This is a genomic window from Nocardia sp. XZ_19_369, assembly GCF_015355715.1.
GTDB lineage: Bacteria > Actinomycetota > Actinomycetes > Mycobacteriales > Mycobacteriaceae > Nocardia.
The window spans coordinates 286148-343818 of the sequence record NZ_JACVED010000010.1; the positions used below are offsets into that span (position 1 = coordinate 286148).

The following is a 57671-nucleotide window of genomic DNA, read 5'->3' on the forward strand; positions in this document are numbered from 1 at the left end:
TTGGATAGAGCAAGGGCCTTCTAATCCCTAGGTCGCAGGTTCGATTCCTGCCGGGGGCGCCACACCCCCTGTGGTCTGCACAAACAGTGCGCCACAGGGGGATTACCCACCTAGTGCAGTGGTCAAACAGGTGGGATGTTTGCGAGCAGTCCCTACGCCTCGCCTAACTGCCGACGCAACTCGGAGCCCGCGCCAACGGTGCGAGCTGAGCTAACCGCAGGCCACCGCCGGCACCAATCAAGGGTGCGCCACTCACTGCGACCCGGCGAGCTCTCACCGCACCACCCATGCGGCGTTCCACCTGCGTAACCAGCCCCCACCGTCACACCGGGCCCAGTTGGCGCAGCCAGCACCCGCACGGGTATCGACTCCGCCTTCCGGCCGCCGGAATCCGGCGGTCCGTCCAGGGCGAAGTGAGCGATTACTCGAGCGCCGCAAGCCTGATCCGCCACAGCCCTGGCCGACGTCATCGCCGGGTTCACGCCCCATGATGCCACCAGACGCGACTCAAACGTCTTGCCGGGCAGGTGGTTCCACAAGGTTGTGGACAGACGTCGTCCGATCCGAGTCGGCACGGCGTCGATCTCGGACCGAGCTCGGCCCAGCGAAACCGCCGTGGCGCGGTGAAGTAATCATCTCCAGTGGTGGATGAAAATCTGCACTGGCGGAGGTAGACATTTGCCAACAGTCGATATACAGTCGCTGTCGTTCGCATGAAGAAGTCCAGCGGCCGGGCAGGTGAACTGCCCGGAACAGCAAGTTCGACCGTCCCCCTCCGGCGGAGAAGAGAATCCGGTGCACTCGGCCGGACCGCCGGAGGGGACGAAGAAGTCAGTGAAGTACTAGCAAGACACGAACAACCCTGAAGTAAGACCGGCGATCTGGGAGGTGGTCACTGAGTAGTCACTTATCGGTTCCGCGTCCCGGGCAGTGTCGGGAGCGGTGCAGGACATCGGCCAACACGGCCGATGAAAGGAATTGAAGTCAATCAAACCCCCTCTTCTGTAAATCCCAGGCCCCGGCGCACCCGCGCCGGGGCCTGCCGACGTTGACTCCCGAGAGGTGCTGTGCAGCAACCGAACAACCATCCCGCCGACGGTCCCAGCGCCTCGGACAAACTCGACGACGAGGACTACCCGGCCTACAGCATGGGACGTGCCGCGGAAATCCTCGGCGTCACCCAATCGTTTCTGCGCGGCCTCGACGCCGCGCAACTGTTGACCCCGCAACGCTCGACCGGCGGGCACCGCCGCTACTCGCGCTACCAACTACGTATCGCCGGGCGCGTGCGTGAACTCGTCGACGCGGGCAACCCGCTCGAGGCCGCCTGCCGCATCGTCATCCTCGAAGACCAACTCGCCGAAGCTCAACGGCTCAACTCCAACCTGCAACACAGCCTCGACCAGCGCACCGACCGAGACTGAGTGCTCAGGTGACCGATGCGGGTCGGTTCGTGCAGTTGGTCATCGTCGGACAGCAGGTAGCGGAGGTAGTTGCAGGGTTAACGGCGACGATTCGGCTGGGTTCGCCGAACGAGTTCGAGCTGCAGATCGAGGGGGACTTGGCCTTTGGGACGCATGCCGGCAACTGGCTACAGGCTACGGCCGGTGAGTACGCCGACATCGGTTCCGAACTGGAATCCCTCGTTGGATCTACCGTGACGAGAGCCGATGCCAGTGAAGTCGAGGGATTGAGTCTCGAGTTCGATTCCGGCGCTACGATTCATGTTCCTGTCCACAACAAGTATGAATCCTGGGGAGTTGTGGGGCTGGATGGCTCCCGGGTTATTTCTTTGCCGGGTGGAGAGTTCGCCATTTGGTCTGCCCGCAACAGCAGGTGACGCAAACCGGATGGGCGGACCGCACCACGTATGCCGCTCCGCTCACCGTGGGCGGGAGCCGAAGGGCGCTTCCCGAAGCGCGACGGCGAGTGCATCGGTGCAGTTGGCCGGGCCACCCCATTCACTCAACCCGCAGCGTAGAAGCTCACGCTCCTCCTCCGATAGGTCTATAGCCACCAAGAAGTCAGACTCCACGAACACATGATCACCTACGACACGCCCGGTCAGATAGACGTCGTATCTACTTGCCAGACTTGGGCGTATGCGAGAGGTTCATCGGGATGTGGTCGCGGTCGAGGGTGTGAAGACGCTGGTCTGGACTGACGAAGGGCTGTACGACGTCGCTGCGGGTTGGCGGTCGATTCCGTTGGACGGATCCTCAGGTTCATCGAGGACCAGCGGTTACGGTGCCGAGTTCGATGCCGCGACGGTGTCACCATGCGGCGATGTTGTCGCACTGGTGGCGAGCACCGGCACCACCGGGCTGCTGCTGAGGCCCGATGGTGAGCTCATCCGCGAAATCAACCGCAGCGACTACTGCGCCGATGCGTATCGATACCCGTTGGCGCTGTACACACTTCCGGACGGCCGTACCGGGCTGGTGCATTGTCCTGAGGACTACAACCGCTTGGACATTGAGGTCGCGGTGAGCGGCGAGCGCATCACCGTCGACACGGATCGTGAGCCTGAGGATGTCTTCCATTCCCGTTTGGCGGTCTCGCCCAACGGGCGGTATCTGCTCAGCGCCGGATGGGTATGGCACCCTGTGGATTGGCTGGCTGTCTACGAGCTGTCTCGGGCATCGACCGAACCGGCCGTACTCGATTCTCTGCGCGGATTCGCGCCGACAAGCGCTGATGTCGCCGGCGCGTGCTTCCTCGACAACGACGACGTCGTCATCAGCACCTGCCCGGGTGCGGCTGTTCCTGAAGGTCCCGAATCGCTAGGGCCCGATATGTTGGCGCGCTGGTCGCCCGCCACCAAGACTTTCGCGTGGCGCAAACAGCTTGATTCGACTGCAGGCGACGTCGTTGCGATGGCGGGGCACATCCTGGCGCTCCACGAGTACCCCCGCCTATATGACGCCACGAGTGGCGCACTGATGGCCGAATGGCCCGACCTCTCGACTGGCCCGTCGACCAGCTCCATCGTGTGGGACGAATCCTTTTCCGGGACAGCGCGAGTGGCGATCGACCCCGCCGGTCAGCGGTTTGCAGTGACCGATGGCGAGCGGATCACGATCGTCCGGCTCGAATAGACCACCCATCGACATGATCGCCTTCGACCGCATCCACGACGACGCTCGGCAACCACGTGCTCTCAATATTGCTGCACATAAGTGGTATCGACTCCCAGCGCACCGACTACTGTCCCGCCGCCGGGATGCCCGAGCGGAGTTGTCCGTCCGGGCAGCGGCTCAGCGAAGAAGCGGGCGTTCTCGGTAATGAATTGCTCTTGCCCGGCGGGAATGTCGTCTTCGAAGTAGATCGCCTCGACCGGGCAGACCGGTTCACACGCGGCGCAGTCGATGCATTCGTCGGGCTGAATGTAGGCCATCCGATTACCGATGAAGATGCAGTCGATCGGGCATTCCTCGATGCAGGCCTTATCCAGTACGTCTACGCAGGCGGCGCCGATCACGAACGTCACGATGTTCCCCTCCACTGTCCTATGCCCGCGACTCGGGACAGCTACGAGCTTGGTGCCCTTTCCCACCGCCGGGTAGCGGTCAATACCCACCTCTTCATAAGGTGACCTTATGACCCTGCCGCCGGGTACACCCGACCTAGAGGTACTCGATCTGCTTGTCTCGGTGGCAGAGCTGGGCAGCCTCGGCGCGGCAGCACGACGGCACGGCATCAGCCAGCCCGCCGCCGGCATGCGCATCAGCACGCTGGAACGTCGCCTGCGTCTGCGGCTGCTCGATCGCGGGCACACCGGTTCGGCACTCACCGATGCCGGCCACACCCTCATCGAACTCAGCCGGCCCGTACTAGCGGCCGCAGCGACGCTGGCCGACGGTATCGCGGCCCTGCACCACACCGCGCGCCCGAGCCTGCACATCGCGGCGTCGAAAACCATTGCCGACCATCGCATTCCACATTGGCTATCAGCACTACGCAAAATCCGACCGGAACTGGCCGTGGCATTGGAGGTGGCGAACTCCCAGCAGGTGACCGCGACCGTACGCGACCGCGACACCGAGCTCGGCTTCGTCGAAGGACCCCATCCACCGCCCGGATTGGGCAGCCGCGTACTCGTCACCGATGACCTGGTGGTCGTCGTCGCACCGACCCACCCGTGGGCCAGCCGTCGCCGTGCGGTGACATTGCGCGAACTCGCCGACACCCCGTTGCTGTGGCGAGAGAAGGGCTCGGGCACCCGCGATACGGTGTGGCAAGCCCTCGAGATGCATGGCACACCGGCGCCACCGGCAGCCGAACTCGGCTCGGCCGCAGCGATTCTCGCAACGGCCCGCAGCGCCGCCGCACCCGCGGTGGTCAGCCGACTCATTGTCGCCCACGAACTACGCGCCCGCACGCTCCACGAAGTCTCCCTGGACGACTCGATCGTCCTGACCCGAAAGTTCCGCGCCATCTGGCACCGCCGCACACCGCCCAATGGCCCCGCCCAAGACCTCGTCGAGCTCGCCATCCGCATAGAGGCAACACGCAGACGGCGCTCGCCGCAGTAGGCACCATGCGTACAGCCCTAATGCGAAACGATCAGGGCACAAACGGAGTTCGCACTCGACCAGATCGCCAATCCGCAGGTGCTCCTCTGGCGACCGACGACTCACGGCGTCGACGGATCGTTGCACCGCGTGCCGATTTCGGCGCCGCAGAACGGCAGCACCAAGCGAACCTTCTACGCGCCGATCGGCGCATCATCGCCGTCATTGCCAATTCTTGCGATAGGCCAACCTGGCCGAGCAACCGCGGCCGAGCGGTCGTTGTCATCGCGGGCGCGGGCGCCTCGAAGCAGCTGTGCGTCGCCCGCACAGACAAGTGAGCAGGTTCTGGTCTGGCAAGTGAGCTGCATACGGGCCGAATGTGGATATCGGCCGGACGAGTGCTGCGCCGGGAGTCCGAAACAACTTTCAAGGATCCATCATGCGAACAAGGAATTCAGATCAGGCGAGGACGGTTGTGGTGCTCGGTGGCGGGCCGACCGGGTTGACGGCGGCGATGCTGTTGGCGGCGGAGGGGGTGCGGGTTACGGTGCTCGATCGGGACGTGGCGGAACCGGGGGGTGGGGCGGAAGGGGTTTGGGATCGGTGGCGGCGGCCGGGGGTTAATCAGTTTCGGCATCCGCACATCATGTTGCCGGGTGCTTATCGGCTGCTTGTGGGTGAGTTGCCGCGGGCGGTGGTGGAGTTGAAGGCGCTGGGTGCTGTTTCGCACAATATGCTCGGTGGGGCTTTCGATCTGCCGGCGATCGGGGGGCGTCGGGCCGGTGATGAGCGGTTCGAGACGCTGTCGGCTCGGCGGCCGGTTATCGAGGCCGGGCTGGGTATAGCTGCGGCGGAGACCGACGGGATCACCGTTCGCCGTGGCACTTCCGTGGTGGGTTTGCTGACCGAGGCAGGACAGGGGACGCGCGTTATCGGCGTGCGCACGGGTGACGGTGCGGTGATCGACGCCGACCTGGTCGTCGACGCGCTCGGCCGCAACTCGCCGGTCGCCGCGATGCTCACCGATCTCGGGTTGCCCGCTCCGGTTCAGCAGAGGGACGAGGTCGGGTTCCTGGCTTACAGCAGGTACTTCCGCTCCCCCGATGGGTCCATGCCTGCGCAGGCGCCGTGGCCGCTCGAGCATCACAACAGTCTCGGGATCACCTCCGTACCGGGTGATGCCGGAACGTGGTCGCTGGCGTTGTTCGTTTCCGGTCGCGACCGTGCGATGCGGGGGCTCAGTGATCCGGCGGCCTGGCAACGGGCGGCGGCGCTGTACCCGGATATGGCGCACTGGGCCACCTTTGGCGAACCGATTACCGGGGTGCTGGCCATGGCGGGCATGGAATCACGGTATCGCCGGTTCGTGGTCGACGGACGTCCGGTGGCGACCGGGCTGTTGAGTATCGGAGATGCTTGGGCGACAACCAATCCGACGTTCGGCATGGGTATCACGATGGGGATGACGCATGCGGCGTTGCTGCGTGATGTGGTGCGGGAGGTCGGGTTCGAGGATCTGGAGAAGCTGGCATTGCGGTTCGACGAGGTCACCGAGGCCACCCTCGCGCCGGTGCAGCAGGCTTCGGCCGCTTGGGATCGGCACCGGATCGCCCAGATCGACGGGGAAATCAACGGCGTGCCTTACGAAACCGACGACCAGGACTGGAACTTTCGGCAGGCGATCGAGGTGGCCAAACTGCTCGACCCGGGGGTATTGCGGGCGTTCGGTGAGGTCGGCTCGATGTTGAGCTCGCCGGAACAGGCCTTGGCCACACCGGGTCTCGTTGATCGGATCGTCGAACTGGGTGCGGGCGCAGCGCCTTATCCGTCGACCGGCCCGTCCCGCACGGCGCTGCTGGCCGCGATCGGAGCCGAGTAATGCGGATCGAAACCAATGGCATCGAACTCCAGGTGCAGGTGAGTGGCTCCGGACCGGATGTCCTTCTGGTGCACGGTTTTCCGGACACGCACGCCAGCTGGCGTTATCAGGTTCCCGCACTGAACGCCGCCGGGTACCGCACCATCGTGCCCGATCTACGCGGCTTCGGCGCTTCGGACAAGCCGGTGGAGCTGGGGCAGTACGAGCTCGCGGAGTACCTCGCCGATCTCGTCGGAGTGCTCGATGAGCTCGGCGTCGAACGGGCGCATGTGGTCGGCCACGATTGGGGTGCCTCGCTTGCTTACCTGCTGGCCGCGAGCTACCCGGACCGGGTGGCCAGCCTCACCTGTTTGTCGGTCGGCAGCCCGGCAGCCGTCGTGGACGCGGGGTTGGCCCAGCGCGAGAAGTCTTGGTACTTCCTGCTGTTCCAGTTCTCCGGGATCGCCGAAAGGTGGTTGGCGCAGGACGATTTCGCCAATGCCCGGCAGTGGCTGGCCAGCCATCCCGATCTCTACGAGGTGATCGAGCGGCTGCGTGATCCGCGCGCACTCAGCACCAGCCTCGGGCTGTACCGCACCGGCGCCGGGCCACAGTTGCTGGTGGAGCCGCCCGCGCTGCCGCCGGTGCTCGCGCCGATGCTCGGGGTGTGGAGCAGTGAAGATCGGTACCTGACCGAGCAGGCGATGACCGGAACCGAGAAATATGCCGGCGGGTCGTGGCGCTACGAACGCCTCGACGGCATCGGTCACTGGATGCAACTCGAGGCGCCGGAGCGGGTCAACGAGCTGCTGCTGGACTTCCTTTCCGGGCAATGAGCCCGGCCGGTCCCACCCTCGGGTGGGACCAATCAGGTCCCGGAGGTGTCCCAATTACATCGTCCACGATGCATATCCGGGACACTGTCGATAGCGTTGTCAACCACGACGGCCGCCGCGCCGGAAGGAGAGTTATGAGTGCGACCGAGGGCCGAGCACTACTGGCCCAGAGCTTGGCCGCGGGCCGCGATCGGGCCTTCGTCGGGCGCGATCCCGAACTCGAGCTGTTCAGGGCGGCGCTGGCCGGAACCGCGACCGCCCGACCGGTCCACTACCTGCACGGGCCCGGCGGCATCGGAAAGTCGGCCCTGCTCAGAAGATTCGCGGGTGAAGCGCGCCGGGCCGGCCGCTCGGTCGTCGAAGTAGACGGTCGCACCGTCACACGCACACCGGAAGGCTTCACGGCGGCCGCAGGGATCGCGGTCCAGCAGGCAGGCACGGTGCTGCTCGTCGATACCTTCGAAATGTGCCAGGGCCTCGAAGGCTGGCTGTGGGAACGGTTCCTCCCGCAGTTGCCGGTCGGTGCGATCGTGGTGATCGCCGGACGGGCCGCTCCGGACCCGCTGTGGGCCGCCGATCCGGGGTGGGCCGATCTGCTTCAGGTCACCGCCTTGCGAAACCTCACACCCAACGAAGCCGCCGAGTTCCTGCACGTGCGCCAGGTGCCCGCGAGTGCGCAACAAGCCCTGCTCGGATTCACCGGCGGCAATCCGCTCGCGCTCGCGCTGGCCGCGGCGGTGGCCGTGAAAGACCGTGCGGTGGCGGCGGATTGGAAACCGAGCCAGGACACCATCGCCACGCTGCTGTACCAACTGGTCGGCGACACACCCAGCACCGAGCACCGCAAGGCACTGGAAATATGCGCGCACGCCTATGTCACCTCGGAATCATTGCTGCGGGCGGTATTCGGCGACGCGGCTGCCGAGCTGTTCGCATGGTTGCGGGTGCAGCCGTTCATCGAGTCGACGGCCACGGGGCTGTTCCCGCACGACGTGGTGCGGGAGGCACTCGAGGCGGACCTCAAATGGCGCGACCCCGAGGGTTTCGCCGAGATGCATCACCGGATGCGGGAACTGCATCTGGCACAGCTGCGTTCGGCGTCGCACGCCCAGTTGGTCCAGTCCACCGGCGCGCTCATCTTCATCTACCGCACCGATCGGCAGATGTCGGAGTTCAATATCTGGCGCGAGACCGGACTCGTGCAAGACCATCCTTATCCGCCGAGCGAGCGGGAACGGGTGCTGGCCCTGGTCGAGCAGCACGAAGGGCCGGAGTCCGTAGCGATAGCGGCCTTCTGGCTCGACCACCAACCCCAGGCGTTCCGCGTCTACTACTCCACGCACACCGGGGAACTCGCCGGCTTCTCGGCCTGGCTGGAACTCGCCGAACCCGAAGGGCTGGAGATAGATCCGGTCGTTGCCGAGGCGTGGAACCACGCACGGGCGAACGGACCGCTCCGGCCGGGTGAATATATGGCCTTGGCCCGCTTCACCATCGACGATGTGGCGTATCAACAACCCGCCGCATCAACGACTTTCGCGCAGTGGCGCGCGACCGGAGAAATGATCCGCGGCGAACGGCTCGCCTGGTCGTTCGTCGTGATGCGCGACGACGGGTACTGGAACGACCACCTCGGCGACATCAACATGCTGCCCACCGCCGCACCGCCCACCGTCGGCGACCACCGGTACGCCCTGTTCGCCCACGATTGGCGCGCCCAGCCCCCGGGCCCGTGGCTACAGCAGAAGTCCGAGTCCATGCTGTCGGGGGCCGCGATGGCGGGGGCCGCGCCCACCCGCGGCGAACTGGTCGTGCTGTCCCGTCCGGAGTTCGACGCGGCGATCCGCGAGGCCCTGCGCACGCTGCGGCAACCGGCGGCGCTCGCCGACAATCCGCTCAACCGCAGCCGGCTCGTCGTCGAGAGCGGCAAGACATTGAGCGAGATCCTGGCCGACGCGGCGCAGGGACTGCTCGGGCAGCGCGGCGGCGAGAAGCTGCACCGCGCGGTGACGATCGCGCACTTCCGCGGGGCACCCACTCAAGAGGTGGCGGCCGAGTTGCTCGGGCTGCCCTTCAGCACCTACCGCCGCCACCTCACCACCGCGGTGGAGCGGATGAGCGAGCTGCTCTGGCGACACGAATTGAACGGTGACCTTGTCTGACGTCGGCCTGCCGAGACCGCTCGTCTTCTTCCGCGTCGGCATCGTCGTCCCCGATCTCGATGCCGCCATCGCGCGTTTCGCCGACGGACTCGGCATCGGATTCACCGACCCTGTCACCCAACGCATTCCACTGATGGAAGTCGGCGACCGTGCGACGCGGTCGTTCGAATTGACCACCGCCATGTCGCGCACCGAACCGCCTTACTACGAGCTGATCCAGGCCACCGGCGACAGCATCTTCGCCGGCCCCGCCACCAAGCGGATTCTGTATTACGGCTGCTGGGAACAGCATACGGAGCGCCGCCTCACCCGATTGGCGAGCCGGGGCGCGCCGCCCGAGGTGATCTGGCGGCCCGCGCCCGAGGCTGCCCCGACCGCCATCTTCACCCGACCCGACCACAAAGGCGGCCGGATCGGCTATCTGTCCACGCAGACCAAGCCCGCCCTCGAGGAATGGGTACGGACGGGCAAGTCCCCCTAGGGATTCCCGGGAAACAACGACTCCCAGAAGTCGTGCAACGCCGTCGTTGCCGCTGCGGGCTGCTCCAGCATCCACCAGTGTCCGGCGTCCGGCATGATGTAGAACGTCGCATCGAGCTGGCGAGCGACTTCGGCGGCGAGTAGGTAGTCGTCGAACCGGTCGTCCACCGGATTGATGACGAGTCCCGGTGCGCACGTTCGCTTCAGCTGGTGCCCCCAATCGCGGTACGGGTTGACCGCAGAACGGTAGAAGTCCAGAACCGCGCCACCCATGCGCGCGTCGAACTGTTGATGCATCCGCCGCGCCTGCGCATCTGGTGCCCCGAGCGAACGAAGCGCCGTAGCAACACTTTCCGGAGCATCGAGGTCGGCGACGACGGCCTGCCGGACGAATTCCTCACCGGCACCGACCGTCTGCCACGTCTTGGCGAGCTCGTGCCACCCGTAGTCCGGATGCAGGGCACTCGCCCCGTCGGCCACCCAACTACGCAGCACTACATCGGAATTGGTGACGATCCGATAGACGAGCAGAGCGCCGACGTCGTGACCGACCAGATCGATCGGGCCGGGAATGCGCCGCAACTCGGCTTCCAGCCACGCCGCGTATCCATCCTTGGTGGCAATGAACGAATCCGGCCTGCCCCGCTCGAATCCCGGCAGCGCCAAAGCCACACTGTCGATGCCGAGGTGCGCCCGCACGCCATCCCAGACGTCGGCAGTCTCCGGCACACCATGAACGAACACGACAGTCATCAGCGATCCTCTCTGGTCAACAACGCCCGCCCCGGTGGACGGGCCGCTGCTACCTTCGGCGCCGAGCCAGCTCAGGTGCCAGACCAGAACCTGCTCAATTTCCGAGGTGGCAGATATTGAGCACCGGATGACCTGTCGGCTGAGTATCGGTCGGCCGCACGGTTTTCGAATGGGACACAGTGAGCACGTAGACATCACCGCGCAACTCAGCGCCGGCCGGGATCCGCGAACCGCGGCGGCGGTGTCCGGGCGCGTCCGTGTCGCTGTGCACGCCACGGATCCGATCACCCGCATGGGCGTGCTGGCGTCGCTGCGGGGACGGGCGGAGGTTCAGGTCGTTTCAGGTGACGAGACGGCACGAGCGGCGGTACGGGTGGTCGCCGCAGACCGAGTCACCGCGGAAACGCTTGCGTTGCTGCGTGATTCGGCGGAACAGGCGGACTGCCCGGTAGTCCTGGTGGTCGCCGACGTCGACCCGGCCTACCTGCTGATGGTCGCCGAGTGCCGCGTCGTCGCGATACTCCCCCGCGCGGCCGCCACCCCCGACCGAGTGATCGCAGCCGTCGCGGCCGCGGCGGCCGGTGCCGGGCTCATCGCACCGGATCTACTCGGCGAACTGCTGCGCCAACTGGAACGACTACATCGGGAGGTGCTCACCCCCAACGCGCTGACCGCCGCGAGCCTGACCGCGCGCGAAATCGAGGTGATCCGACTGCTCGCCGACGGTTTCACCGCCGCCGAGATCGCCAGGCGGATCAATTACTCGGAACGCACCGTGAAAACGGTCATCTATGGCGTGACCAGGCGGATGAACCTGCGCAGCCGGGCCCAGCTGGTCGCCCACGCGGTACGCCACGGTGTGATTTGAGCCGCCTGCGCGCCGTCATGTTTAGAACTGAAGTGACGGGGATTACCTGTATCGAAGCGTGACGACCGTAGGCTCGGGCGGGTCCACAGGGTGGTCGACAGATGTCGCGATGGTAGTAGCCGGCTGGAAGGGCTGTGAGCAATGCTGCGGAAGTTCCTTGATCAGGGTGTCGTCTCGTTGATCGACAAGTCGGCGCGGGCGCAGGCACCGCTGGTGCGCAAGTACACCGGCTTCGTCCGAGGCAGGCATCCGAGCGAATCCCCCGATCAGATCGTCGACCGACTCGGGCGGCACTACTTGATCGCGGTGACCGCCAGCGGCGTGGTCGTCGGCCTCAGCGCGGCGGTGCCGGGCATCGGCACCCTGGTGGGGTTGGCCGCGGCCGGTGCGGACACCGTGTTCTTCCTGGAAGCCTCGACGGTGTATGCCGTTGGCGCGACCGAAGTTTCGGGCAGCAAGGCCGCAGCCCCGCGTCCGCCGCTCGTCTCGGCGGTCGTGCTCGGCCAAGCGGGGACCGAGGGCCTCGGCGCGGCGGGCCGCTCGGCCAAACAGTGGGATACCAAGCTGGCCAACAAGCTTCCGATCATCCGGCGCATGGACGACTCGCCGATCAAGCGGTTCCTCGTCCAATTCATCGTCAAGCGCGGCGCGCTCGCGTTCGGCAAGGTGATCCCCGCGGGCATCGGCGCCGTGGTCGGCGGTGTCGGCAACAACGCGCTGGCCCGCGGCGTCATCAAGAACCTGCACGAAGCTCTCGACGAGCCCCGAACGGCTCAGCCGGTTATCGCCGAGAACGCCTAGCTACGGTGCACCGCCCTGGGCCGCCGGTCCGGGGCGGCAGGTCAGGTCCACGACCCTTTTCCGAAGGTGCGTGAGCCGGGAAGCAACTGCTCACGCAGCGCAACCCTGCGAATTTTCCAGGTCCCGGTGCGCGGGAACTCGGCCCAGCGGATGTGTATCGGTTCCGCGAGCGCGGGCAGATCCGCGGTGGCCCGACGCCATACCGCGGGATCGATCGGCACATCGTTCCCGGTGCTGTACACGGGCAGGGGAAGACCGCCGGACACGGGGAGAATCACCACCTCGGTCGTCAGGTCCAGGCGGTCGAGGAGAACGTCTTCGAGTTCGATCGCGCTCCCCTGCGGAAGGCGATCGATCTCGCGGTCCACGATACGGAGTGCCCCGAGCCGGTTGATCCGCCCGAGATCCCCGGTATGCCACCACTTTCCGTCGAGTTTGGCTTCGTGCCTGGGCTGCTCGCCCACATAGGCCACGCAGCGGCCGGGCTGCGCGATCTCGATCAGTCCGACCTCGCCGCGCCGAGTCGGCCGCCCGGTGTCGGGGTGAACGGTGCGGATTCTGCCCAGCCCGGGCACCGGCCAGCCCAGCAGTTGGGTCGGTGCGGGCCTGCGCCCCTTGCGCCGTACGGAGCCGCGCAGATAGGGACGGATGAGCAGCGTGCCGTTCTCGCTTTGGCTCCACGCCTGCAGCCAGATCGGCATCCGGCGGTCGGTGGCGTCCAGGAAGGTTCTGATGGTGCGCACGTGGATCGCGTCGAAGGAATTGATGTACTCACGGACGTTGGAGAAGGGGCGGGCGGGGTCGGCGGCCATCGGTTCCCACGCCAAGAAGATGTTGGGCAGGGCTTCCACCAGCGTGGGCCGGTGCCGGATCAGGAGATCTCGTACCGTCACCGCCAGCGGATCGGAGATCATGATCATCTTCTGGCCGATGACCGCCATCGCCAACAGGCCGTGGGTCTGCCGTTCGTGCCAGTACGGTTCGGCATAGGCCCAGACATCGCCGGATCGGATGCCGATGATCGGCCACCGCTCGGATTCGATGATGGCGCAGGCCCGTTCGGACACGGCCGAGTGCAGGACGAGTTTGGGTATGCCGGTGGTGCCCGAGGTGTGGGTGATGATCATCGGCTCGTCCGGGGCCCGCAGGCGCGGCACAGGCGGGTTCGCGCCCCGCACGTCATCGAGTGCGACGAGATCGGGTCGATCGGTGGAACCGTCGATGCATACCGTGCGCTCGGTCAGCATGGCCACGGCGTCCGCATCGATGCCACAAGCCGCGATGTGCGCGGAATCGGCGATCAGGAAAGGCCGTTCGAGCCTGCGCAACAGCACATGAGCGACATCGGGTCCGTAAGCACCGGACAGCAGGGCGGGGACGGCGCCGATTCTGGCGGCCGCACACGCGAGGATGGACAGATCGAAATGATTGTCCTTGAGCACCGCGACCCGGTCCCACGCTCGGACACCGAGTTGGTAGAGCCAGCCAGCTGTTTCATCGACGGCCTGCGCCCATTCGGCGTAAGTGCGCGTCTGCGGCCAGCCGGGATCGACGGCGGAGGGCTGATCGATGATGATCTGCTGGTCCGGTCGCCGCTCGGCGGCGATATGCAATACCTCGCCGATACTGCCCGTCACGGGGCTCCGCGACACCGGCGTGAGGCGTCGCCGCGTCGGTGTCGCCGCGCAATCGGCGAACAGTGCAGGCCGGGACTTGTCTTGCGACATAGCGGACAACGACATTCGAGTAGCTCCAGTCAATGAGTGGGTTCGCCGAGTTGTTCCCAGACTGTGAGGTGGGTGCCGATATGTCCGGGCTGTCCCACCTCGTGTCGGCAGGTCACGCCGGCACCGTTGCCGCGGGTATGGACGGAGGTGACGATCGCGCATTCGTCGAGGACGAACATCGGCCGCCGGAACAACGCCCGCAGCGCGCGCAACGGGGCGACCATGACCAGCTGCCGGGTGGACGAGCCGCCGGCCGCATCGTCGGACAACCGCTCTCTGGCTTGCGTGGCCAGCTCGATCATCTCGATGAACGACCACTGGTCGGCCACCTCACAGTGACTGCGGCACAGCAGAGTTCGCCATTCCCGAAGCAGGTCGGGAGTGCCTGTCGGCATATCCGCCGCCGTGTCCTGGAGGGCCTGGCGCAGATCCTGATTGTGCACATCCTCGTCGGTGAACCTGGCCCGTACTTCCTCCGGCAGCACACCGGGTCGAGCGGCAAAGCTGTCGGCGTCGGCCAGGCGCACGACGCGCAATATCAAGGCACCCTGGGCGACCTCCCGCGATCCGGCATGGAAGTGGATATTCATGCACAACCGGTCCCCAGTCGGGCTGGTGCGCAAAGAGGCTCGGGTGGTGAGCCATTCGGCCTCGTCGAATCTCAGGTCGGGGGCGCGGTAGTCGATCGACGCGAGCTGCACGACAACGGCGGTACGGTGCTCGATCAGCAGTTCCCGGAAGGGAACGATGTGGGTGACCATCGATCGGGCGAAGCCCTCGCTCATCAACTCCAGCAGGATTCGGGGCCGCAGTTGGAACGGACTGAACTGCGTAGTGGTCAGCGCGACATCGAACTCGACCTGACGCGGCACCTCAGCCACCCGCGACGGCGGTCAGGATTTCGACCCGATCGGTGTCCTGTAGCGGGGTATCCTCGGCGGCGCCGTCGACAATGCTGCCATTGAGCACCAGACGATGTACCTGCACCAGATTTCCCGAGGAATCCCACAGAACCGGCCGCAGCCGGGGATATCGATCACGCAGTTGACACAGCGCGTCCGACAGCGTGCCTGCGGTGATGTCGACCGTCCGGTCGTAGTCGACGAATCGCAGCAGCATTCCGTTGAATCGGAAGTTCATGGCGAAACTCCTATCGCTAGCGGATAAGGCAGCTCCCGCGTGGCGGCGAGCATGCCGATATTGATCTCGAGCGTCTCCTGAGTGCCTGCCGCACAGAGCAGGCCGACACAGTCACGCAGGAACATGCCGTAGTGGTAGTCGCCGTAATATCCGTGACCACCCAATACCCGCAACGCTTGGTCGGCGACGAAAAGCGCCTGCTCGGTGGCGAAATGTTTGGCAGCGGAGAGGCTTACATCGAACAGCCGGTCGGTCCGGCCCGCATCGGCTTTGCCGAGCGTGGCATGTAGCAGTGCCCGGTTCGCCTCGATGGCGATACACATCCGCCCGATGGCGCCCTGCACATTCGGCAGATCGATGACCGGCGCACCATGCCGCACGGCTGTGCGCAACCGGGCTACGCACCGATCGAACACGGCGCGGGTCATCCCGGTGACCAGGCAGGCGAGAATCAGTCGCCGGAGATTCAGATAGGACTGCGAGTGGCTCAGGCCGTCCACCGCGACCACCCGGGCGGCGACCAGCCGCACGTCACGCATGACCAGACGCCCCATGCCGCTGGTGCGAAAACCGATGCCGCCCACGGGAACTATCTCGACGCCTGGATCGTCGCTGTGCACCAGGCAACCGACCAGAGCTCCGGTCTCGCCGCGGGCATAAGTGAGGAACACATCGGCGATCAACGCGCCGGTGATGTAGTCCTTGGTACCCGACACAAGGTATTCCGCACCGTCGCGGCGCACCGTGGTCTGCATCGAGAAGGCATCGGAGTCCTCGGAGAAGGCCAGCGTCGCGGTGCGCCGTCCGGCGATGATCGGCTTGACGTAGTGCTCGACCAGATCCGCTCGCCCCGCCTCGGCGAGCAGGCTCGCCACCCCGGTGCCCATGCTCAGCACGATCGGAAACGCGGGTTCGGCACAGCGAAAAGCGATCTCCTCCATGATCAATCCCCAGGTACGCAGATCGGCGCCACCGCCGCCCAAGCGCGTGGGAAACGCCATCCCGGAGAGCTGCGCTTCACCCGCCATCCGGAGATAGCGCCGCGGCATCGTCTCGCCGTCGACATACCGTTGGTGATTGTCCCGGCCCACCAGGTCGAGTAAGTCGCCCCACCTGCGGTCGACCAGTTCGACGAGCTCCGATTCCGTTACCACTGAGCTGCTCCATCTCTGTCGCGACCGACCTACGATCCCTGCTCCGGCCGATGGGCGCAGGGCAGTTCCTTGCCGTCGTGTCGAGTTGTGCGTTCGCCGATACTTCCGTCGTGATATTCGCGGCGGACATGCTGGCACCCGCATTCGTAGCGGTCGACCCGCACGATCATCCCGAATCCATCGGAATCTTCGACGTGCTCGTCGTCGACCAGCCGACCGCACGGCGCGACACAATCCGTGAGATGAGTTGATTCGATATCCACGAGAGTCACCTCTCCTTTACTGATCAGAGTTTGCGTAACCGTCGGAGTATGCGCAAAAAAGGAACCGAGGCAGCGAGGCCCTTGCCGATATTCGGGTGGAAGGTACTGAGGTCCACCAGAACGGCGTACCGCAGGCCCTGGTCCCGCCACTCGGCGATGCGTTCCTCGACCTCCGAAGGCGTCCCGGTGACGCAGTAGTCCCGCACCAACGACCCCGGCACCTTCTCCGCATACGACAGCACCGTGTCCTCGTCCAGTAATTGCGGTAACAGGTCCTGGATGCCGGAGAACTTGGCGCCCAGTGGGTGTTCCACACCGTGTCGCGCCCACATATCCGCCGAAATGCACAGTCCGAATGCCCGGGCACCGACCGACTCGACCGTTTCCTCGATATGCGTGCGCGTCAGACCGGTGATCACGAAAAGCATTGCGGCAGGCACTATCGCCATCGGATCTCGGCCCGCGTCGGACGCCGCGGTCCGCACGCGCTCCAAGCTGCTGCGGTATTCGGGAGCGGGTTGCGGATAGGCGGGGAACCAGGCGTCGGCATAGCGTCCGGCGGCACGGAGCATGCGGGGCCCGTGCGCCCCGATCCAGATTTCTGGTCTGGTGCCGCGGTACGGCGGGATCTCGAAGATCGCATCGTGCAGCGGAAAGTATTCGGAGTCGCGGCTGACCGGGCGACCTTCGGACTCCCACAGCAGTCGAATCGTCGCCAGCGCTTCTTCGAATCTCGCCACCGGCGCGTGCCACGGCACACCGTAGGGCTCGTTGTTCTCCCGCTCCCCCGGTCCGATACCGAGAATCGCGCGCCCGCGACTCAATACGTGCAAGGTGGCGGCCGCCTGCGCGGTGACCGCGGGGTTGCGCCGGCCGGCGTCGGTGACGCCGACGCCGAGCCGCAGGCGCTTGAGACTGTTCTGCGCCGCGATGTAGCCCAGGGCGGTCCACGGGTCGTAATGCGCGTTGGCCCTGGGGATCAGCCGTGCGGCCCCCATGTACCGCGGCTGCCAGATCGAGCCGGGCAGGAGCCCCGTCAAGTGGTCCGGCACGAAGAGCGAGTCTGCCTGCCCCGCGGCGGCGAGCCACCGGTTCGTCCGAAACGTGAGGTCGGGTGTGATTCGAGGCTGCAAACTCAGATCGAGTATGCCGGTGCGGAATCTGTCCGCCTGCCGCATGGGAATCTCCTGGGTCGTCGGGTGGCGCGGATGGCCGGCGCCGGTGACGTACAACCGGGCGCGCCGCGTTGCCATTCGGTCCAACGAACATAAGTCCGCGACTCGGCGCATCGTCCAACAAATGTGGTAGGTCGACTCGGCCACGAGAGTTGGGAACCACAATGCGATCGAAGTGGGTGCACTCGAGGGGGTGTGCTATTGGGGGCTACGCAAACCATCGGAAGCGGAGCCGAACAGCCACAATTTCGTGGCAGCGCGCACCCGCCGACTTTTGGCGTCCAACGCCGACGACAGCGTGTGACCCATTATCGATGGGACCTACCGCGCACGGATAGTAGTACGTTTCAAAGATCGTTTTTCCGGAATGGAAGTAAGTGATATCGATGGCAGAAATTAGTCTGGAACATCTCGAACACAACGCGCACAACTGCGACGGCCGTTGCGTCAGCTCGAATAGAGCTATCGGCGTCCTCGGCGCGGGCGGCTTCGTCCCGCCACAGGTGCGCACCAATGAGGAAGTCGCGGACGACCTCACGGGAGTGACGCCGGAGTGGATCGTCGAGCGCACCGGGATATACCAGCGCCACGTTTCCAGTGACGGTCAGTCCGCGTCCGATCTAGCAGTCGAGGCGGTGCGCAATGCCCTGGACGCGGCGGGCCTGGACGCCGGCGATCTGGATCTGATCATCGTGACGACCTCGACGCCGGACGAGCTCGGGCCCTCCACGGCTTGCCGCGTGCAGGCATTGCTGCAAGCCCATCAGGCGGTCGCCTTCGATGTCTCGGCCGCCTGCACCGGCTGGCTGTTCGGCACTCGGGTCGCCGTCGATTACCTGTGCGCGGGCACCGGCGCCCGGTGCGCGGTGGTAGTAGGCGTCGAAGCCTATTCGCATTTCCTCGACTCCGAGGACCGGGCTACCGCGGTGCTGTTCGGCGACGGCGCCGGGGCCACGATTCTCGGGCCGGTGCCTGCGGGAACCGGATTCAGCCCGATCGAGCTGGGTTCCGATGGCGACCATGCGGGCGACGTGCTGATCCCAGCCGGCGGCAGCAAACGTCCGGCGAGCCCGGACACGCTGGAGCAAGGCCAACATGTCATTCACATGGACGGTAGAGCGGTCCGCGACTTCATTCTCGAGATATTTCCCAAGGCCGCCGCCACCGCACTGCGGGGAGCTGGATTGACCGCCGATCAGATCGACGTCATCGTTACCCACCAACCGAATCCGGTGCTCTTGCGCACTGCCTGCGCGGAAGCCGGATTCGACGTGGACCGCCTGGTCATCGTGGGCGACATGGTGGGCAATATCGGTGCAGGTTCGGTGCCGTACGCACTTGCCAAGGCCAGCGCCGAAGGTCAATTGCATGCCGGCGACCGGATATTGATCGTCGGTTTCGGCGCCGGTGTCACGTGGGGTAGCACCGTTCTCACGTGGGGAAACGGCGACCAGGAGGTCGAACGATGAACGGGCACAACGATACTCGACCGCAGTCGCTGGTATTCCTCGTCCCCGGGCAGGGCGGTGATCCGCGAGGTGCGCTGAACGGGCTCTATCACGCCGGCGGTGAAACCTGGGCCGCGATCGACGAGATCCTCGACGACATCGAAGAGGCCGCGGGCGCTGCCGGGCGCGACATCCGAACGGTCTTGCTCAGTGACGCGCCGGACCAGCCGCTGGCCCCCGGCGTACCGCAACTGGCGACATATGCCATCTCGGTGGTCCTCGATCGCGTACTGACTTCGCTGGGCCACCGGCCCGACGTGATTGTCGGGCAGAGTTTCGGCGAGATCGCCGCCCTGGTCTGCGCCGGGGTCTTCGATATCTCGGATGGCACCCGCGCGGTGTGCGCGCTCAACGCCGCCTTCCGCGGTTTCGAGGGCAAGGGCGCGATGGTTCTGGTGCTCGCCGCCGAGCACGAGACCAGGGAGCTGCTGGACCGAATCGGCCGCTCGGACCTGGTGGTCGCCTGCGTGAACAGTCCGGAGCAGACCATCGTCAGCGGTCCGACGGAGGCGATCGAGGCCCTGTTCGCGGCGGACGGCGACCGCCCACGCCTGGTGCGATTGGCCGTTCCCTATGCCTCACACCATCCGGGACTCGTCGCCGTGGCGGACCGCTTCCGGGCGAGCCTGAGCCGCGTGACGCAGCGGCCGCTGCGGGTATCGGTGCATTCTCCGGTCGGTCATCGGACCTATGCCGATACCGACGATCTGCGCGAAGCCCTGGTCGATTGCGTGACGAACTCGCTGGATCTGGTTGCGGCGCTGGAACATGTCGGCAAGCAGGGCGCGGAACTGTTCGTCGAACTCGGTGTCGGCGACGGCCTCTGCCGCTGTGTGCACGCCACGCTGCCCAGCGCGAACACGCTGGCGCCGTTGGCCGGTGACCTGTCGTGGTCGACCATCCCACGGTCCGAACCCCTCGTGTTCCCTCGACTCCGCTGAAGAAGGAATACGCACATGACGATCGATCACGATGTCACCTCGGGCGATACCTTGCGAGCCGAACTCCAGGCGTTCCTGGACGGTCCGGGATTCGGTACGGCACAGCGGAAGCTTCGAGAACGGCTCCGGTCAGCGCTGCCCGATGCCTTCTTCGCTTGGCCCGATGGAACCACCCGGCAGGAGCGGCTCACCCTGGTGTACGCCCGAGCGCGGGACGCCGGTCGAGCGGCACCGCCCGCCACGGAGCTGCTGGACGATCCGAACACCTTGTGCGCGCTCCTGTCTCGGGCCGCCGTCGCGGACCCCGATATGTTCCATATCCTGCTCGTGCACTACACGCTGGTGCTCGCGCCGATCCTGCGCTCCATCCCGGCCGGGCCCAGCGCGGGTCTGGCGGCCGTGCGGGCGCGACTGGAGTCGATGGATTCGTTCGGCTCCGCCCTGATGACCGAGAGCTCGCGCAGCAACAGCCACCTGCACCCGCGCACACAGGCCGTTTTCGATCCGGCGACCGGCGACTTCGTTCTGCACACCCCGGACGCGGACGCCAGCAAATTCCCCAACAGCACCGGCCATCCGGGCGTCCCGAAGACCGGAGCGGTCTACGCACAGTTGATGGTGGACGGGACAGAGCGAGGCGTGTTCGTGTTCATCGTCGAGCTGCGTAGCGCCGACGGTGCCACGGTGCCGGGCGTGCAGATCACCCCGGCACCCGACTCCTTCGCGCTACCTTGCGATTTCGCGTCCGTACGTTTCGACAGCATGCGAATTCCCGTGCACGCCTGGCTCAGCGACGGTGCCGCGATCGACGCCGAAGGCCGGTTCCAGGACACCACGGGCGATGCCGCAGGCCGTCTCGCACGCACGATGAGCATCGGGGCACCGCACGTGTGGCGCGGCGTTATCGCCGCCTGCGCCGGTGTCACCCAGGCATCGGCACGAATCCTGCAGTCGCACAGTGCCAATCGCGTGACCATGGGACGACTCGCCCCCGAACAAGGGCTCATTCGCTACCGCAACCAGCAGGAAGCGGTGCTGGGCGCATTAGCGGCGGCGTACGTACTCACGATCCTCAGCAAGCACACGATCCTGCAGAGCGCCACCGCGTCGGCACCGGCGCTCGGCGACGCGACCTGGGCGCCCTGGTCGACGGTCGACAGTGAGCTCCCGCTGTTGAAGGCCTGCGCGACCCGTATCGCCTTGGACGCGATCGCCAGTTGCCGCACACACTGCGGCGCCGCCGGGTTCGTTACAGGCAATCGGCTCAACGCTTTTCACGGCTTCGTGAACTCGTACTTCTGCGCGGGCGGCGACAACGAGCTCATCCTCATGGACACCGCGCACGCGATGACCGATACCGATCGATATCAGCCACCCGGCCAGCACCCGCGCTCGATCGAGGCGGCGGAGCTGACCGCACCGGAGAGCTGGGTGTCGTTGGCGCGCAATGCCGAACGTCATTTCCATCAACGCCTCACCGCTCGCCTCGCACAGTCGCGGCGCACCGGATCGGACCAATTCACCACCTGGAACGACAATCTCGCTCTCGCACAGGCAGCCGCCACCGCGCGAGCCGACCGGATTGTCCTCGAGCTGCTGCACACCGCACACGACGGCGCACCCCCGCCCGTTCGTCGGCTGCTGCGCCTGTACGCGCTGTCCTGGATTCAGCAGAACGCCGGGCTGCTGGTCGAGCAGCGTCTCGTCCCGTCGCCATTGCTCGACCATGTCTGGCAGCACCGCCGTGCCCTCTGCGACGAACTGGTGCCGGATATCGCCGACCTCGCAGCCGCCTTCGACCTTCCCCAACTCTGACGCGATCTGCCCCACCGACACAACAGCCGACCGAAACAACTTCAGGAAGTCTCCGATGACTGTTCGAACCGCCTTCATGTTCCCCGGGCAAGGCTCGTATATACCGGGGGCACTGCACCGGCTCATCAACGAATTCCCTGCTGCCCAAGCCGTATTGGACCAGATCGATGAGGTCTGCGCGGAGCTGGATCACGCACCCGTGTCGCGACTGCTCGTCGACCCCGGCGCACCGTCGTTGGACGACTTGGTAGCGGATCAGTCGGCCGACCTCGATGCGGCGTTGTTCGCGAGCAATATCGTCACCTATCAGATCCTGGTGTCGATCGGCCGGCATGCGGATGTCGTACTCGGGCACAGTCTCGGCGAAGTGTCGGCGTTCACGGCTGCCGGTGCGCTCACCGTGCCGGACGCAACCCGGCTGGTTTTCAGCAGAACGACTGCGTTGCAGAGCAATTCGATCCCGTCCGGCGGCATGCTGGCACTGTCGATCGGTAGTCACCGCGCGGCGCACCTGGTGGACTTCGTCGCCGAGCCACGCGTTGCCGTGGCGGTGGACAACGGACCGGAACAATGCGTCGTCTCCGGGCCGGACGCCGGCCTTACCGATGTCGAGCGCATCGCCGCAGCCGTGGGCATCCGAGCGACTCGGCTGCGCGCCATCCAGCCCTTCCACAACAGACTGCTCCTCGACGCCGCCGACGATCTGAGCCGGGCCTTCGCCGATATCCCGGTCGCGGAGCCCCGAATTCCGGTCTACTCACCGGTTTTGGGGCGATACGTCGGTTCCGCCGATGACATCCGATCCTGGGTCGGCGGTCATCTGACCCGGCCGGTGCTGTTCTACGACGCGCTGCTGCGGCTGTACCGCGACGGCGTGCGCTGCTTCCTCGAATCGGGCGGCCGGAACACGCTGACCAGGATGGTGCCCGCCTGCCTGCCCGCGGCCGCCGACACGGTCACGCCATTGCGGCGGCGCTGTTCGGCTGCGGAATTTCGGCAGGCGGTCGAATCGGCGGCGTCGGGCCCGCCCGATTCGGGTGCCGTCGACGCGGCGCCGAAGCGCGCCGACACCGACGGCGGGACATCGAACGGCAAGCAGGCGGCGTCGTTCGTGCCGGTGCCGGTAGCGGTGCCGGAAAGCAGTACCGAGCCGAAACGTACTGCGCCGGAACAATCTACCGAGCCGGACCGCAGCGCCACACCGGACCACAGCGCCACACCGGAGTCCGACGCTGCCGAGGCCCAGACCACCGGACTGCCCGGGACGGCCGACCTCGTCGCGCGGATCCGCGAAATATATGCAGACACTCTGGGCTATCCGGCCGAGATGTTGGACGCGGACGTCGACCTGGAGGCCGACCTGGGCATCGACTCGATCAAGCAAATCGAAGCGTTCCGATTGGTACGGCAACAGTTCGGATTGCCCGAACCTTCCGCGGAAATTCGCGTGACCTCCTACTCGACCCTGGCCGAGGTGGCCGAGCTGCTGCGCAGTCTCGCCGATCAGGACGGCGCGGCCGTCGCGCACGACGAAGGCGTGCCGCGATGAACGGCGAGTTCACCGGAAAGATCGCGGTGGTCACCGGCGGCGGCAAGGGGGTGGGGCGGCGAATATCGCGGCGCCTGGCCGAACAGGGCGCGCATGTCCTGGTCAACTACTTCCATTCCGAGAACGATGCCCGAGCGACAGTGGACGACATACTCGGTGCAGGCGGCAGCGCTGAGCTGCTGCGCGGCTCGGTGGCCGACGCCGATTCCGTCCGCGCGATGTTCGGGAAGATCGCCGATCACCATGGCGGACTGGACATTCTGATCAACAACGCCGCCCGTGGGACGCTCGCGCCGCTGGGCACGCTGCGCGACAACGACTGGACGAAGGCCTTCGCGGTCAATCTCGACGGCAGCAGGCGTTGTGCGCAGGCCGCGGCCGCCCTGATGGCCGGACGCGACGGCTCGATAGTCAATCTGTCGTCCATCGGGGCGGGCCTGGTGATCGGGAACTATGCGACGGTCGGGGTGAGCAAGGCAGCCCTCGAAGCGCTCACCCGCTATCTGGCAGTGGAATTCGCCCCTGACGGGATCCGGGTGAACACCGCGTCGGCCGGCTTGATCGATAACGCCACCGGTGATCTCTTCCCCGACAGCGCCGAATTCCAGCGCACGGTGCTGGCGGCGACCCCGCTGCGCAGGCTGGCCACCGAAACCGACCTCACCGAAATCGTGTTGTTCCTGGCGTCGGATCGCGCAGCGTTCATCACCGGCCAGGTGATCCTCGCCGATGGCGGGCTCTCGCTCGGCTCAGCGAGCTTGTCGCCACCCGCCGTACCCGCGCAGTCCGCCGCGGCGGCGCGGCTTGCTGATCCGCCGGAAGACGTGGCGGTTTCGTCACCGCCGACCGATGATCCGGCGCCGGAACCGTCCGGCTCCGATGATCAGCTCGTCGCTGTGGTCGGTACCGGCCTCGGCATCGCGGGTGCCAGCAGCCCGCAGGAATTCTGGCGCCTGCTGACGCAGCCGGTATCGGTCTTCAACGAGCCCGGTGACCGTTTCGCCATCGAGAACTTCCACGCGTCCGACCCGGCCGCCGTCGACCGTACCTACTGCCGGGTCGGTGGCCATCTGCACGACTTCCGTCCCCATCCTGACCTGGCAGCCGAAGAAGCGAACGGCGGTCCGATCCTCGACGAAGCCACCCGGTGGCTTCGGCACAGCCTGCTGCAGGCCAAAGATGGTGTGCACCTTACCGAGACGGACCGGTGCGCGGTCTACATCGGTGCCTGGCCGGGCGGTAGCCATACCCTGGCCGAACACGTGGTGACCGAGGTACTGGCCGAGGCCGCAGGCGAGCAGACTGCACTGCGCGAGCTGCTCAGCCGGCGATACCCGCGGGCACGCGCGGGCGCGCCGGTCCTTCCCACGATGGTGGTGCGCGATGCCATCGCCGGACTCGTCGATTCGGTCACCGAGGCCATGGTGATCGACACCGCGTGCGCGTCCTCGCTGTACACGGTCGACTTCGGGGTCAAGGCGCTGCTGGCCGGCGACTGCGACGTCGCCTACTGCGGCGGGTTCGAGGCGTTGAATCCGACGGTGGCGGTGATGTTCGCCAAGCTCGGTGGTCTGTCGCACCGGGGTGAAGTCCGTGCCTTCGACGCGACGGCCGATGGCACACTGTTCAGCGACGGGGCAGCTGTCGTGACACTCAAGCTGCTGTCGCGTGCCCGCGCCGACGGTGACGAAATCCTCGGTGTGCTGACCGGATTCGGCGCCGCCGCCGACGGGCGTGGCAAGGCGATCGCGGCGCCGAACCCAGCGGGACAACGGCTCGCGATCCAACGTGCCCGCGATATCAACGACACCGCGCCCGAGGATGTCGACTGGATCGTCGCGCACGCCACCGGCACCACCGCAGGGGACCGCGCGGAACTGCGGACGCTAGCCGACCTCGCTCCCCCGGACGGATACCCGTGCAGCTCCAACAAGGCGGTGGTCGGCCACACCGGCTGGGCCGCAGGCGCGGTGTCGCTGATCCACGCCACCGAGGCACTACGCGAAGGGCGCATTCCCGGACAGTTCGGCTTCACCTCGGCGCCTGACGATGTGCAGCAGGACCGCACCCGTATATCGGCCGAGGACAGCGAGTTCCGGGCCGACCCGCAGCGACCTCGGACGGTGGGCATCTCGGCATTCGGCTTCGGCGGCACCAACGGTCACCTCCTGCTCACCGATCGCCCGAGCAGCGGCACCGTTCGATCCGCCCGGCCTGCGCGGACCGGTGATCTGGCGGTGGTCGCCTGGAGCGCCCACCTACCGGGCAACCCCGACCGTGCGCGGATCCGCGACTGGCTGCGCGGCAACGGCGCGGCTCCGCAACGCTGCTTCAGCGTCCCCTATCCGGCACCCACGCCGGCCGAGATACGGCTGACGCCGAAGACGATCGCGACGATCGATCGCTGTCATCTGATGGCAATTCAGGTCGCGGACACCTTCCTTCGCGACCACGGAGAGCTGTGGGACGACGTCCGCGAGGCGACCGGAGTCATCACCGCGCACACCGGGGTCCCGGTCGCCCTCGCCGACGCGTTCACTCGCACCTACGCCGACGACGTGCTCAGCGCCGTCGCGAAATCCGATGCCGCCGAGGGGCTTTCCCCACTGGTCGAGTCAGTCCTGTCCGCGGTGCGCGAGCGGGTACCCCCGTGCAACGAGGACACCTACGCGGGTGTGATGACCAATGTCATCGCCTCCCGCATCACCAGCAGGCACAATCTGCGCGGCATGAGCGTGGCCGTGGACGCGGGCGACGACTCCGCGATGGCGGCGCTGAGCACCGCCCGACGGTATCTGCAGACCGGCGACCTGAAGCTGGCTCTACTGCTGGCGCTCAACGGTAACTCCGGTAATCAGCTCGCCGACATCCTCGGCAGGCCGCCGGAGCGATTGTCCGAGGGCGCTTTCCTCATTGCGCTGGCCACCGCCGAGGAGGCCAGGCGCCGCGGCTGGCCGATCGCGGCACTGCTGCGTTTCGATCGTGCCGAGCCGGGCAGCTCTCCAGCTGCCCGCGAACATGGTGTCGCACAGGATGACCGGCCGGAGCACCGGGACTATCTCGGGGCCGCGGGAGCGGTCGACCTGCTCCGGGCCGTCGAAGGGTCGGCAGGAGCCGCGGAAATGTTCCTGCCGAACGGAGACCGGGTCCATGTCGCGACCGACGCGCCCGGGCCGGCTAGCAGCCAGACGGAGCGCCTCACCAGCCGATATGTGCCTACATTGGCCGCGGCGCCACTCGACGGGCCGGTAGCCCTGCACAGCACGATCCCTGCCGGGAGTCTGGTCCTCGTGGACTCCGCCGAGTCGGCGCGGCTGGTGCGCGACGAGTTGGCCGGGGCGGACGCGACGATCCTGGCTGCCGACGTCGACGATCCGGCCGACGACCGGGTGCAGGCCATCATCGATCGGGCGAATCCGGTACTCACCGTGATCTGCGGGCGCGGCGCGACCGTCGAACCGCGCCCGGACTCGGACCACACCGCACAGCTGCGTCTGCATGATCTGACTTTCCTTGCGGCTCAGCGATTGTGGCCGCGCTGGACGGACGAGAGTGCCCTGACGGTATTGCTGCCCGATCAGCCGGCAACAGGCCTGCCGCACCCGTACGCAGCGTTGTTCACCGGCTTGGTCAAGAGCCTGGCATGGGAACGCCCTGGCGCGCCGATCTGCGCGGTACTCACAGACGCGCCGCAGGCCGCTGCCATGCAGTTGCTGGCTCTCGAACGACGGGCGGCCGCACCGGGATCGGTGGTCTGGCATCTCGACGGTGTCCGGCTCCACGAAGTCCTTACCCCTGAGCCGGTTTCGGCCGCAGGTCCGGAACTACCCCTCACCGACGATTCCGTGCTGCTGGTCACCGGCGGGACCGGCGGGCTGCCGGTCGCGATCCTCCGAGCGCTCAGCGAGCAGGTCAAGCCGACGGTGTGGCTACTCGCCCGCACCGATCCGACCCGAACACCCGAGTACGTTCCCGCCGCTGACGGCGCCGCCCCTGCCGAGCTACGCGCCGAGCTCATCAGGCAGCTTCGCGAGACCGAGCCGGACATGCCGATCCGATCCCTCGTGCAACGGGCCGACCGACAGTTGAAAAGCGTTGCCCGCCATCGGGCTTTCGAGGAACTCGCGGAAAAGCTCGGCGCGCGGCACCTGCACTATCGGCACTGCGACGTACTGGACCGTGGTTCCGTGCGGGCCGCGGTCGACCACGTCCTGGCGACGGAGGGGCGGGTGGATCTAGTGATCCACGCCGCCGGGTTGTCCGAACCGGCACTGCTGACCAACAAGTCGTTCGACAGCTTTCGAAACATCCGGGATACCAAGGTCATCGGATACCAGAATGTGAAAGCGGCGCTCGCCGAGCATCCGCCGGCGCGGTGGTGCAACATCGGTTCGGTGGCAGGCGCGATCGGACTGCCCGGGGATACCGACTACAGCGCCGCCAACGACTTTCTGGCCGCGTGCGCGCGCAGATCCGACGACCACGAGTTCACCCTCGCCTTCCCGCTCTGGTGGCAAACCGGACTACGCGCCGACCACGTGGACCGCGCATACCTGCGGCGCCAGGGACAGCTCAGCGCCATCACCACCCAGGAAGGGACACAGCTGTTCCTGGACGAACTCGGCTCGGGTACCGGCTGCGCGGTATTTCTCGGCGACAACGAACGCGACATGCTCAGGGCCGGGCGACCGCACAACCTGGCCGAGGACCGGGATCCGAACGACCAATTCCTCGGCGAGCCGGTCGAACTCACCGAGACGACAGGGTGCTGGCACTACCGGTTCGACCGCGTCCGGGACGGCTATCTGACCGATCATGTCGTCGACCGTAAGGCGACAGTGCCGGGCACCCTCATGCTGGAGATCGCGGCACGCGCGGCTATGGCGTTACGGCCCGACGCCATCGTCCTCGGCTATCGCGATACCCGATTCGAGGCCTTCATCAAACCGTTCGCCGGCCGCCGAAGCACCGAGCTGCACATCACCGCCACGGTCGGCGAGACCGGGAAAAAGCCAGGGCCATCGGTATTCGTCGAACTGAGCTCCGAGGTCGCCGCCGCGAACGGCAAAGCGCCGGGACCTCGGCGGCGCTACTTCCGCACCGAAGTCCTGCTGTCGGTGGGTGAGTCGGCGCCGGCACCGCACCGTAGCGACGCCGCCGAGCTGCTCGGCCGAGCTGTGCGCGATCCGTACTGTCAGCCCGAATCTCCGGTCCACATCGGTGGATTCTTCGACAACATCACCCAGGCCCGGGTAGCGGATCAGCGGTCGACGGCCGCCTGGTCGCTACCGCCGGATCGGCCCGGTTTTCTCGAGCACATGCGCACCCCATGGCTGCTGCTGGACGCGATGTTGCGCACGTTCGCACTCGCCGCAGCCACCAATGGTGCTCAGCCGATCCTGGTGCCTCGCGCGATCGGTCGCATCGACCTGTCGCAGGGCCGGGTCAACGATGTCGGCCTCGACAGCCGATACGGCACGGGCGTTCAGCTGTTCGGCGATCTGAACGGAGCGGCCGCGCTGCGGGCGATCGCACCGGATGGGTCGATCCTGGCCGAAATGGCCGACCTGACAATGCATCACATGGGGACCGTCCGGCTCGACCCAGCTCCGTCGATCCGCGTCGGTCACCCGTCAGCGCCGTAATCACACCGTTATCGCATGTCCCCGGGCCGCGCAGATCGTTATCGGCGTCTTGCTCCCGTATGCCCACATCGTGCGGTGACACCATCAGCAGCGCCGCCGTTGCCGACCCGTCTCCTGCACGTGCAGCTGAGAAGTCGGCGACGATCGACCAAATATCCGCCACACCAATGTTTTTCGACTAGGCTACGTAGTCCGGCGGCAACGGGGAGCTACCTGGCAGGAGGGAGCATCCGGTCACGAACACCTGAGGAAGGGGTTCGGATGGTCGTGAACCACCGAGCGCTGAACGCGGGCGAGCGAATCGAGTTGCGCCGTCGTCGGCTGGGCCTTTCCCGTCGGGTGGTCGCGCAACTGGCCGGCCGCAGCGAGGAGTGGCTGCGCCAGATCGAGCGCGGCCACCGTCGCCTCGACAGCATCGAGATGGTGTATCGCCTGGCCGAAGTCCTGCGCTTCGACGATCCCGTCGACCTGATCGGCTGGCCGTCCTCGAGCATTTCCAGAGCTCGGGAAATCGGCGAAATGGGCCTGCAGCTCACCGCGCTCAACCGAGCCATCATGGATCATCCCTCGACGCAGGCGTTCGCCACGACGACCATGGACTCGCCGCCGCCGCTGGCCACCGTGCGCGAGGCACTCGAAGAATGCTGGCGCAGCTGGCTCGGGTCGAGTCATCGCTACACCGAAATCGCTACTCGGCTACCCGAAGTGCTCGCGGCGGCACGGTCCATCCGCGCCGCCGCGCAAGCCACGTCGGACGAACAGCTCGAGGAAGCGGGACGCGTGCTGGCCGAGGCCTACCACCTGGCACGGTTCGTGCTGGCCAGGGTGGGCAACCACCACCTGGCGTGGCTCGTCGCCGACCGGCCCATCGGGATCCTCACCCCACCTGCGCAGCCCACCCTGGTCGCGGTCAGTTCTTGGCATGTCGCCAGCGCGCTGCTGGCGCTGGGCTACCCCGCGGAGAGCCGCGACTACGCGCTCGCCGCCGCGCGACGTCTCGCCACGGCCACGCCGGCGCAGGCCGAAGGCCCGGTATACGGAGCACTGCAACTCTTGGCCGCGGAGGGTGCCTCCAGCGCCAACGACCTCGAGCAATCCGAGCGACTCGCGACCGAGGCCGCCGGTATCGCCGAACGTCTCGATGCGGAAAACCACGTTCGCACAGTGTGGTTCGGTGTCCCGGAAGTCGCCATCACCGGAATGGACATCGCGCTGCGACTCGGGCGCGTCGACGATGCGATCAAGCTCGCGGCCGACGTGCACCTTCCCGATGATGCCTCGGTCGATCTACTTGCTCGCTATTACTTGACCACTGCCTACGCCTACGGCCGCAAGGGTGAGGACTTCGCCGCGATACTGGCGCTGCAGGGGGCCGAACGTGCCAGCCCGGAGGATCTGCGCTACGACTGGATGGCCCACCGCACACTCCAGCGGCTCGCCCGGCACGACCACCACCTGACGCGTCGCGACCTCGCCAAGCTGCTCGCTGTCGCAGGTCTCGCGTAGCCACGCCGGCGCCGGGGAATACCTCGGTGAGTTTTTCGGAATAATCGGCTGACACTTGGGTAGAACTCCGGTAAGGACCCCGTCAGTGGTCCATCGGCTTCAACCGAGAGGTTGCCAATGGTGTAGCGCACGCCACTATGTCGATAATGACGTCACATCGAAGGCGACAACCATACCGACTGACAGTTTTTCCAGCCGCCGTAACCGGCTATCCGGAACGGGTGCAGTGCGCACATCGACCGAATTTCCGGATGCCTGATTATTCGGCGTGCGAAGCCACACTGCGACTACACATTTTCGCGGTAGTCGACTGCCTGGAGGACTCGTGAGCAATACACATCGCCCGAAAACCGGGCCGCTGACGATCGGTGAGCGCCTCGAACTGTTGCGGCACAAGCACGGCCTGACGCGTCGCGTGCTCGCCGAACGGGTGGGCCGCAGCGAGGAGTGGCTACGCCTGGTCGAGTCCGGGAAAAAACCGCTCGACAGCATAGCGATTGCTCTTCGTCTCGCCGAAGCACTGCACATCAAGGACATTGGTGAATTGATCGCGTTGCCACCGCAAATGACGGCAAGTAGCACCGAAGCAACCAGCGGACTCGCGGAATCCTTGGAGCGCAGCATTATCGACCATCCGTCTATTCGAGCCTACGGATACAAAGACACGACCCTCTATTCCATCCCGGAACTGACCGGTCGATTACGCCAATGCCAAGAAGGTTGGGAGTACCTGCCGACGCGATACACGATACTGGCGGAGCGCCTTCCGACGATCGTATCCGGGGCGCGCATGCTGCATTCGCTGTCGCAAGCCGAGAATTCGGTGCCCTGCACCGACGAGGTCGGCATTCTCTTGTTGCGCAGCTACCATTTGTCCCGCCGCTTTCTGACCAGGGTCGGCTCACACAACCTGGCCTTTACCGTCGCGGACCGGGCGATGTTCGTGGCCGATCAGATGCGCAACAAGTGGCTCATTGCGGCCTGTGCGTGGCATATCGGGCACGGCATGCTCGGACTCTCGAATTTCCAAGAGTGCCATGCCTATACGGCGGCGGCCGCCAAACGGCTGGCCGAGGTTCCCGACTCGGTCGACAAAACCGTGCTGATCGGAGCATTACAACTACTGGCCGCGAAAGGGGCCGCCGCTGCCGGGAATGTCGCGGAATCGGCGAGGCTCACCGCCGCCGCCACCGACGCGGCACAGCAGTTCGATGCGGACCGTAAGTCCTTCGGTATCCCGTTCGGACCCGTCGAGGTCAAGATTGCCCATCTGGAAATCATGCTCTTGGGCGGCGACTGTTCGGCGGCCGCCGAGCTCGCCGCAGAGCTGCATGTCCCGGAGGATCACCCCGTCGGTGGGCGAATGCGCTTTCACATCGCGAGTGCGTACGCCTGCGCCCGCGGGAACAATTACCGGGGCGCGTCCTCGGCGCTCAGCAAGGCAGCCAGCGTGTGCCCCGAAGATTTCCGCTACAGCTCGAACACGCAGCGCACGCTGCGATATCTCATCAAACAGGACAACCGGCTGGTCGGCCCCGATGTGCATCGCCTCGCCCGCATGGCCGGACTGCACTGAGCGGTTCGATCAATCGACCGGCGGCAGGGGCCGGCGGCCGGACGGCAAGTCCGCGTCCCGGATTCGCCAGTTGATAACTGCTTGATGAACTCTCGGCGTGACAGCAACTTCCGTATGGAAATTTTGGGTAGCTTCACGGCATGGCAGCGATAACCGAGATGGTCGTCAGCGAACTGATCGGGCCCGACAGCCTGTCCGATCCCATAGCGCTTTATCGCGATGTCTTCGCACTGCGTCCCGAGGACCCGGCCCCCAGCCCGAGGCTACTGACCGCATTGGCACACAATGGCGGCATCACGCTGGGCGCGCACCGAGCGGGAAAGCTCGTCGGCTTCAGCTACGGCTTTCCCGGACTGAACCTCGACGGTGTCGGCCACATTGCTTCGGTGTACCACTACATGGAGCTGCTGGTCGTTCGAGCAGACCAGCAGAGCTCCGGAATCGGCCGAGCGTTGATGCAATTCCTGCGTGGCCTCTCGCTCGCCCGCGGGATGCGCACCATCCAGTGGGCGTTCGACCCATTGCGGGCGGCGAACGCGTATTTCTATCTCGACGTCCTCGGTGCCCGTGGCTGCGGCTTCGCCCCCAACCTGTACGGCGTCGAGGACTCCGGACGCGACCGCGGCCATCCCACCGACCGGATCATCGCCCACTGGGAACTCGCCAGACCTGCCCGCGGCTGGCCGCAGCCCCCGCCGGGCCTCACGCTCGGCTGTCCCGAACTCGATCCGCTGGCCGATGACGGGGCCATTCTCCTTGCCGTTCCCGCCGAATACGAAGATCACTGTCCCGCCGCGGCGGCGCTCGGCCAGCGGATATCCGGTGCGCTCGGCGACCTGCTCACCGCTGGTTTTCAGACGGTGTCGTGCCGGAAGGCCAGCGATGGAACGTCGGTGTACCGGCTCGTGGCCGCTGCACGCGATCACCCGCGGTAGCCCGTTGCCCGGACGCACCGCGCCCGGGCAACGATTACTTCGGCACCGCCGTGTCGGCCAGCAGCCGGGCGGTGAGGGCGGGCACGCCATCGCCGGTCACTCGCGCCAGCCCGGCCGGGCGACCGGTGACCACCAGCAGCAGGGCTTTGATCGGGCCGCGGATCTCCACGCCCTCGCCGTAGGACCAGTCGATGTCGGTGGCGCGCAACGCGAATCCGTCGAGGCGGCGCTTCTTCCATACCGGCCAGCCGATTTCCGTCGCGGTGCTGGCGCCGGTCGCGGCCGCGTCGACCGGGAGCTCGATGGTGCGGCCCAGTGGGATGGCGATGTCCTGGCCGTGCACCATGGTGTCGAAGAGGATGTTGCGATAGTTGGTGGGGCCGGGCAGTTTTCGGGACGACGCGTGCGCGCGCAGCGTCGCGACCAGCTCGGCGGGCGGGCGGTCGGCGGCGCGCACGGTGAGGTCGTCGATGAGCCGGTTGTAGTTCCCGTTCGCGCGCAGACCGGCGACGAGCAGGGCACCGAGTGACGGCGGGTGCGGTGTCAGGGCGAGGTGCGCGGCGACGTCGCGGATCCGCCAGCGGGCGCACAGCGACGGCAGCTCCCACTCCGCCGGTGTCAGCTCGGCGAGCACGTCGGCGATGGCGAGGCGCTGCTGTTCGATGACCCGCCAGCTGGCCTCGCGGTCGAGCAGCGGTGCTGTATTCGCCGACATCGGACACCTCCGGTAGCATTAGTCAGCATCACTGACTAAATTAGTCAGCGGATCGTACTATTGTCAAGGAGTGGAATGGCCGACGCCGAGCTGAACGCGGGGCTGCTGATGTTCATCGCGCACCGGTCGATGGAGGACCGGATCTTCGCCGAGCTGCATGCGGCCGGGTTCACCGACATCACCGTGGCGCAGGGCCGGGTCGCGCAGCGCATCAGCCGCGACGGCATCCGCCTCACCGAGCTGGCCGAGCAGGCGCAGATCACCAAGCAGACCGCGGGATTCCTGGTCGACCAGCTCGAGCGCGCCGGGTACGTGGAGCGCGTCGCCGACCCGACCGACGGCCGCGCGCGCCTGGTCCGGCTGTCCGCGCGGGGCAAGAAGGTGGCGGTGTTCGCGAACTCGATCGCCGACCGGATCGAAGCCGAGTGGGCCGCACACCTCGGCACCCGACGCATGCGCGAACTGCGGGCCGCGCTCACCGCGCTGCGCGAGATCACCGACCCGTACGCCCATCCAGGAGGTGCGGCTGCCCGGCTCGGTAGCGGCCCCAGTTGAGCAGCGAGGAGACTGGGCGCGTGGCGGACGGAATTCAGCTGATTGTGGTGGATGCTGCGAATGTCATCGGCTCGCGTCCGGATGGCTGGTGGCGCGATCGTGCGGGAGCGGCTCGAAGATTACTCGAGAAACTGTCCGCTTCGGCGCTGCGCCGCGAGCAACCTGTCGAGGTGGTCGTGGTGCTCGAAGGCAAAGCGAAAGCGGCGGATCCGAAGGTGGATGGTGTACGGGTGGTGCCGGCAGACAGCTCCGGCGACGACGCGATCGTCGACGTAGTCGCCGCGGCCGTCGAGCAGGACAGCACGCGGTCGATCACCGTCGTGACCGCCGATCGCGAACTGCGTGATCGCGTCGCAGCGCTCGGCGCGGACACCGTCGGACCCGGCTGGCTGCTGGAGCGTCTCGGACAGCCGACCGACCAGTCCTGATCTCTTTTGTGAAGGTTGGCCAACAGCCCCATAACAATTGGCCGGCTGGGTAGTCCCCCCGTATGAGCGATGTTTTCGAGGAACGTGGCCAGCCGTCCCTCGGGCGCGCCTCCCCTGAACTGCTGGCCGCCCGTGCGGTGATCGAACAGGCGAAGGGCGCGTTGATGCTGGTCTACGGGGTAGACGCGCAGCAGGCGTTCGGCATGCTGCGCCGCCGCTCGCAGGAGACCAACGTCAAACTGCGTGCGCTGGCCGCGCAATTGATCGCCGAACTCCCCTCACTGGACCTCGCGCCACCGGAGCTCCGAGCCAAAGTCGACTACTTGCTGCACATCGCCCACCCGGGGGGCACCAAATCTTCGGGCACACCACCCGCTGAGCTCTGACCAGCACCGACACCGGATCGACGCGAAATCCGTTGGGACGTATCGGACAATTCGTCCGCGGACACCGGGCCAACCCAGGCCCCCGATGCGATCGACGACGGCCCGCCCGCTACGGTGCGCGGGTGATCCTGCTCACTGTCGGCTTGGTTCTGTTGGGTGTCTTCGCACTGCGGTTCCATCTGGACCGGCGGCGGCTGAGCAACGGAATCTATCTGCTGCTAGGTGTGGCGCTGCTCGGCGCGTGGGCGATCAGCTCGGGTAACGACATCGATCTGACTCGCGCCTTGGTCGGGTTGCTCGTGGTGCTGTCGCCGCTGGTGGTGCTGGTGCTGGCCGGGCTGCTACTCGCCAATGGCATCCAGATGGTGCGCAGCGAGGGGCTGCGGATCGCGAACCTGCTCTCGATCGGGCCGGGGATCGTCCTGCTGGTGCCCTATGTGCTGCTCGGCGTCGCCATCGCGACCGGCAGCCTGCGCTCGGTCCTGCTGGCGTCGCTGGCGATGGCAGTGAGCTACTTCGGGTTCGTCTTCACCGGCTTCGTGTTGTATTCGCTGCTCTACGGATCAATGCCGTACAAACCGGGGATGGACGCGATCGTGGTGCACGGCGCGGGCCTGGTCGGCGCACGCGTGTCGCCGCTGCTCGCCAGCCGATTGGACCGGGCGATCCAGATCTACTGGGCCGAACTCGCGGAGGGCCGCCGCCCGGTGATCATCGCCAGTGGCGGAAAGGGTTCCGACGAGGCGGTATCGGAGGCCGCCGCGATGGCGGACTATCTCCGGGCCCGCGGCATTCCCGACGACAGCGTGGCCACGGAGGCCAGGTCGACCACCACCCGGGAGAACCTGCTCTTCATCAAGCGGCTACTCGGCGAGCGCGGCACGTCGACCCGAATGGTGTTGGTCACCAGCAACTTTCATGTGCTGCGCACGGCGATTCTGGCTCGCAGGCTGAAGCTGGACGCCGAGGTGACCGGCGCGCACACCGCCTTCTACTACCTGCCGAGCGCGATCCTGCGCGAGTTCGTCGCGATCGTGGTCGCCTACAAGTGGACCAACGCCATCACCTGTCTGACGCTGGTGTCGTTGCCGCTGCTGCTGGCCTTGGCGACCACCGGCCGCTGAGTCAGGAGGCGTCGACGCGTTCGTGCACGGTCAGCAGTAGGTGGTCGAAGCGGGTGCGGAACCCCGCGCTGTCTTTGCTGAGCATCCTGAGTTCGTTGACGAACTGCGCGGCGAGATCACGCAGCTTGGTATTGGTCTCCTGGGAGCGCCAGCGCAGCACCCGGAACGCCTGATCCGCGTTCACCCCGTAGGCGAGGATCAACGCGCCCTTGGCCTGCTCGATCACGGCGCGCGCCTCGATCACCTCCGGCAGGATCTCCTCGAGCACCTCCTGCCGCTGCTCCTCTAGCCGTTCGGTCACGTCGACGTAGTAACCGGACGTGCCGACCGCGGTGCCGTCCTCGTCGACCGTCAGGTCACCGACCACGACAACCTCACGGACCTCGTCCTGGGTGTCGATGATCCGGTGCCGACCGCAGAACGGCTGCCCGGTTTCCATCGCCGCGGCGATGCAGCTCGCGACATGTTCCCGATCGTCCGGGTGCTTGTGGGATAACAGCAGCTCAGTCGTCGGTTTTACGGTCCCCGGCTCGTAGCCGTACATCACCGCCAGTTCGTCGGACCATTCCCACCGCTGGTCGGCAAACCAGAAACGGAACCAGCCGGGCTCGGCGCACGCGTCGATGCCGATGGTCTCTTCCATCGCGCTCACCGCGTCCGGTGGAACTTCCTCGCCCAGCGTCACCGCTCCAGTATCCGCCGAAACGTTCACGCTTCGGACCCCGACCCACAAATACGCCGAACCCGTGACACTCGGCCACGGCCCGCAAGATCATCCGGAATGCGTAAGTGGAGAAGCGCGTCCTGACCACACGGGTTGTGCCATGCTCGGGACCGTCGGCGAATGTGGTTGCACCCCAGGCTGATCACGAGGAGAAACATGAGCCCTGTTCCGTCGTTGCGCCTCGGGTCGTTGCTGCTGGCCGGTGTGGTTGCCGTGGCCCTTGCGGCGTGCGGGGATGCCGGGCCCGACGCGCCGGCCGAAACCAATGCTCCGGTCGCGACCACACCGATGGCCGACGAAACCGCCTTCGTCTCCGTCACCGACGTCGAGCCGACGATCCTGGTCGACGCCCGCTATTACGGGGAGCACAACTTCCTCGGCACCCGGGTGACCGGTTACGAGGCGCCCCGCTGTTTGCTGACCAAGCAGGCGGCCGCGGCGCTGGCGGCGGTGCAGCGGGAATTACAGCCGATGAACCTCTCGCTCAAGACCTACGACTGCTATCGGCCGCAGCGCGCGGTCGATCATTTCGTCGCGTGGGCGAAGGATCTCGGCGATGTGAAGATGAAAAAAGAGTTCTATCCCACCGTGGACAAGGCGAATCTGTTCCGGGACGGCTACATCGCCGAGAAATCCGGGCACAGCCGGGGCAGCACCGTGGACCTCGCCATCGTCGCCCTGCCCGCGGCCGACCCGGAACCGTACCGGAACGGTGATCCGCTGCGCGAATGCTTCCTGCCCACCGACCAGCGGTTCCGCGACAACATCCTCGACTTCGGCACCGGCTACGACTGCTTCGCCCCGGCCTCGCACACCGCGAATCCGGCTGTCGGCGGCACCCAGCGGGCCGTCCGCGCGCTGCTGGCCGAGCTGATGGAAGAACACGGGTTCACCAATCTGGCCGAAGAATGGTGGCACTTCACCCTGAAGGACGAACCGTTCCCGAAGACGTTCTTCGACTTCCCGGTGCGTTAATCACAGGGCCTCACCGTTCCTCTCCCCAGGTCGCGGCCTGCTCCTACACTAAAAAAACAGCGGCACGGTCGACCGCAGGAGCGCCACGGCAATTCCGCGATCGGCATATCTCCCAGACTCGACCCGCCCAGGGCCGCAGCAGGCCCGTTTCCCGGAGGAGGCGGCATGCCCGATCCATCGCACCTGAAGATCTGCCTATTCGGCCGGGGGTGCACCTGCCCCACCGTCACCCTGTTCCTCGCGCCCGAACCGCTGATCCCCGGCGGCAGCATTCTGCACCTGCTCGAACAGGCGCCGCTCGCCGACGGCACCGCCGCGCCGACCCCGGATGCCGACCTGGTCGACCTGGTGCAGACCGACTCGACCCATGCCGATCCGGGTCCGCTGGTGCGCACCGAATTCCGGGCGTTCCGGTCCGGACTGCCCGACCCGCACGAGATCCGCACCATCCTGCACGACCGGCACATCACCGACACCGCCCCGGTCGGGCTCGATCTCGACGACTCTGCCGAAATGACCCGCCTCGCCCTGCTCCCCGAGCGCCCCATCGGATTCCGGCGCACCGAGGACTTCCAAGAGGAAGCCATCCGCCGCGCCATGCTCGCCGTGTACCGGCACTTCCAGGTGGATCAGCGAATTCGCTTGACCTATCACGGTTTCGCCGACCCGGCGACCGGCTGGTTCGCCCTGCGCACCGCGATCGCCTGATCGGCTCAGTCCTTGCGGGCGATCCCGCCGTACGCGCCGGAGCGTTCGGGATGGTCGCCGACGTCGGCCGGATTGTCGGGACGCCACAGCGGCAGCTGCACCAACCCCGGCTCCAGCATGGTCCAGCCCTGGAAGAATTCGGCGATCTCGGGCTTGGTACGCAGCACGATCTCGGTGGAAGTGCGCCCGGACAACTTCTGCGCTTCCAGGACTTCGTCGGGTTGCCCGTCGGCCGTGGCGTGGGTAATCGCCAGATAACTGCCGGGCGCGATCGCGTCGCGCAGCCGCGCGATACAGCCGGCGGGATCGGCCGCGTCGGGCACGAAATGCAGCACACCGAGCGCCAATACGGCCACCGGCTGGTCGAAGTCGAGCAGCCGCGCCACCTCCGGGTCGGCCAGAATGGCGTCGGGATCGCCGATGTCGGCTTGCACGACAGCCGCAGCGGGATTTCCCTCGAGGATGGCCCGGCTGTGCGCGACCGCGACCGGGTCGATGTCGACGTAAACCACACGGGCCGACGGGTTTACCGCCTGGGCCACCTCGTGCACATTACCGACGGTCGGGATGCCGGAGCCGATATCGAGGAACTGATCGATGCCCGCCTCGACCAGGAATCGCACGCACCGGCGCAGCAAATCCCGGTTGGCGCGCATGGTCTCCGCGACATTGGGCGTGAATTCCTCGATCTGGCGGGCCAACATACGGTCGATCTCGAAGTTGTGCATGCCGCCGACGAAGTAGTCGTATACGCGAGAGGCGCTGGGACGATCCAGATCGATACCCTCGGGTGCCCAACTCGGTCTGGTCATCAATCGCCAACCCTTCTCGAAACATCGCCTGCCAGCGACGAAAGCATCGCCATCGTAGCCGGGTTCGCGAGTGGCCGCAGTTGGGCGGAGCTCCGCAAATCGGACTACGATCAGACGTTATGGCGTGGGATGCCGGGAGCGGTTCTGATCCTGGCGGACCGCACGCCGAACTGGCCGGGAAATGGGCGGCCGCACTCGGTGGCGGGCCGCGCAATCACGTCGTGCCCATGAGCTCCGCCGAAACCCGCGCCCTGCTGACCACGCTGGCCAAGGAATTCGTCGACATCGCGGCGAATCAGGGACCCACCGATCGAGTCGCCGGACTCGGCGGTGAGCTCGCCCGCTCGCATTTCGTCGGTGACGAGGTGCTCGGTCGCAGTCTCGCCGTACTCAACACCTACCTCGTCGACGCGGGCACGGTCTCCGCAGATCGAGCCGCCGAGTTGCTGGCCGCCTTTGCCACCGGTTATCTGCGCGCCTTCCGCGCCTGGTTGCTGGCCGAGCAGGAAAGCGTCCGGGCCGCCGACATCACCGCACGTCGACTGGTAGAGCAGCAACTGCGGTCCAGTGAGGCGCGGCTGCGCGCGGTGTTCTCCCAGGCCGGGATCGGTACCGGGCTTTCGGACATGACGGGCCGGATCATCGAGGTCAACAACGCCTTCGCGGGCATGCTCGGTTATCGGCCCGAGGAGATGTGCCGGCTGTCGGTCACCGATCTGACCCACCCCGACGACGGTCCGGACATGTGGCAGAAGTACGCCGGGGTGCTCTCCGGCAAGTACGACAACGTGCAGTTGGAGAAGGCCTACCGGCACCGCGACGGCGGCACGGTGTGGACCCACATCAACGTCTCGCTCATCCGCGACGAGCACGGCAAGCCGCAGTACACGCTGGTACTGGTGGAGGACGTGTCCGAGCGCCGCGCGCTGCGCGAACGGCTGCACTACCGGGCCCACCACGACCAACTGACCGGCCTGCCGAACCGGTCCCGCTTCTTCGACGCGCTCACCGCGGCCTACGCCGACAGTGTTCGGGTCGGGCTCTGCTACATCGATCTCGACCACTTCAAAACCGTCAACGACACCTTCGGCCACACGGTCGGTGACGAATTGCTCGCGCAGGTCGCCGCCCGGCTCAACGCGTGCGTCAACCGATCCGATCAGCTCGTCGCGCGCATGGGTGGCGACGAATTCGTCGTGCTCATCCCGCATTCCACCGGCGTGGAGGAAGCCGCGGGGGTGGCCAGGACGGTGTTGCACGCGCTGGCGCAACCGTTCTATGTCCATGAGCACCAGCTGACCGTCACCGCGAGCATCGGCGTGATGGAGGAACGCGCCGACCGCATGTCGGCCACCGACTTCCTGAAGGCGGCCGACACCAGCATGTACTGGGCCAAAGCCGCGGGTCGCGGGCGGTACGCGATCTTCGACGCCGATCGTGGTCGCCGCGAACACACCAGCGCCGAACTGTCGGCGGCCATGCCGTCGGCGCTGCGGGACGGCGAGTTCTACCTCGACTATCAGCCGATCGTCTCGCTGGCGAGCGGGCAGACCGTGGCGGTCGAGGCGCTGGTGCGCTGGCGGCACCCGGATCTCGGCATTCTCAGCCCGGCCCGGTTCGTCGACCTCGCCGAGGACAACGGGCACATCGGCGCGCTCGGCTCCGTGGTGCTGGAGACGGCCTGCCGGGCCAGCCGCGAGTGGCACGATCGCTATCCGCAGACCCCCACGGTCAGCGTCAATGTGTCCGCCGCCGAAGTGGCAGATCCCGCCTGGCTGGACCACGTCCAGCAGGTCATCGCGGAGACCGGGATGGACGCGAGCCTGCTGCAACTGGAGCTGACCGAGCGGGCGTTCATGCAAACCACCGGACGGCCGCTGCGCGCGTTGCACACCCTGGCCGATGCCGGTGTCCGCATCGCCATCGACGACTTCGGCACCGGCTACTCCAATCTGGCCTACCTAGGCCAACTTCCGCTGCACGTGGTCAAGCTCGCCGGCCCCTTCATCCAGCGCATCCGCACGCCGGACACCGCGAGCCCCACCGACCTACTGCTGCTCGAGACGATCATCGATCTCACGCACGCCCTGGGCTTCACCGTCACCGCCGAGTGCGTCGAAACCCGCCACCAGGCCGACCAATTACGCGACCTCGGCTGTGACACCGCCCAGGGCTGGCACTTCCACTACCCGATGCCCGCCGAACAGGTGACGACGCTGCTGAGCATGTCCGATCTCCGGCTGAGCTGAAACGCCCACTGCCGCAATACTTCACACTTGGGCGGCGGTGTGCACGGTGCCGGTCGGATAGATCATTCGGTCCGGTGGGTTGCTGGCGCGGCGGGCCAGCGGGTAGTAGATGGCGGCGGTGAACACGATGCCGACGATCCAGGAAATGTCCGCGCCGCCGAGCATTTCGGTGACCGGACCGGTGTAGAGCTGCTGGGCCAGGAAGGGGATCTGGGCCAGCACGCCGAGGGTGTAGCAGGCCAGTGCGGTGCTGTTCCAGCGGCCGTATCGGCCGTCGGGGTCGTAGAGCGCGGGGATGTCGATGCGTTCGCGGGAGATCAGGTAGTAGTCGATCAGGTTGATCGCGCTCCACGGGGTGAACACCATCAGCAGGGTCAGCACGAAATTCTTGAAGTTGCCGAGGAAGTCGGCGCTGGCCCCGATCGCGACGAGCATCGACACCGCGGTGAAGCCGACGATGTAGGCGGCCCGCGCGAACGGCGTGGTGCGTGACTGCCCGTTGAACGCGGTCACCGAGGTCAGGATGGACATGAACCCGCCGTAGGCGTTGAGACAGTTCACCGTCAGCTTGCCGACCACGATCACCAGATAGATCAGCAGCGCGAGCACGGCGGGCCCGGCGAGCTCACCGATGAAGCCGACCTGGTTGCCCAGGAACGCCTTTCCCTCCACCGCCGCGACCAGCGCGCCGAAGGTCATCGACCACTGGGAGCCGAGCACAGTGCCCGCGAAGGTCGCCAGGAAGGTGGTCCGGTCGCTGGTCGAGCGCGGCAGGTAGCGCGAGTAATCGGCCACGTAGGGCCCGAAGGTCAATTGCCAGCCCGCGCCGAGCGAGATGGCGAGCACGAACGTCGCCATCTCGAACGGCTTTACGCCTACGTAGCTGCTCACGTCGTATTGGGTGAACAACCGGACCGCGAGGTAACTGAACCCGACGACGCCCACCACCGTGGCGATCCGCCCGACCACGTGGATCAACCGATAGCCGGTCACCGCCACCACCGCGGTGAGCGCGCCGAAGACGAGGATGCCGACCGTCGCGTTGTCGATGTGCAGGATCTTGTTCACCGCCTGACCGGCCAGCACCGTGCCGGTCGCGGCGAACCCGAGGTACATCACGATGACGAGCAGCAACGGCAGTACCGCCCCGAACACGCCGAATTGCGCTCGGCTGGAGATCATTTGGGGCAACCCGAGCCGCGGGCCCTGCGCCGAGTGCAGGGCCATCACGATGCCGCCGAGGACGTTGCCGATGAGCAGGCCGACGATTGCCCACAGCGCGTCGGCACCGAACACCACCGCGAGCGCTCCGTCGACGATCGCGGTGATCTGCATGTTCGCCCCGAACCAGAGGGTGAACTGGTTGACGGGCGTGCCGTGCCGTTCGGCGTCCGGGATCACTTCGATGGTGCGGCGCTCGATCGATGCGCCCGCGTCGAGTGGCTCCTGCGCCATGGGCCCGCCTTCCGTCATCCGGGAACAGCTGGAAGTGCGGGAGAGCCCGGCGAGCTGTCACTGCGTCCGAGTATCGCGCACACTGGTCGGTCGCGTACTTCTTTGCACCACAGCCCGACCGGGCGTGGTCCGCTACGGCGTAGACAGTTCGCGAGGCCGACCGGCCGGCGGTTCGGATCGAATGCGCCGGATCAGCCAGTAGACCGGCTCCGCGAGAATGCTCGCCAGACGGGTGTAGGGCCAGATCGCGACGAACAGCATCAGGACCAGACCACGGGCCTGGTAGATGAACGGCGCGTGCACCATGACTTCGGGATTCGGGTGCAGCGTCCACAGTGACCGGAACCAGGTGAACAGGGTTTCGGCGGTGCGATACCCGTTCTCGGAGGAGTTGGGGTCGAACTTGATCGCCACCCGCGTCAGCAGACCGGCCACCAGCATCGGGAAGGTGATGCGGTCCAACGGGCTGATCACGGGCCGGCCCGGGCTGCCGATCATGTCCGGCACGAACAGCAGCACCGCGCCGACCGTCGCGACCACGACGGCGCAGACCTCGACGGCGACAATGACGACATAGAAGGTGTTGTCGGGGTGCGAATTCGGCCCGGAGACGAGCAGATCGGTGAGCCGGGCGGCGATCATGCCCGCCATTCCGACGCGAAATGCATGCCCGCCGATCCGCTGTGCCCGGTCGGCTTCCGGACCGGTGCTGTACCAGCCGAATCGGTCGTGCCGATATCGCCAGAAATGGCCGATGATGAAAGACAGCAGCGCACTATAGGGCAGGACAATCCACAGCACCGACATCATGCCGTCCCCGCCTTCGTCATCGAACCGAGAAATAAGAACTATCCGAGGTACGCACCACCTTCGCAGAAGGCGCGCCGTCAAACAAGAGCCGGACGGCTCTCGCGTTCAACGGCGATTGTCGTTGTGGCCGAACGGCATCGGGCAATACGGGGTCTCCGCGCAGGTGGGCAAGTCGTGGCAGCCCGCGGCGAGCGCCGCCTGCAATGTTGTCTTGATCTCGGTCAGCTCGGCGAGTTTCGCGTCCACTTCGGCCAGTTTCGCGGCGGCCCGGGTCGGTAGGTCGGCGCCGGTGCGGGTGCCCTCGAGCAGATCGGCAACCTCGTCGAGCCGGAAACCGAGCCGCTGGGCGGTCTTGATGATGCGCAGCGTCGTCACCGTCTCCGGTGGATACATTCGATGGCCGCCCAGCGACCGATCGGGATCGTCCAGCAATCCTCGTCGCTCGTAATAGCGCAGGGTCTGCACATTCACCCCGGCGGCCGCGGCGACCTGCCCCGTTCGTAAAGCCTTGTCATTCATGTATTCACGACCTTGCCCGCTCCGTGAGCGCATCGAGGACCTCGACCTGACTGTCGGGAACGCCGATCCGCATGACCACATCATCGCCCACCGTGGTGAACGCGAAGTCGAAAAACGAACAGCATTGCGATTCGCGGGCGGCCAGATCTCGGCCGCGTTCTTCGGCGTCGGAAACAATCACCAGATCCAGGCGGGTGGGGCGTACCCGGCGCACCTCCCGCACCGATTCCGCGAAGAACCGATCGAACTCCGCGGTGCGCACGGGCTGTTCGGCGGTCGGCAACGTGCACGACTCGGCGGCCCAGTTTTCAGAATTTTCGATCATAAAGCCACGGTAAGTCCGTACCACGGTATCGATTGCAACCCTTGGTATCGCGCCGGACGAGTCAGCCCGAAGCGATCGCGGTGATCAGCGTGCGGGACGCGATGGTGCGGGTGGTGATGAGCTGGGTGAAGGTCTTGGGTTGCTCGCCGGGGTACTGCTGGGTGAGCTTGACCTCCCAGTGCGCCAGGCCGTCGTCGCCGTCGCGGGTCCGGGTGATCTGCACGCAGTAGCGGGTGCCGACCGGAATCTGGTTGATGCCGCGCTGGATCTGCTCGGCGGGCGACACGATGGCGTTGTCCGCGACCACCGCGCGCGCCCGGTACCCGGAGCGTTCCACGTAGTAGGCGTATTCGAAGGCGAGAATGGCGTCCGGACCGTTGGCGGTGCCGCCGGGATCGGTGCCGGAGACGGAATCGGCGGTGCGCTTCTGCTCGCAACCCTGGGTCGCGATCGCCGCCGGTTGTGCGGGCACCGTTGTCGTTGTGGTCGTGGCGATTCCGGTGGTACCGCGGGCCGGGATCGTACCGGTTTCCTCGGCCGCAGGCGTGTCGGTGCCGAACCCGTGCACGGCGGTGTACAGGATCGAGACGACCGCGATCGCGACACCGAGCACGATCAGCACCGCGAGCACCTTGTTGCCGCCGCGCGGCTGCTCGCGACGCCGGGTGGGGTGGCGCAGCGGGACGCCGGGGTGGATGCCGGACCGGTTGATGATCGCGGGCGGCGGATTGACGTTGTCCTCGGGGCCTTCGGCGGTGAACTCGGCTACCCGCGTGCGCCGCCGGTCCGGCTCGACCGGCGGGGCCTGCGACGGCTCGACCACCGCGGGGTGCGGGTCGAGCCAGTGCTCCCAGTCCCCGGTTCGGCGGGGCCGCTCCGGGGTTGGTGGCTCGGACACGGCGACCTCCGGATCTCGGCGACGCACCGGTGCGCGGCGGCCGGACGGGCGCCGCCGTCGTCGCGCCTTGCCGGTGGGTGTGCGCAGCATGGGCAAGCCCATGTCGAACGGATTGCCCTGCCCCTCTTGCCGACCCGGTGTGTTCGGGTCAGAGGGTGTCATCGTCGTAGTCGCCGAGGACCGGGGTCACGGCGACCGCGGCCGTCGGCACGGTGACGCCGAGCTGGCCGTCCTTGGGCTTGTGCTCCTGATCGTCCGGGCGTGGCGGCGGCGGCAACGCCACGCCACCGCCGGTGCCCGGATGGCTCTGCTGATCCGGGTTGCCCGACCGTGACGGGGTATCCGCCGGGGCCTGCGCTTGCGGCGCCGGAGCGGGCGCGGGCCTGGACTCCGGTGCCGGTGGCGGTGGTGGCGCCTCGACCTTCGCCGACGGCGCGGAGCCGTGCTGCGCGGGCGGGATCACCGTGCCGGGACCGGTCGGCGAGGACGGAGTGGAGGGCCGTGCGCCCGCGCCGAAGTCGAACAGCTTCGGCGAGGCGCTCGAGTTCGGCGTACCGCTCGACTGATCCCCGGCGGTGCTGCCCGGGCGGATCGCCTCCTGGACAGCCGTGTCCGCGCCGGCCGCCACGGTGTCGATGGCGTGCGTGCCGACCTCGGCGACCTTGTCGACGATGTGCGTGCCGACGCCGGCGATCTTGTCGATGATGTTCGTGCCGATGTCGACGCCCGCGTTGATCGCGGCGGTACCGAGTTGCACGCCCGCGTTGATGAGTTGCTGTTGCAGCTGGAGTTGGGCGGCCAGCGCCGGATCCGCAGGCTGGGTGGTGCCGCCGATGCCGGGCGCCGTGGTGCCGGGGACGGTGGTGCCGGGGACGAATTGGCTTGTGCCGCCGGGGACGAACTGGCTCGTGGTGTTCGGCTGCGCGGTGGTGACGCCGGACGGCTGGGTGACGGTGAGTGGTCCCATCCGGTCCAGTCGCCTGCTGTGGTCGTCCATCTCGGTTTGCGCGACGTTGACCGTGGTGAGGGCGTCGCGCAAAGCCTGGGTCGCCCGCGCGATCACCGCATCGGTGTCCGGGGCGGCGGTGGCGTTGCCGAGGATCTGGCGCGCGTCGCGCCGGAAGTCGGCGATGATCTGGTCCACCGTCCGCGCGGCGCGGGCGCTGGTGGCGTGCGCGTCGCCGAGCACGCTGAGATACGCCGGTCCCCGGTCGGAGATTTCGCCGATCTCGGTCTGTGTGGTGCGCAGTGCGGGCACCGCGGCGTCGGCGCCACGGGAGGTCCACGTCGATTCGAGCGCGTGCAGGCCGTCGCGGTGCGGGCCTTCCACATCGGCGGCCTGCGTGGAGGCGGACGAGAGCGCGCTCGTCGCGGTCTGATTCGGGGTACCGACGCCGGTGCCGAGGCTGGCGCGCAACTGGAGCAGCGGGCGCACCAGCGCGGCGACGATCGGCGGGTCCACGTTCGGATCCTGGTAGGTGGTCACGGGCGCGACGGTGTCGGCCGGGGCGGCCTGGGACCGCCTGCGTAGTCCGGTCAGGCTTCTCATGTCAGCGTCTCCCCCGTCCGGTTGATGGCGCCCGCGGTGTCGGTATCGATGCCCTGCATGTCCGAGGTGTAGCCGCGCAGGATCTGACCGTAGGTGCCGACGAGTTGTCCTGCGGTGGACAGCGCCTGGGCGTGTTCGGACACCGCCGTGGCGAACCGCGCCGCGAAATCGGCGCCGACCAGCCCCAGGTCGGCGGCCAGCTGGTCTTGATTCACCGCCCCGGAGGCGACTGCGGCCGCCGAGGCCAACTGTTGGGAGACCGCGTCCGCGATCGCGGTGTAAGCGGCCACCGCCGCCGGATCCAGCTTCAGCGTGTCCACCGTTCCCCTCCCGGGTTCCCAGTCTTTCGCTACCGCGACATGATTCGATGACAAGCCTACTGCGCGACCTGGACACCCTGCGTCCGATCGTCGCGAGTCCGTTCCGCCTGAGTATGGCAATCAACGGGCACGATGTCATGCGCTAGCGCACGTGCCGACCCAGCGGCGCCTCCGAATTCCCGCGCTATGTGCGATTCTTCCGGTGCGGGCGGCGCATCCGGACCTGCGCTGCGGAGTCGGCCGATGCAGCACTTTTACGGAAAAATCCGGAAGCTCTTCCACGCTCTTGTCGGCTGGCTTAGGCTTAACTCTTTGTGCGCGACAGAGCAGGCGGGGACGGACGGCTCGGCGCGACCCGGCATCCATGGCGCGCCATCGCGGTCTACACGCACCTCGCGCGCGCGGGTTTCCGACGGCAGTCGCAGTACCGGCTGGCGATGTTCGCAGGCCTTTTCACCAACTGCGTTTTCGGTTTCGTGCGCGCGGCGGTGATGCTGGCGGCCGTGCGCGCCGCCGGTGATTTCGGCGGCTACGACGAGGGTTCCATCGGCGCGTACGTGTGGCTGTCGCAGGGGCTGCTCGGCGCGATGCAGTTCATGGGTCCACCGTTGGACCTGGCCGATCGGGTCAGGAACGGCGACATCGCGATCGACTTCCTGCGTCCGGTGGATGTCCAGTTCGGTTATCTCGCCGGTGATCTCGGCCGGGCGGCCGCCACCATGCTGCCGCGCGGGGTGCCGAGCGTGCTGATCGGCGTGCTCACCTTCGGGCTCGTCATGCCGAGCACGCCCGGCCCGTATCTGCTCGGTGCGGTGAGCGTGCTGCTCGCCGTGGCCCTGTCGTTCCTCTGTCTGTTCGGCGTCGCGCTGATCGGTTTCTGGGTGGTCGAGACCCGCGGCATCCGCGTGCTGTATCAGGTCGCCGGCACGTTCCTCGCCGGACTGTTTGTGCCTGTGCACATGTTCCCCGCGTGGCTGCGCACCGTCGCGCAGGCGACGCCGTTCCCCTCGATCCTGCAAGCGCCGATCGATGTGCTGTCCGGTCGGATCACCGGGACGGCGGCGGTGAGTGTGGTTGCCGTGCAGGTGTTCTGGGTGCTGGTCGTGGGCGGCACGGGCCGGCTCCTGCTGGCGGCCGGGCGGCGCAAACTGGAGGTGCAAGGTGGTTGAGCCGAGCACTGTACGGGCCGGGACCTGGGCCACCCCGTACGCGGCGGTGTTGCGCTCGCGGATCCGCGCCCAGCAGTCCTACCGACTGTCGTTCGCCAGCGAGGTTTTCAGCGCGTTCCTGATCGGGCTGGTCGAGTTCGCCGAGGTGTGGGTGATCTTCCACAACGTCCGGGTGCTCGGCGGCCTCGATCTGAACGCCGCCCTGCTGCTGTTCGGATTCGGGCAGTCGACGTTCGCGTTGGCTCAGGTGGTCTTCGGTCATCTGGACACCCTCCCGACGCTGATTCGGATGGGTCAGCTCGACGCCTATCATCTGCGCCCGCAACCACTGCTGCTCCAGCTCATCACCAGCGACATCTCGCTGCGCCGCTTCGCCCGAGCCGCCGTCGCGCTCGTGGTGCTCGGATTCGGGCTGCTGCACAACGACATCGACTGGAGCCCGGCCACCGTCCTGCTGGTACTGCTCACCCTGGTCAGCGGTATCGCGCTGTTCGGTGGCGTTTTCGTGTGCGCGGCCGGCTTGCAGTTCTTCCTGATCGACGGTGCCGAGCTCACCAACAGTTTCACCTACGGCGGCTCGTTCGCCGCGGTGCAACCCGCCACCGTATTTCCGATCCCGCTGCGGCTGCTGTTCGGCTTCGCCATTCCGGTCTGCTTCACCGCCTATCTGCCGACCATCGCCCTGCTGCGGCTGCCCGGTCCCGCGCTGTTGCCCGCGTGGCTGGCGTGGTGGTCGCCGCTCGCGGTGCTCTGGGTGTGGCTGCTGGCCCTGAGCTGCTGGCGGTTCGGTACTCGGCACTATCAGGGAGGCGGCGGATAACGTGGCGGATTCCGGCTTTTCGGACCCGATCATCGAGATCGGGGACCTGACAAGACAATTCACCCTGTACCGCAAGGACGGCCGCCGCTGGCGCCGGCGGCGGGAGACGCTCACCGCGGTGGACCGGATGACCTTCCGGATCGAACGCGGCACGGCGGTCGGCTATATCGGTGCCAATGGCGCGGGCAAGTCCACCACCATCAAGATGCTCACCGGCATCCTGGTGCCGACCGCGGGCCGGGTGCGCACCTGCGGGCTCGAACCCGTCCGGCAGCGGCGCGAACTCGCCGCCCGGATCGGGGTGGTGTTCGGGCAGCGCTCCCAGCTCTGGTGGGATCTGCCACTGCACGAATCGTTTTCGATCCTCGCGGCGATCCACCGGCTCGACCCGGACGTCGCGCGCAAGCGTAAACACGAGCTGATCGAGCAGCTGGAGATGGCCGACACGCTGGACACCCCGGTGCGCCAGCTCTCGCTCGGCCAGCGCATGCGCGCGGAAGTGGCTGCGGCGCTGCTGCACTCGCCCGAACTGGTGATCCTCGACGAGCCGACCATCGGCCTCGACGTGCTGTCCAAGCAGCGCCTGCGCGAGTTCCTGCGCGCCGAACGCGCCGACCGCGGCACCACCCTGCTGCTCACCACCCACGACATGGGCGACATCGAAAGACTGTGCGGCCGTGTGCTCGTGGTGGATCACGGCCGCCTGGTCTACGACGGATCGCTGACCGGGCTGGCCGCCACGGTGGGCGCCAGGCGCGTGCTCGTCGTCGACTTGGCCGAGCCCGCACCGGATATCGACGACCTACCCTGCGCGCAACTGCTGGGCTCCGAGGCCGGCGGGATGCGCCAACGGCTGGCCTTCGATCCGGAGCAGACCACGGCCGCACAGCTGCTCGCGCTGGTGTCCGACCGGGCCGAGGTGCGCGATCTGTCCATCGAGGAACCGGAGATCGAGGACGTGGTCCGCCGGATATACGAGTCCGCCCGCTGACTCAGCGGGCGGATTCGGTAGCGGGACTTGTTGCTGTTCAGACTATTTCGGGCTCACGGGCACCTTGATCGAGCCGGAACGGCGGGTACTCGTCGCGCATGAGGGTGGCGTAGGCCTGCACCCGGATGCTCCACCGGTTGATGCCGACGACGAAGTCGTACACACCCTGCGGGTAGCGCGCGGTGAACAGCAGCCCGATCACCGCGACGAGCAGCAGGATGCTGATCAGCGTAATGCCGCTCGCGCCGGACCATCCGTCGTCGTCGCTGTACATATAGAACGCCATGCCGCCCGTCGTCATCGCGGCGAGGATCAGGTAGTGCGGAATGGCGAGCAGCCACCACTTCACCAGCACCAGACCGCGATGCAGCCGCTCCGGATAGTCGATCGCGAGATCCGCCGGGTACTCGTCGTTCGGCTGCAGGCTGAACGGCGGATACTTGTCGGTGCCGAGCACGGACAGCGCGTAGAACTCGACCCGCCAGGTCCAGCGCATGACCCCGACATTGAAGTCGAACATCGCCCGCGGATATTTCCCGGTGATCAGAATCGCGAAGAACGCGATCACCGTCACGACGAAGTAGGCGATGTGCAAAAACAGCAGCACGATGTAATGCGGAATGGCCAGCAGCCACTTGACCAGCCACATCCACCGCGACAATGCGGGATCCAGATCTCCTCTGACGCGAATCGGATTGACCGGGGTAACCGGCTTCGCAGTGTAGTCAGGGCTTTGAGGTTCCATGATCGACGCTCCTTTCAGGTGCTTTCGATCCACGCCACAAACCAGGTGCGGAATATCTGCGATTCTCGCGTATTCGATGGTCCCCGACACCACGATCGGGTACCGACACGCCAAAAAATAGATGCGCACGAGTTCGGCGCGTCACAGACCCCGCCCTAAACGCCCGATAGGCGGGAACCCATTCTTTCCCTGGCTAACCCAGCGGCCTGCTCAAGGGCACGTTCACCCTGCTGCCACAGCGCGACCGGCCCGTACTCGTCGATGCCGTTGTCGATGCCCTTGAGCCACTTGTCGTACCAGGCCATCTGGAGCACGTCGAGCCGCGGCGGCCGGCCCGGATTGCCGAGGCCGGAACCGGGATTGAAGTGATAGGTGTCGCCCATGATCAGCTTCTTGCGCTCCGGCGGCAGCGGGATGTCGGCGAACGACCGAGCACTGGACGAGGCGAAGATGTCCTGCCAGCCGCCGTAGGCGAAGGTCGGTACCTGAATCCGCTCCGGATGACTGTCGGTGAACGCCGAGCGCAACGAGCTGCCGGGCAGCAGTTGCTCCTTCAGCGGCGCGGGCACCGAATCCACGCTGAGCGACAAGGCCATCAGGATGTAGTCGAAGAACTCCAGCGGCGTAGCCACCCGATCCTGTAGCCATTTCAAGTCCAGGTGACCGAGCGCAATGCCGACCGGGTCCGGGAAATTCGAGATCAGGTCGACGCCCGCGATATACAGCGGGCCGAACAACCCCAATCCGCCGCCGGGAAAGGCGACATCGGTCAGCGTGTCGGTGCTGCCCTCCACCGGAAATATCGCTTTGAGCGCAGGCGGATTCTGTTCGGCCGCTTTGAATTGATTGATGCCGGAGTAGGAGATGCCGGACATGCCGATATTGCCGTCCGACCACGGCTGCTTGCTCGCCCAGTCGATCATTTCGAGGGTGTCCTGGCCCTCCCTGCTCTGGAAGAACTGCCAGGCGCCCTGCGAATATCCGGTGCCGCGCACGTCGGCCACGATGTAGGTGTAGCCGTGCTGCACCAGCTTGCGGTCGGCACCGAAGGTCCGCGCGGCGCCGCCGCTGAGCGCCCTGGTCAGATCGGTGATCGAGTCGAACGGCGTACCCGCGAAGTCGAACCGGTTGACCAGCTCGATCAGCGCATCGGACAGCACCGGGATGTTGAGGGCGAGATCCGCGATCAGGGACACGAATTTCGTGTACGGGGTGAGGTTGAGGATGGTGGGCAGCGGCTCGGTCACGATATTGCCCGCGGCGTCGACCGGCCGATAGATATTGGCCTTCAACACCGTTCCGTCGCTCATGGTGATCGGCACGTCGAAGTCGATGTGCACCGGCCCGGGGTACTTCGCCGGACCGTCGTGCGCGGCGGTCCACTGCCTGCCGAGCTCACCCCCGTCCGGGGCCGATTCCGCGACCGCGGTGCTCGGCACGACCCACAACGCGGCCATGGCCGCGGCGACAACCAGGACCCCTACCCGACCCAACCCGCGACGAAATGTCCTCATCGACCTCGACCCTTCTGGCTGACCTGCTTAAAAACACTGCCGTACCTATGATGGGTGTGAGAGTAACCGGGACCACATCGAATGGACAAGTATGAGTCAGATCACTGGCGCGAGGTGTCTATCCTCAGGGGATGGGACTCGAAGCCGGTGTCGACCGCGGCCGCCTGCCACGTGGCACCCACGGCATGGCGCCGGAGGCGGTGGCCCACTCGCAACGCATGCGGATGTATCTGGGGGTGCTGGAGGCGGTCGCCGAACGGGGTTACGCCGCAACGACTGTCGGCGATATCGTGGCCCGCGCGAACGTCTCGCGGCGCACCTTCTACGAGCTGTTCCGCGGCCGGGACGACTGCTTCGCCGAGGCGTTCGAGGCGGCCGTCGGGCTGGTGCTCGGCGAACTCGCCGGCAGCGTGCAGGCCACCCCGCGCAGCGAGTGGCGCGCGCTCATCCGCACCACGCTGGAGACCTACCTGCACGTCCTGGCCGAGAACGGTATCTACGCCCGCGCGCTGCATATCGAATGCCTGGTGGCCGGGCCGGTCGTCGCCGAGCAGCGCCGTCAGATGAAAACGTTACTGGCGCACCGCATGCACGCGGCTTTTCGCATCGGTCGCGCCGAGGGCGATATCCCGGTGGACATTCCGGCGGAAATATTCGACGCACTCATCGGCGCGGTCGACGATCGCATTCGCGACTGCCTGGAAGGCCCTGGCGCCCAGGCGCTCCCCACCCTGAGTGCGCATCTGTACCAGATCACCATGGCGCTGTTCGGCGTTCCGGAATGGGACGCCTAGCCGGGACCGCTCCCCTGCGCCGAATACAGGCTCACTTCGCCGTCCTCGCTGAGGAACGCGTTGACCAGCATGATGCGCTGGGCCTGCAGATCGTCGGTGGCCGGCGCCTCGGTGGTGATCGAAATCTGCGGTATAGCTGCCCAGTTCACCACGTAGCGCTCGGGCGGTCCGTTGTCGTCGGAGAGCCTGGCGAGGCGGAAGACCGACACGGTCTTGCGAACGATGAGCGTGCGCACGACCTCTCCGATTCGCTCGGGGTCTTCCAGCGCGAACATGAACCCGAATGTGAGCTCGGGCGATGACACGTAGGCGGGCACGAACATCGAGGCTAGCGGATCGACCGAGACCGCGCAGCCGCCGCGCCGAACCGGTTGCTGACCATGCGCCCGTCCCTCCTTGTCGGAGATACCGACGGTGCACTCATGTGACCGATCCGTAACGAACCATAACGATTTACAAGCGGCTTTCGGTTTCGTACACCATACTATTGCGCCGATTCGGCAACCGCGCTTTCCTGAAAGAGTCCCGATTATTCGGGCCGTCTTCCTCATCGCATCGTCGCGGATTTCCCGGTTTCTTTGCCGTGCTGGTGGACTATGGGGGTGACGTCCGAGCTCGGGACTGCGCCGGAGCCGAGGGGTGCCCCTCCCCGAAATCCCCCTCGGCCCTGGCGCATCCAGATCGGGATAGATACCGCAGGGGTGTACGCACATGCCGACCGAATACGCACGCGTCCGTATCGGGACAGAAGAACTGCCGCCACCCGCTGAACTCTTGCGCGCCTTCCGCGAACCCGACGATCCGAACCGGCACCGGCACAGCGTGCTCAGCGCCGCCCGGCAGCTCGTCGAATGTCATGAACGGCGGCACAAGGCAATCGAAGCGGCGCACGCGCCCGACGCCTCGCCGGGGCGGGTCGCGGCGTGCACCCAGCGGGTGGAGGACATCGACGGGCAGCGCGCCGAGTTGGTCGGGCAGATCGACGTGTGGGTGGCCGACAACGTCGAGCACCGCGGCGGCGCCTCGCTGCATACCGAGACGCTCGGCGCGGTGATCGATCGCATGGCGGCGAAATGGGTTGCGGCACAACGAGCTCTGCGCCGAGCACCGCAGCAGCGGGCACGCCCGGTGCAGGTGGACGGGGAAGCCCACCTGCAGTGGTGCAGGCTCGCCGAATTGACCGACGGCTACCGGGATCTGGTCACCGACGTCACCGAACACCGGCGCAGGCTGCCGGTGTGGTGATCAGCGGGTCTCGTCGACTCCCGGGTCGACCACCTCGGCGTCGACGAACGACGTCTCGGTAGCGACCGGCGGCTTCGGCGCCGCGGGTGCCGGATCGTCGGGCTCGAGATCCACCGCCCCCCGCGCCTCGGCGGCATCGCGCCGAGCCGCGGCGGCGGCCTCGTTCATCTCGATCGCGTCGGTCACCCACTCACCGATCTCCTTGGTGACCTCCGCGACGGTGCCCGCGATGATGCTCGCGATATTGCCGACATGTTTGGCGCCCGAGGACGTCAATTCTTGAATGAGGTCCTTGTTGCTTTCGAATTTCCCGATCATTCACACGCCCACTTCGGTTGCCTTTCGCTGACGCATCACGATAACACCGGGAGACGGTTCGCTCTTGACCAAGCTGGGCGGCAGTGCGAGCTTGAAAATTTTCAGCCAGACCGAGCCGATCTGCTTGCTGAACGAGCCGGTGTTGTACGGGAGTCCGTACTTTTCGCACAATGCGCGAACCTCCGGCGCGAGGTCCGGATAGCGGGCCGCCGGGATGTCCGGGAACAGGTGGTGTTCGATCTGGTGCGACAAATTGCCGGACATGATGTGGAACAGTTTGCTGCCGGTGATGTTGGCCGAACCCAGCATCTGCCGGATGTACCACTCGCCGCGGGTCTCGTCGGCGGTCTCCTCTTCGGTGAACGTCTGTACGCCGGTGGGGAAGTGACCGCAGAAGATGATCGAGTACGCCCAGACGTTGCGGACCAGGTTCGCGGTGACGTTGCCGGCCAGCGTGCTGAGAAACAGCGGACCGGTCAGCGCCGGGAAGATCAGGTAGTCCTTGAGCGCCTGCTTGCCCGCCTTGCGGAACTGACCCGTGACGAGCCGCTTGATGTCGGACCACTTGCGCTTGCCGCGCACGATGTTCTCGACCTCGAGGTCGTGGGCCATCACGCCCCACTCGAACAGCATCATCAGCGCGAAGGCGTAGAGCGGCTGGCCGAGGCGCAGCACGTTCCACGACTGGCTCTCGTCCATCCGCAGAATGGAGTAGCCGATGTCGCGGTCCTTGTTGTGAATGTTGGTGTAGGTGTGGTGGATGTAGTTGTGCGAGTGCTTCCACTGGTCCGCCGGGCAGACCGTATCCCATTCGAAGACACGGGAATTCAGGCCTGGCTCGCGCATCCAGTCGTACTGGCCGTGCATGACGTTGTGGCCGATCTCCATGTTGTCCAGGATCTTCGACACGCTCAGCGCGGCGACGGCGGCCAACCAGACCGGCGGCAGGAAGCCGAGGTACATCAGGCCGCGCCCGGCGATCTCGAAACCGCGCTGCGCCTTGATGATCGAGTAGAGGTATTCGCGGTCGCGGTCGCCGAGGTCGGCGACGACCTTGGCGCGCAGCTCGTCGAGCGCCTTGCCGAGTTCCTCGATCTGGTCCGGGCTCAGTACCAGCGGGCCGTCTTTGGTTTCGGTCAGGATTGTCATTCGATTAATCCTTTGCTCGGGTTCAGATGTCGATGTCGACGTCGCCAACAGGGGCGTTGATGCAGAGCTGGATGGGCTGGTCCGGGTCACTGTCGGTCTCGCCGGTGCGCAGGTTGCGGGTGCAACCGGTGCGGCGAACCGCGGTGCAGGAGAAGCAGATTCCCATCCGGCAGCCGTACTCCGGGGTGAGTCCGGCGGCCTCGGCCTGCTCGAGCAGAGGCGCGCCGCTGTTGTCCGCGGCGACACCGCTGGCCGAGAAGCGCACCGTGCCGAAGGCCTCGTCCGCGTCGACCGGGGTGAGCGAGAGGGTGAATTCCTCGGTGTGCAGCCGGTCGTCGAGCTGCTCGGCCTCGTAGATCTTGCGCACCGAGTCCATCAGCGACTGGGGGCCGCAGACGTAGGTGTGCGCGTCGGCGAACCACGGTGCCACCCGCTCCAATTCGTCGTAGTCGAAGTATCCGCTCGACTTCGCCGTCGCCACGTCGACCCACGGTGCCGAGGTGTCGACCCCGGTGGTCTCGGGCCGCCACGGATGCCGCAGCTCGATCCGGAAGTTCGAGTGCCGCTTCGCGATCGCGTCGAGTTCCGCACGGTGCGGAACCACCTCGGGCGATTTCGCGTAGTGCAGGAAGACGACCTCACCCGGGTAGCCCTCGTCGGCCAGGGTGCGCAGCATCGACAGCACCGGCGTGATGCCGCTACCGCCGCTGATCAGCAGCACCCGCTCCGGGCGCGGGTCGGCCAACCGGAAGACACCGGCGGCCTGCTCGAGATCGACCACCATGCCGGGTGTCGCGTTGCGGGCCAGGTACTGCGAGACCAGGCCCTCGGGGTGCGCCTTGACGGTCAGCTGGAGGTGCCTGCCCCGGCCGCCCGCCGGATTCACCGGCGAATAGCAGCGCGTGTGGCGGACACCGTTGATCACCACGCCGATCTGGACGTACTGTCCGGCGGCGTGGCCTTTCCATTGCCGAGTCGGGCGCAGCGTCAGGGTCACCGACCCCGGGACCGAACGGTCGACCCGGATGATCTCGGCGCGCATCTCCCGCGCGGTGAGGGTCGGGCGCACGAGTTCCAGATACCGGTCCAGCGGATGCGGCGTGGTCAGGGTCTGCACCAGGTTGATGAGATCCACCATTCGTTACTCCGTGCCTCTATGTCGGGGCTG

At 66.5% G+C, this 57671-nt stretch carries 54 protein-coding genes and 1 tRNA gene (1 of these 55 cut by a window edge); 32 read left to right on the forward strand and 23 right to left on the reverse strand.

The features are described from left to right. From IBX18_RS34200 to IBX18_RS34215, 4 genes are all read left to right on the forward strand, one after another. Positions 1-62: transfer RNA gene (locus IBX18_RS34200), tRNA-Arg, on the forward strand; it begins 15 nt to the left of the window's first position. Between the two features lie 1005 nt (positions 63-1067). Beyond that, positions 1068-1424 carry a MerR family transcriptional regulator gene (locus tag IBX18_RS34205; protein ID WP_306796536.1) on the forward strand — a complete coding sequence of 119 codons (357 nt, stop codon included), beginning with the start codon at positions 1068-1070 and terminating at the stop codon, positions 1422-1424. An 8-nt stretch (positions 1425-1432) separates the two neighbouring features. Continuing rightward, the gene (locus IBX18_RS34210) at positions 1433-1840 is read left to right on the forward strand and encodes a DUF6188 family protein (protein WP_194837590.1); all 408 of its coding nucleotides are present in this window, start codon (positions 1433-1435) and stop codon (positions 1838-1840) included. 283 nt (positions 1841-2123) lie between these two features. After that, positions 2124-3098, forward strand: coding sequence for a hypothetical protein (locus IBX18_RS34215; protein WP_194837591.1), 975 nt, complete (start codon positions 2124-2126; stop codon positions 3096-3098). Positions 3099-3160: 62 nt separating this feature from the next. Here IBX18_RS34215 and fdxA read toward each other — a convergent pair whose 3' ends face one another. Beyond that, positions 3161-3490 (reverse strand): ferredoxin, encoded by a 330-nt coding sequence (gene fdxA, locus IBX18_RS34220; RefSeq protein WP_194837592.1) that lies wholly within the window; start codon positions 3488-3490, stop codon positions 3161-3163. 109 nt (positions 3491-3599) lie between these two features. Here fdxA and IBX18_RS34225 point away from each other — a divergent pair, with 109 nt between their 5' ends. The 5 genes from IBX18_RS34225 to IBX18_RS34245 all read left to right on the forward strand — a co-directional run bounded on the left by IBX18_RS34225 (position 3600) and on the right by IBX18_RS34245 (position 9851). Next, a complete protein-coding gene (locus IBX18_RS34225) occupies positions 3600-4535 on the forward strand; it encodes a LysR substrate-binding domain-containing protein (RefSeq protein WP_194837593.1) in 936 nt (311 codons plus the stop codon). Positions 4536-4953: 418 nt separating this feature from the next. Next, positions 4954-6393: an FAD-dependent oxidoreductase gene (locus tag IBX18_RS34230; RefSeq protein ID WP_194837594.1), complete on the forward strand. Its 1440-nt coding sequence runs from the start codon at positions 4954-4956 to the stop codon at positions 6391-6393. Beyond that, positions 6393-7208, forward strand: coding sequence for an alpha/beta fold hydrolase (locus tag IBX18_RS34235; protein WP_194837595.1), 816 nt, complete (start codon positions 6393-6395; stop codon positions 7206-7208). Before IBX18_RS34230 ends, IBX18_RS34235 begins: the two co-directional genes overlap by 1 nt. Positions 7209-7342: 134 nt before the next feature. Beyond that, the gene (locus IBX18_RS34240) at positions 7343-9370 is read left to right on the forward strand and encodes an ATP-binding protein (protein WP_194837596.1); all 2028 of its coding nucleotides are present in this window, start codon (positions 7343-7345) and stop codon (positions 9368-9370) included. Then, a complete protein-coding gene (locus tag IBX18_RS34245; protein ID WP_194837597.1) occupies positions 9357-9851 on the forward strand; it encodes a VOC family protein in 495 nt (164 codons plus the stop codon). The genes IBX18_RS34240 and IBX18_RS34245 overlap by 14 nt, the downstream gene beginning before the upstream one ends. On the opposite strand, the gene IBX18_RS34250 is transcribed toward IBX18_RS34245, so the two are convergent. Then, entirely contained in the window at positions 9848-10603 is a 756-nt protein-coding gene (locus tag IBX18_RS34250; RefSeq protein WP_194837598.1) for an alpha/beta fold hydrolase, read from the reverse strand. The two genes, IBX18_RS34245 and IBX18_RS34250, sit on opposite strands and share 4 nt — an antisense overlap. Positions 10604-10772: 169 nt before the next feature. Between IBX18_RS34250 and IBX18_RS34255 the strand changes: the two genes are divergently transcribed. Together IBX18_RS34255 and IBX18_RS34260 are read left to right on the forward strand one after the other, a co-directional pair. Further along, the gene (locus IBX18_RS34255) at positions 10773-11471 is read left to right on the forward strand and encodes a LuxR C-terminal-related transcriptional regulator (protein WP_194837599.1); all 699 of its coding nucleotides are present in this window, start codon (positions 10773-10775) and stop codon (positions 11469-11471) included. 141 nt (positions 11472-11612) lie between these two features. Next, entirely contained in the window at positions 11613-12272 is a 660-nt protein-coding gene (locus IBX18_RS34260; protein ID WP_194837600.1) for a hypothetical protein, read from the forward strand. A gap of 41 nt (positions 12273-12313) precedes the next feature. Here the strand turns inward: IBX18_RS34260 and IBX18_RS34265 are convergent, their stop codons facing one another. From IBX18_RS34265 to IBX18_RS34280, 4 genes are all read right to left on the reverse strand, one after another. Continuing rightward, entirely contained in the window at positions 12314-13909 is a 1596-nt protein-coding gene (locus tag IBX18_RS34265) for a class I adenylate-forming enzyme family protein (protein ID WP_194837601.1), read from the reverse strand. Between the two features lie 119 nt (positions 13910-14028). Beyond that, complete coding sequence (locus tag IBX18_RS34270; protein WP_194837602.1) at positions 14029-14871, reverse strand: hypothetical protein; 843 nt, start codon at positions 14869-14871, stop codon at positions 14029-14031. A 1-nt stretch (position 14872) separates the two neighbouring features. Next, positions 14873-15139 carry a MoaD/ThiS family protein gene (locus IBX18_RS34275; protein WP_194837603.1) on the reverse strand — a complete coding sequence of 89 codons (267 nt, stop codon included), beginning with the start codon at positions 15137-15139 and terminating at the stop codon, positions 14873-14875. Next, on the reverse strand, positions 15136-16293 hold the full coding sequence (locus tag IBX18_RS34280) for an acyl-CoA dehydrogenase family protein (RefSeq protein WP_194837604.1): 1158 nt from the start codon (positions 16291-16293) through the stop codon (positions 15136-15138). The genes IBX18_RS34275 and IBX18_RS34280 overlap by 4 nt, the downstream gene beginning before the upstream one ends. A 50-nt stretch (positions 16294-16343) precedes the next feature. Here IBX18_RS34280 and IBX18_RS34285 point away from each other — a divergent pair, with 50 nt between their 5' ends. Then, a complete protein-coding gene (locus tag IBX18_RS34285) occupies positions 16344-16544 on the forward strand; it encodes a hypothetical protein (protein WP_194837605.1) in 201 nt (66 codons plus the stop codon). A 35-nt stretch (positions 16545-16579) separates the two neighbouring features. Here IBX18_RS34285 and IBX18_RS34290 read toward each other — a convergent pair whose 3' ends face one another. Further along, positions 16580-17734 carry an LLM class flavin-dependent oxidoreductase gene (locus IBX18_RS34290; RefSeq protein ID WP_194837698.1) on the reverse strand — a complete coding sequence of 385 codons (1155 nt, stop codon included), beginning with the start codon at positions 17732-17734 and terminating at the stop codon, positions 16580-16582. 383 nt (positions 17735-18117) lie between these two features. On the opposite strand from IBX18_RS34290, the gene IBX18_RS34295 reads away from it, so the two are divergent. The 8 genes from IBX18_RS34295 to IBX18_RS34330 all read left to right on the forward strand — a co-directional run bounded on the left by IBX18_RS34295 (position 18118) and on the right by IBX18_RS34330 (position 33206). After that, positions 18118-19200 (forward strand): 3-oxoacyl-ACP synthase III family protein, encoded by a 1083-nt coding sequence (locus IBX18_RS34295; RefSeq protein WP_194837699.1) that lies wholly within the window; start codon positions 18118-18120, stop codon positions 19198-19200. Beyond that, positions 19197-20180: an ACP S-malonyltransferase gene (locus IBX18_RS34300; protein ID WP_194837606.1), complete on the forward strand. Its 984-nt coding sequence runs from the start codon at positions 19197-19199 to the stop codon at positions 20178-20180. The genes IBX18_RS34295 and IBX18_RS34300 overlap by 4 nt, the downstream gene beginning before the upstream one ends. A gap of 15 nt (positions 20181-20195) precedes the next feature. Continuing rightward, positions 20196-21995: an acyl-CoA dehydrogenase gene (locus IBX18_RS34305; RefSeq protein WP_194837607.1), complete on the forward strand. Its 1800-nt coding sequence runs from the start codon at positions 20196-20198 to the stop codon at positions 21993-21995. A gap of 55 nt (positions 21996-22050) precedes the next feature. Further along, entirely contained in the window at positions 22051-23544 is a 1494-nt protein-coding gene (locus IBX18_RS34310; protein WP_194837608.1) for an acyltransferase domain-containing protein, read from the forward strand. Beyond that, positions 23541-29189, forward strand: coding sequence for an SDR family oxidoreductase (locus IBX18_RS34315; RefSeq protein ID WP_194837609.1), 5649 nt, complete (start codon positions 23541-23543; stop codon positions 29187-29189). Before IBX18_RS34310 ends, IBX18_RS34315 begins: the two co-directional genes overlap by 4 nt. A 261-nt stretch (positions 29190-29450) precedes the next feature. After that, on the forward strand, positions 29451-30695 hold the full coding sequence (locus tag IBX18_RS34320) for a helix-turn-helix domain-containing protein (protein WP_194837610.1): 1245 nt from the start codon (positions 29451-29453) through the stop codon (positions 30693-30695). Between the two features lie 325 nt (positions 30696-31020). Next, entirely contained in the window at positions 31021-32271 is a 1251-nt protein-coding gene (locus tag IBX18_RS34325) for a helix-turn-helix transcriptional regulator (protein ID WP_194837611.1), read from the forward strand. Positions 32272-32411: 140 nt separating this feature from the next. Then, complete coding sequence (locus tag IBX18_RS34330; protein WP_194837612.1) at positions 32412-33206, forward strand: GNAT family N-acetyltransferase; 795 nt, start codon at positions 32412-32414, stop codon at positions 33204-33206. 34 nt (positions 33207-33240) lie between these two features. On the opposite strand, the gene IBX18_RS34335 is transcribed toward IBX18_RS34330, so the two are convergent. Beyond that, positions 33241-33921, reverse strand: a complete 681-nt coding sequence (locus IBX18_RS34335) for a maleylpyruvate isomerase family mycothiol-dependent enzyme (protein ID WP_194837613.1) — start codon at positions 33919-33921, stop codon at positions 33241-33243. Between the two features lie 75 nt (positions 33922-33996). Between IBX18_RS34335 and IBX18_RS34340 the strand changes: the two genes are divergently transcribed. The 4 genes from IBX18_RS34340 (at position 33997) to IBX18_RS34355 (ending at position 36414) form a co-directional block, all read left to right on the forward strand. Further along, the gene (locus IBX18_RS34340) at positions 33997-34476 is read left to right on the forward strand and encodes a MarR family winged helix-turn-helix transcriptional regulator (protein ID WP_194837614.1); all 480 of its coding nucleotides are present in this window, start codon (positions 33997-33999) and stop codon (positions 34474-34476) included. 20 nt (positions 34477-34496) lie between these two features. Continuing rightward, positions 34497-34904 (forward strand): NYN domain-containing protein, encoded by a 408-nt coding sequence (locus IBX18_RS34345; RefSeq protein ID WP_194837615.1) that lies wholly within the window; start codon positions 34497-34499, stop codon positions 34902-34904. A gap of 62 nt (positions 34905-34966) precedes the next feature. Continuing rightward, complete coding sequence (locus tag IBX18_RS34350; RefSeq protein ID WP_147128907.1) at positions 34967-35290, forward strand: ANTAR domain-containing protein; 324 nt, start codon at positions 34967-34969, stop codon at positions 35288-35290. Positions 35291-35412: 122 nt separating this feature from the next. Continuing rightward, a complete protein-coding gene (locus IBX18_RS34355) occupies positions 35413-36414 on the forward strand; it encodes a YdcF family protein (protein ID WP_194837616.1) in 1002 nt (333 codons plus the stop codon). Position 36415: 1 nt separating this feature from the next. On the opposite strand, the gene IBX18_RS34360 is transcribed toward IBX18_RS34355, so the two are convergent. Beyond that, entirely contained in the window at positions 36416-37099 is a 684-nt protein-coding gene (locus tag IBX18_RS34360; protein WP_306796537.1) for a PAS and ANTAR domain-containing protein, read from the reverse strand. Positions 37100-37294: 195 nt separating this feature from the next. Between IBX18_RS34360 and IBX18_RS34365 the strand changes: the two genes are divergently transcribed. Continuing rightward, positions 37295-38113, forward strand: coding sequence for a M15 family metallopeptidase (locus IBX18_RS34365; protein ID WP_194837617.1), 819 nt, complete (start codon positions 37295-37297; stop codon positions 38111-38113). 165 nt (positions 38114-38278) lie between these two features. Beyond that, positions 38279-38821 (forward strand): hypothetical protein, encoded by a 543-nt coding sequence (locus IBX18_RS34370; RefSeq protein WP_194837618.1) that lies wholly within the window; start codon positions 38279-38281, stop codon positions 38819-38821. A 5-nt stretch (positions 38822-38826) separates the two neighbouring features. On the opposite strand, the gene IBX18_RS34375 is transcribed toward IBX18_RS34370, so the two are convergent. Next, positions 38827-39633 (reverse strand): SAM-dependent methyltransferase, encoded by an 807-nt coding sequence (locus IBX18_RS34375; RefSeq protein ID WP_194837619.1) that lies wholly within the window; start codon positions 39631-39633, stop codon positions 38827-38829. Positions 39634-39752: 119 nt separating this feature from the next. Here IBX18_RS34375 and IBX18_RS34380 point away from each other — a divergent pair, with 119 nt between their 5' ends. After that, positions 39753-41882, forward strand: a complete 2130-nt coding sequence (locus IBX18_RS34380) for a bifunctional diguanylate cyclase/phosphodiesterase (protein WP_194837620.1) — start codon at positions 39753-39755, stop codon at positions 41880-41882. A 21-nt stretch (positions 41883-41903) separates the two neighbouring features. On the opposite strand, the gene IBX18_RS34385 is transcribed toward IBX18_RS34380, so the two are convergent. The 7 genes from IBX18_RS34385 to IBX18_RS34415 form a co-directional block, all read right to left on the reverse strand. Further along, a complete protein-coding gene (locus tag IBX18_RS34385) occupies positions 41904-43337 on the reverse strand; it encodes a cytosine permease (protein WP_194837621.1) in 1434 nt (477 codons plus the stop codon). 132 nt (positions 43338-43469) lie between these two features. Then, complete coding sequence (locus IBX18_RS34390) at positions 43470-44147, reverse strand: respiratory nitrate reductase subunit gamma (RefSeq protein WP_194837622.1); 678 nt, start codon at positions 44145-44147, stop codon at positions 43470-43472. Positions 44148-44252: 105 nt separating this feature from the next. Further along, the gene (locus tag IBX18_RS34395) at positions 44253-44666 is read right to left on the reverse strand and encodes a MerR family transcriptional regulator (RefSeq protein ID WP_107654706.1); all 414 of its coding nucleotides are present in this window, start codon (positions 44664-44666) and stop codon (positions 44253-44255) included. Positions 44667-44670: 4 nt separating this feature from the next. Beyond that, entirely contained in the window at positions 44671-44991 is a 321-nt protein-coding gene (locus IBX18_RS34400; protein WP_194837623.1) for a hypothetical protein, read from the reverse strand. A 61-nt stretch (positions 44992-45052) separates the two neighbouring features. Continuing rightward, entirely contained in the window at positions 45053-46051 is a 999-nt protein-coding gene (locus IBX18_RS34405; protein WP_194837624.1) for a hypothetical protein, read from the reverse strand. After that, the gene (locus IBX18_RS34410; protein WP_194837625.1) at positions 46038-47438 is read right to left on the reverse strand and encodes a hypothetical protein; all 1401 of its coding nucleotides are present in this window, start codon (positions 47436-47438) and stop codon (positions 46038-46040) included. Before IBX18_RS34410 ends, IBX18_RS34405 begins: the two co-directional genes overlap by 14 nt. Then, entirely contained in the window at positions 47435-47758 is a 324-nt protein-coding gene (locus IBX18_RS34415) for a hypothetical protein (RefSeq protein WP_194837626.1), read from the reverse strand. Before IBX18_RS34415 ends, IBX18_RS34410 begins: the two co-directional genes overlap by 4 nt. A gap of 314 nt (positions 47759-48072) precedes the next feature. On the opposite strand from IBX18_RS34415, the gene IBX18_RS34420 reads away from it, so the two are divergent. From IBX18_RS34420 to IBX18_RS34430, 3 genes are all read left to right on the forward strand, one after another. Continuing rightward, on the forward strand, positions 48073-48927 hold the full coding sequence (locus IBX18_RS34420) for an ABC-2 family transporter protein (protein WP_194837627.1): 855 nt from the start codon (positions 48073-48075) through the stop codon (positions 48925-48927). After that, complete coding sequence (locus IBX18_RS34425; protein WP_194837628.1) at positions 48920-49747, forward strand: ABC transporter permease; 828 nt, start codon at positions 48920-48922, stop codon at positions 49745-49747. Before IBX18_RS34420 ends, IBX18_RS34425 begins: the two co-directional genes overlap by 8 nt. Before the next feature lie 127 nt (positions 49748-49874). Beyond that, the gene (locus IBX18_RS34430; protein WP_228542273.1) at positions 49875-50738 is read left to right on the forward strand and encodes an ATP-binding cassette domain-containing protein; all 864 of its coding nucleotides are present in this window, start codon (positions 49875-49877) and stop codon (positions 50736-50738) included. Positions 50739-50775: 37 nt separating this feature from the next. Here the strand turns inward: IBX18_RS34430 and IBX18_RS34435 are convergent, their stop codons facing one another. Then, complete coding sequence (locus tag IBX18_RS34435; RefSeq protein WP_194837630.1) at positions 50776-51483, reverse strand: DUF4389 domain-containing protein; 708 nt, start codon at positions 51481-51483, stop codon at positions 50776-50778. Between the two features lie 155 nt (positions 51484-51638). Then, positions 51639-52997: a CocE/NonD family hydrolase gene (locus IBX18_RS34440; RefSeq protein WP_228542195.1), complete on the reverse strand. Its 1359-nt coding sequence runs from the start codon at positions 52995-52997 to the stop codon at positions 51639-51641. 131 nt (positions 52998-53128) lie between these two features. On the opposite strand from IBX18_RS34440, the gene IBX18_RS34445 reads away from it, so the two are divergent. After that, positions 53129-53791 (forward strand): TetR/AcrR family transcriptional regulator, encoded by a 663-nt coding sequence (locus tag IBX18_RS34445; protein WP_107654698.1) that lies wholly within the window; start codon positions 53129-53131, stop codon positions 53789-53791. Here the strand turns inward: IBX18_RS34445 and IBX18_RS34450 are convergent. After that, a complete protein-coding gene (locus IBX18_RS34450) occupies positions 53788-54114 on the reverse strand; it encodes a hypothetical protein (protein WP_228542196.1) in 327 nt (108 codons plus the stop codon). The two genes, IBX18_RS34445 and IBX18_RS34450, sit on opposite strands and share 4 nt — an antisense overlap. Before the next feature lie 388 nt (positions 54115-54502). On the opposite strand from IBX18_RS34450, the gene IBX18_RS34455 reads away from it, so the two are divergent. Then, a complete protein-coding gene (locus IBX18_RS34455; protein ID WP_194837631.1) occupies positions 54503-55036 on the forward strand; it encodes a DUF4254 domain-containing protein in 534 nt (177 codons plus the stop codon). Here the strand turns inward: IBX18_RS34455 and IBX18_RS34460 are convergent, their stop codons facing one another. The 3 genes from IBX18_RS34460 to IBX18_RS34470 are packed head-to-tail and all read right to left on the reverse strand — an operon-like array spanning position 55037 to position 57641. Then, positions 55037-55354 (reverse strand): hypothetical protein, encoded by a 318-nt coding sequence (locus tag IBX18_RS34460; protein ID WP_194837632.1) that lies wholly within the window; start codon positions 55352-55354, stop codon positions 55037-55039. It abuts the gene before it with no gap. Continuing rightward, complete coding sequence (locus IBX18_RS34465; RefSeq protein WP_194837633.1) at positions 55355-56503, reverse strand: acyl-CoA desaturase; 1149 nt, start codon at positions 56501-56503, stop codon at positions 55355-55357. It lies immediately after the preceding gene. Between the two features lie 22 nt (positions 56504-56525). Continuing rightward, positions 56526-57641: a ferredoxin reductase gene (locus tag IBX18_RS34470; protein WP_194837634.1), complete on the reverse strand. Its 1116-nt coding sequence runs from the start codon at positions 57639-57641 to the stop codon at positions 56526-56528. Between the last annotated feature and the right edge of the window lie 30 nt (positions 57642-57671).

Excerpts from the sequence above, each read along its gene's own strand:
- IBX18_RS34225 (WP_194837593.1), top strand. The coding sequence starts at position 3,600 with ATGACCCTGCCGCCGGGTACACCCGACCTAGAGGTACTCGATCTGCTT.
- IBX18_RS34230 (WP_194837594.1), top strand. The coding sequence starts at position 4,954 with ATGCGAACAAGGAATTCAGATCAGGCGAGGACGGTTGTGGTGCTCGGT.
- IBX18_RS34235 (WP_194837595.1), top strand. The coding sequence starts at position 6,393 with ATGCGGATCGAAACCAATGGCATCGAACTCCAGGTGCAGGTGAGTGGC.
- IBX18_RS34240 (WP_194837596.1), top strand. The coding sequence starts at position 7,343 with ATGAGTGCGACCGAGGGCCGAGCACTACTGGCCCAGAGCTTGGCCGCG.
- IBX18_RS34250 (WP_194837598.1), bottom strand. The coding sequence starts at position 10,603 with ATGACTGTCGTGTTCGTTCATGGTGTGCCGGAGACTGCCGACGTCTGG.
- IBX18_RS34255 (WP_194837599.1), top strand. The coding sequence starts at position 10,773 with ATGGGACACAGTGAGCACGTAGACATCACCGCGCAACTCAGCGCCGGC.
- IBX18_RS34260 (WP_194837600.1), top strand. The coding sequence starts at position 11,613 with ATGCTGCGGAAGTTCCTTGATCAGGGTGTCGTCTCGTTGATCGACAAG.
- IBX18_RS34275 (WP_194837603.1), bottom strand. The coding sequence starts at position 15,139 with ATGAACTTCCGATTCAACGGAATGCTGCTGCGATTCGTCGACTACGAC.
- IBX18_RS34285 (WP_194837605.1), top strand. The coding sequence starts at position 16,344 with ATGGGCGCAGGGCAGTTCCTTGCCGTCGTGTCGAGTTGTGCGTTCGCC.
- IBX18_RS34290 (WP_194837698.1), bottom strand. The coding sequence starts at position 17,734 with ATGCGGCAGGCGGACAGATTCCGCACCGGCATACTCGATCTGAGTTTG.
- IBX18_RS34295 (WP_194837699.1), top strand. The coding sequence starts at position 18,118 with ATGGCAGAAATTAGTCTGGAACATCTCGAACACAACGCGCACAACTGC.
- IBX18_RS34300 (WP_194837606.1), top strand. The coding sequence starts at position 19,197 with ATGAACGGGCACAACGATACTCGACCGCAGTCGCTGGTATTCCTCGTC.
- IBX18_RS34305 (WP_194837607.1), top strand. The coding sequence starts at position 20,196 with ATGACGATCGATCACGATGTCACCTCGGGCGATACCTTGCGAGCCGAA.
- IBX18_RS34310 (WP_194837608.1), top strand. The coding sequence starts at position 22,051 with ATGACTGTTCGAACCGCCTTCATGTTCCCCGGGCAAGGCTCGTATATA.
- IBX18_RS34315 (WP_194837609.1), top strand. The coding sequence starts at position 23,541 with ATGAACGGCGAGTTCACCGGAAAGATCGCGGTGGTCACCGGCGGCGGC.
- IBX18_RS34320 (WP_194837610.1), top strand. The coding sequence starts at position 29,451 with ATGGTCGTGAACCACCGAGCGCTGAACGCGGGCGAGCGAATCGAGTTG.
- IBX18_RS34330 (WP_194837612.1), top strand. The coding sequence starts at position 32,412 with ATGGCAGCGATAACCGAGATGGTCGTCAGCGAACTGATCGGGCCCGAC.
- IBX18_RS34335 (WP_194837613.1), bottom strand. The coding sequence starts at position 33,921 with ATGTCGGCGAATACAGCACCGCTGCTCGACCGCGAGGCCAGCTGGCGG.
- IBX18_RS34340 (WP_194837614.1), top strand. The coding sequence starts at position 33,997 with ATGGCCGACGCCGAGCTGAACGCGGGGCTGCTGATGTTCATCGCGCAC.
- IBX18_RS34350 (WP_147128907.1), top strand. The coding sequence starts at position 34,967 with ATGAGCGATGTTTTCGAGGAACGTGGCCAGCCGTCCCTCGGGCGCGCC.
- IBX18_RS34365 (WP_194837617.1), top strand. The coding sequence starts at position 37,295 with ATGAGCCCTGTTCCGTCGTTGCGCCTCGGGTCGTTGCTGCTGGCCGGT.
- IBX18_RS34370 (WP_194837618.1), top strand. The coding sequence starts at position 38,279 with ATGCCCGATCCATCGCACCTGAAGATCTGCCTATTCGGCCGGGGGTGC.
- IBX18_RS34375 (WP_194837619.1), bottom strand. The coding sequence starts at position 39,633 with ATGACCAGACCGAGTTGGGCACCCGAGGGTATCGATCTGGATCGTCCC.
- IBX18_RS34380 (WP_194837620.1), top strand. The coding sequence starts at position 39,753 with ATGGCGTGGGATGCCGGGAGCGGTTCTGATCCTGGCGGACCGCACGCC.
- IBX18_RS34385 (WP_194837621.1), bottom strand. The coding sequence starts at position 43,337 with ATGGCGCAGGAGCCACTCGACGCGGGCGCATCGATCGAGCGCCGCACC.
- IBX18_RS34390 (WP_194837622.1), bottom strand. The coding sequence starts at position 44,147 with ATGATGTCGGTGCTGTGGATTGTCCTGCCCTATAGTGCGCTGCTGTCT.
- IBX18_RS34395 (WP_107654706.1), bottom strand. The coding sequence starts at position 44,666 with ATGAATGACAAGGCTTTACGAACGGGGCAGGTCGCCGCGGCCGCCGGG.
- IBX18_RS34400 (WP_194837623.1), bottom strand. The coding sequence starts at position 44,991 with ATGATCGAAAATTCTGAAAACTGGGCCGCCGAGTCGTGCACGTTGCCG.
- IBX18_RS34405 (WP_194837624.1), bottom strand. The coding sequence starts at position 46,051 with ATGACACCCTCTGACCCGAACACACCGGGTCGGCAAGAGGGGCAGGGC.
- IBX18_RS34410 (WP_194837625.1), bottom strand. The coding sequence starts at position 47,438 with ATGAGAAGCCTGACCGGACTACGCAGGCGGTCCCAGGCCGCCCCGGCC.
- IBX18_RS34430 (WP_228542273.1), top strand. The coding sequence starts at position 49,875 with ATGACCTTCCGGATCGAACGCGGCACGGCGGTCGGCTATATCGGTGCC.
- IBX18_RS34435 (WP_194837630.1), bottom strand. The coding sequence starts at position 51,483 with ATGGAACCTCAAAGCCCTGACTACACTGCGAAGCCGGTTACCCCGGTC.
- IBX18_RS34440 (WP_228542195.1), bottom strand. The coding sequence starts at position 52,997 with ATGAGGACATTTCGTCGCGGGTTGGGTCGGGTAGGGGTCCTGGTTGTC.
- IBX18_RS34445 (WP_107654698.1), top strand. The coding sequence starts at position 53,129 with ATGGGACTCGAAGCCGGTGTCGACCGCGGCCGCCTGCCACGTGGCACC.
- IBX18_RS34450 (WP_228542196.1), bottom strand. The coding sequence starts at position 54,114 with ATGTTCGTGCCCGCCTACGTGTCATCGCCCGAGCTCACATTCGGGTTC.
- IBX18_RS34455 (WP_194837631.1), top strand. The coding sequence starts at position 54,503 with ATGCCGACCGAATACGCACGCGTCCGTATCGGGACAGAAGAACTGCCG.
- IBX18_RS34460 (WP_194837632.1), bottom strand. The coding sequence starts at position 55,354 with ATGATCGGGAAATTCGAAAGCAACAAGGACCTCATTCAAGAATTGACG.
- IBX18_RS34465 (WP_194837633.1), bottom strand. The coding sequence starts at position 56,503 with ATGACAATCCTGACCGAAACCAAAGACGGCCCGCTGGTACTGAGCCCG.
- IBX18_RS34470 (WP_194837634.1), bottom strand. The coding sequence starts at position 57,641 with ATGGTGGATCTCATCAACCTGGTGCAGACCCTGACCACGCCGCATCCG.